Here is a 57,671-nt window from a genome sequence, read left to right on the forward strand (position 1 = left end):
GGCCTATTCGTCCTCATTTTCCAACCGCAGTGGTGGAAACTTCCTTACTGAGAAATGACTAATGACTAATTTCTAATGACTAATTGAGGAGTGCCTTCGGCACGTTATTATAATGGAAATTCAAGACAGAACACTTAAGTTTTCGATAAGAATGACAAAATTTGTCAGGAAGTTATCGAGCGATAATTCTTTATATGTCATAACTAATCAATTATTAAGAAGCGGCGATTTTGCGTAAGTCCAAAACATTAATTAGTAATTAGTCATTAGACATTAGTCATTGACTTTGTGTTGGGGGATCGTCTAACGGTAGGACTGCAGCCTCTGGAGCTGCGTATCGGGGTTCAAATCCCTGTCCCCCAGCCAACCCTTAAAAGGGCCGTTTTTCAGCAGCGGCCGCCAGCCGATTTTCCCTTCAAATTGGAATTTTTTATCTTTTAAAATAAAGTTCGAGCCGATATTTTTCAGAAATGTTGAAATCTTATCCGGATTATTTTCGGATATAAGAATTTTGGCTTGGCATGAGGATAAAATAAGAGCCCGCATCGGTTCGAGCCAATTATTTCCCGTTAGTTCAAAATCTCGCACTTTCTGCTGAATGTCGGCTTTTCGATCAAGATATTCCCGTTTTTTCGCCTGGTATTCTTCGGGGCTAATACTTTTACCCTCAATATAAAGATCAAGCAGCCGGTTTAGCTTCTGCTCGACTTCAGCTTTCTGATCGGCGAGATTTTGAACTAAAACCTTGGTTTCGCTCTGGGCCTGTGCTTTATCTTCATTGAGCTTATTGAGCATATTATTAGCCCAATCGGCAGGTATAGTTACTCGTTGAATAATATCCTTCATCTGTTCGGTAATAAGCTCTTCACGAGCGTACCTCTGATCGCAGGCGCCCTTTTTCTTGGTGCAATGGTAGTAATGATGGCCTTTCTGCTTCTCGCAGGTTATCATGCAACCGCATTGACCGCATCGCATAAGCCCAGAAAAAGCGAACTGGTGTTTTCTCTGCCGCTTTTTCTTGCCTCGATTAGCCATAACCTGCTGGGTCTGGTCAAATATAGACTTGGAAATAATTGGCTCGTAGTTTCCTTCATGATATTCCCCACGATAGAAAAAGGTTCCGTAATAAAAGGTTTTCTTTAGCATATTCTGGACACAGGTCTTTGCCAGAACATTGCCTTTGGAGTTTCGCAGGCCGGCGTCTTGCAAGTAGTTGGCAAGCGCCTTAAGCGTGTAATCTCCGGTGGAGTAGAGCTCAAAGGCTTTTTTAACCAAAGGAACTTTTACGGTATCAATATTAACCCGCCTTTTATCTATCGGATTGTTTAAATAGCCGAGAGGCGCTTTGGTAGGCCATTCACCGCGCCTGCACTTCTGTCGTTGCCCGCGTCTGACATTCTCACTAAGGTTATCCACATAGTATTTACTCTGTCCAAAGGCAATGTTCAGCATGAACTTGCCCTGGGGCGTACTGTCAAACCAAAAGGTCGGGAATTTGAGATCTTTTAGCTGACCTGTGTCCAGAAGATAGATGATCTGGCCTCCGTCAATGCTATTGCGGGCTAAGCGATCAGGATGCCAAGCCAAAATTCCTTCCGCTTCTCCCTTTTCAATGCGTTTCAACATTTCTCCGAATATGATTCGGCCAGGTTCTTTGGCAGTTTTTGCCTCGCAGAGCGAGGCGACGATTTCAAGTTTTTCTTTGGCGGCAAATTCTTTTAATTCTGTGATCTGCGCTTCTATGGAAAGGACCTGCTTTTCCTCGGTGTCGGTGGACTTTCTGGCGTAAACGAAGTACTTCATGGCTTGCCTCCTTTGATTCGGGAATCAGAAAAAGCCCGCTTTTGGCCCGTCCCGCCTCCGGCGGGACAAAAGATAAAAAATTCCAATTTGAAGGGAAAATCGGCTGGCGGCCGCTGCTGAAAAACGGCCCTTTTAAGGGTTGGCTGGCAGCATTTGAAAATATCCGAACCGATTTTCATTAATAATGGGCGGCGATTGCCGCCGTCCAATCGCCGCCCAATTTCCGGGCGACCTTTTCGGATTGAAAAACTGCCAAAGAACCTGGGAAAAATATCGGCTCGCACTTTATTTTGCCTGCCCGCCGAAGGAGGGGCCAAAAACGGGCTTTTTCTGAATGGAATAAATAGAAAATTACTGATATAATATCTTAAGTATGCAAACATAATAATGCTATCATACTATTGAAACCATGAAAAGTCAAAATAATAACAGGACAATTGGGGAAAAGATAAAACAGCTTAGAAATAAGCAGGGTTTAACGCAAGACATGCTGGCCCGGAAGGCCAATCTCCCCTACACAACGCTGACCAAAATTGAAACAAATGTCATTACCAAACCGACTATTCAAACAGTGGTAAAAATCGCCAAGGGGCTAGGAACAACCCTTGACGATTTAATGAAATAAGAATATGGCTAACATTGACATCTTAATCAACAAAATAAATGGAAAATATTTTAAATACTTTATCTCGAAAAGGGATTTGATTTCGAGTGAAGAGGATTTAAGAGTTGCTTTTTCATCTTTAATAGATATTATCTCTCAAGATAATAAAATAACTATCCCCGAAGAACATCATGAATATACCGTATTAAAAGGTCGGATTGATTCTCTTTATGGTGAGGTAATAATCGAATATAAGGAGCCAAACTATTTAGATGCTTCTAATAGTTCCCAGAGAAATATAAAAGCAGTTGAACAGGTGAAGCGCCATATTGTTGGCATAGAAAATAGGCAAAAAATAAACATTAACAGATATTTAGGAGTAATATTTGATGGTTTTAAGATCGTTTTTATTAGAAGAAGAAATAATCTATGGGATATTGAAAACCCCGTAGAAGTCAACGAAAAGTCCTTTAAATTGCTCCTTCAAAGGCTTTTTTCTATTGGAATACAAGGAAAAGCTTTAATTATTGATAATTTAATTAAGGACTTTAGTATTATTTCCGAAGATACGATTGTTGATGTAAAAACACTACTAATCAATTTCATTAAGAATGACGAAGGGAAAGTCAATTTATTATTTGAACAATGGAAAATACTATTTCGTGAAGTCTGCGGGTACGAATTTGATACTAAAAAAATCGAAATAAAAGAGCTTGCTAAGACTTTTCGCTTAGAAAACGAAACCGACGATCTACCAAGAATAATATTTGCCATTCATACTTATTATGCACTTTTTATTAAATTACTTGGGGCTGAAACGCTTACCTATTTTCGCCATAGGGACGAAAGCTTTATTTCGTCTATAAATAAAAGCAATCTTAAGCACAAAATATCCTTACTGGAAAGTGGCGAAATCTTTAGGTCTGAGGGCGTAAATAACTTTAACGAAGGCGATTTCTTTAGTTGGTATTTGTTGTGCTGGAACAATGAGATAGAAAACACAGTTCTAAAAATATCAACAAAACTCAAGAATTATGATTTTAGTTCTCTAAACCTTGAACCGAAAGAGGCCAAGGATCTCATCAAGAATATATATCATTATTTGTTGCCACAAAAGCTACGACATTCCCTGGGGGAATACTACACTCCGGACTGGCTAGCCGAGTTCTTGGTTGAAAGCCTCAATATTAATTTCTCTGAGAATGTTAGAATTTTAGATCCTACGTGCGGATCGGGGACATTCTTGTCGATCTTAATAGAGAGAATTAAAGAGAATGACGCCATTCTTGAAAAGAATAAATTAGATACATGCTTAAATAGCATTGTCGGGATAGATTTGAACCCTTTAGCCGTTATCGCAGCAAAGACAAACTATTTAATTGCTTTGTCTGAATATTTAAATGATATTAAGGAAGGAGGGATAGATATTCCTATTTATCTAAGCGACTCCCTGCTTGCACCTCTCGAGTTTAAAACGAAGCATAAAACATACTACTCTTTACCAACAAAAGTTGGCATATTTAAAATACCGGTTTCTTTAATACAAAATAAACAATTAGAAATATTACTAAGTCTTGTAACAGCATGTGTTGATATTGAACTCGGCGTTGATAAGTTCGAGGGTAAATATAAAAGTCTTGCATTGAATCTCTCAGAGGCAGATGATGAATTGATCTGTGACTTCTATGAAACACTCCTTGATTTGCAGAAAAAAGGACTTAACGGGATATGGGGTAAAATAATCAAAAACATATTTGCACCCGCTTTTTTCGAGAACTTTGATTATATTGTTGGGAATCCGCCGTGGATAAATTGGCAGAATTTACCAGAGGATTATAGAGATTCGATAAAGAAATATTGGGAAGAATATAAGGTTTTTTTACATAAAGGATTGAAGGCGAGGCTGGGTTCGGCCCATGATGATATCTGCGTGCTTTTAACATATGTTGTAATGGACAAGTATCTAAGAAAAAATGGTTTTCTTGGTTTTGTTCTACCCCAGAATCTGTTGCAGTCATCTGGCGGAGGCGAGGGATTCAGAAGATTTAAAATTAAAGATGAGGTAGAAGTAAAAGTAGTTGCTGTGGATGATTTTGTTCCCGTGCAACCATTTGCCGATATCGGAGCCTCAAATAAACCTGCAACAATAATCTTACAAAAGAATAATAGGACATCTTACCCTGTCCCTTATCGCAGATGGCATAAAAGGGAAAAAGGAACAATCCCTTCTGACCAGCCTTTGAGTGCCGTGCTTCCATTGTTGAAGAGCGAAGATCTTGTTGCGGAACCAATAAGAGCCAAGGTCCCTAGCTCCTCTTGGTTTATATCTGATATTAAGAAGATTAAGGCATTAAAATCATTAGTCGGACATTCAAATTATCGTGCCAGAAAAGGGGTGGACTTTAGTCTCAACGGTTTGTATTGGGGGAAAATATCTAAATCAAAAATTAAAGGGAACATACTCTTTGAGAATCAGGCAGATATTGGAAGAAAAAAGCTAAAATATTATAAAGTGCCAATTGAAACGGATATTATTTATCCGATATTGAGAGGGAAGGATATGGGTAGATGGCATGCAAGCCCAGAATATTATGCGATTATCCCTTACGATAAAAATGGCAAATGCTACAAAACCGAAACACTACAAGATCAATATCCCAATTCTTTTCGATATTTTTATAAAACCGATCAAGAAATAATTAGTTGGCTAGAAACAAGAGGAATTTATCAAAAACATCTAAAAAACGCCAAAATACCTAAGCATGGCTTATATGATATTGGCGAATATACATTTAGTAAGTACAAAGTTGTATGGAAGGCACTGGCAAGCGGAATGATTGCCAGCGTTGTTGATTCTATTAGAGATGACATATTGGGAGAAACATTAGTTGTTCCTGATCACAATGTATTGATGATTCCTTTCGCGAATAAAGAAGAAGCCAATTATTTGTGTGGCGTTCTAAATAGCGAAATAGTTAATGATTTTGTAGTGGCTTATATTTCCTGGTTTTATTCAAGTCATATACTAGAAAACATTAATATACCTAATTTTGACAAGAACAATAAAAAACATTTGAGAATTAGTGAGCTGTCACAAATTGCCCATAAAAACAACGGCTTGACGAACAAATGCCGGAACGAACTTGACGCGCTAACCGCAAGTATTTTTATTAAATAGTATGAGACTAACTAAATTCACAATTGACCACTTTAGATCTATTGAAAGAGTTGAGGTTGATTTTCCAGACAATACTCCAGTTATCCTTTTTGGGCCAAATAATGTTGGAAAGTCAAATATATTAAAAGCTTTGGACTGCATGCTTGGCGAAAAACATGCCTCATATTTTGATTTTCATGATAGCGACTATTTCTTTAGGGATAGTAAAGATTATCCCAATATTTCGTTTACTGCTTGTTTTGATGAGAACTTTTATTTAGGCAATAACTACAACCCAGCTACAAATGTAGTTTGTTTTTCAACAAATAAAACAACTAATGGAAAAACTGAAAATACCTTTCATTATCCTGCTGGCACAAACAACGAGAAAAAGATCTTTCTTAGTAACGATGATAAAGGGAAATGCCAGTTCATTCTTATTGACGCAACTCGCGATATTAGTAGGCAATTAAGTTATTTTAGCCAATATAGTATTTTAAGTAAAATGGCGAGGAAAATGCATGAGGTCATGCAACAAGCGGTTAAAAATACACTAACGGAACATTTCGAACATATTAAATCAACTTTTGAAACCGTTCCTGAATACAAACAATTCCATGAAAGGCTACAAAAAGCATTTGAAAGCAATATTGATGGGTTTGAGCATAAACTTGAAATAGATCTTTCTGCCTACGACCCCAACAACTATTTTAATTCATTGCGAATAATTGCCAAAGAAGGAAAGAATAGCCGATCGTTTGATGAATTTGGTACCGGCGAACAGCAAATATTACTAATGTCTTTTGTTAAAGCCTATGCAGAAACATTTAAGGGCGAGAACTTTATACTGGGGATAGAAGAACCAGAGTCGCATCTACACCCCATTGCTCAAAAATGGTTGGCAAAGAATATTTCAAGTATATCAAAAAGTGGCGTTCAGGTTGTAGTAACAACCCATTCTCCGGAATTCTTAGATATAGAAAACCTCGAAGGTTTTGTAAAGGTATATAAAGAGGACGGGATTACAAAGGTTAAGCAACATACCGCTAAAACCTTAGCCGAATCATGTATACAATTACAGGCTGATCAAGTTAAAACAAAAGAAGACAACATCCTGCAGTTCTACAGAACAAAGACTTTCTACGATCAGCTTCGGGGCTTCTTTGCTAGAAAGATATTGCTCGTCGAGGGAGAAACAGAGCTTTTTGCTTTGCCAAACTACTTTCATAATTCTGGTTATGATTTAATTCGTAACGGTGTTGAAATAATTAATTGTAAAGGGAAGGCGCAAATATCAAGAAACTTTAGATTATTTAAGTCTTATGATTACGAATGTTTTTGTCTCTTCGACGCTGATAAGTCAAAAAAAGGCAACAAAGACATTTCAGGGACATTTAATATCAATGAAACTGACATGAATCACGATGAAAGGACTTTTACCGTAGATCAGAACAAAAAATATGGCTATTTTGGCAAGGACTACGAGAGCTACTTAAGAAACAATATCGATGGATACTCTGCGGCTGAAAATAATATTGACGAAGATAAAGTATTAAAAGCCAAAATACTATCTGAACAAATTAAAGATTGCAAACCTGAATTTGTTGAAAGCATAGCTGGGGCTCTATCATTAGAAAAATCTAATGACTTAATAGAAGTGGCTGCTGATGTCGTTGAAGATATCCCCTTTTAATGTAGAAATTAAAAGAATTTGCCGCCAACTGCGCGAAGCGCAGAGCAAATGAAACTCATAAATAGTGTAATTTGTAGAAAAACTTGAAATCGTCCAATCCGAAAAGGTCGCAACAATGTTGGGCGGCGATTGGACGGCGGCAATCGCCGCCCATCAGATAAGGAAATCTGTTCGAATATTTTCAAATGCTGCCAGCCAACTAGAACGATATGAAAAAGAATATAATTTTTACTTTTGCGCTCATAGTATTGTTGGCCGCGGTTTTAGCCGCCGGCGCCAAGATCGGGCACGCGGCGCTTGTCGTAAATACAAACACTTCATCGCTTAATGCCCAGCGTGCGTTGTCAAAAACGCAGCTCGCCCTTCAGACAAGTTTTAACCGGCTTTCCAGCGGAGATCGCCTTGACTCGGCCAGCGACGATGCCGAGGGACTTGGCATTGCGGAAAAGCAAAAGGCGGCAATAGAAGCGCTGGACAGGTCGTCCCACACTGTTGCGGACACCATAAGCTTGCTTCAAACCTCGGATGAAATATTGACCGATACGGCCAACGTCCTGATCCGAGTCCGTAGCCTGGGCCTCCGCGCGGCCGCCAATCGGCGGAACGCCGGGGCCGCCAGGGAAGATGAAGATTTAGCTGCTGAAATGGACAGGATCAGCCAAGCTACTATGGACATATCCGAACCGGGAATGGAATTGGTAATTGAACACATTGATCAGATATTAAAAGACTTAAAAGCAACGGTGAGCGGCACGACCCCGAAAGTTCTGACCGAAAGACAATATCTGGCGAAGATCGACGCGCATCTGGGTAGGATAGCCAAAGATCGGGAAGAGCTGGCTGCCTATGCCGCCAAGATCGACGCAGCCGCGCAAAAAGTGCTCGCGGACGCGGGCAAGAACCGGGACGCTACTGGCAGAGAGATCGGGAGATCGACCGGGAGACGAAAAGGGGCGGGACGATAGGGTCGACCGGTACCATTATGAAAAAGCTTAGCTTCTGCCTGGTCCTCTGCCTGTTGTGTTACTTCGCTTCGATCTCTGCTGCCGAAAAATTCCCCATTCTCGAATACCACTTGATCGGCCGGCCGGAAGGGCGCTGGCAGAGGACCCCGGCCAAGTTCCGGCAGGACCTGGACTGGCTCTATAAGAACGGTTATCAGCCGTTCAACCTCCGCGATATTCTGGCCGGTTTCCCGGGGCTTAAGCCGGGGAAAAAACCGGTCGTCCTGACCTTTGACGACTCTTCGTCCGGCCAATTCCGCTATTTGCCCAACGGACAACTGGATCCCGATTGCGCCGTCGGCATTTTAAAGTCCTTCCAAGCCAAACATTCTGACTGGCCGCTGAAAGCGACTTTTTTTGTGCTGATCGAAACGAGTTCAGCCGACCGCAACTTATTTGGCCAACCCGCTTCGGCCGCCAGGAAATTGCGGGAGCTGGCGGAGTGGGGGCTGGAAGTTGGCTGTCACACTTACTCCCACGATCGTTTTGACCTGATGAGCCCGGCCGCCGCCCGGCGGAGTTTGGACCGCTCTTGTCAATTGATCGCCAAATGGACCAGCCGGGAAGTGGTCAGCTTATCTTTGCCGCAAGGGATTTATCCCCAGGATATGTCTCTGCTTGACCGGTTCAAGATCGTGGCGGAGGTAGCTGGCGGGTGGCAAACCTATCCGGTGAAATATGAGGGCCGGCCGGTCAGCGTTAAACGGATCCAAACGATCGACGAGGAGTGGCGTAAATTCTTTAAGCGAAGCGATCAAGATGGTTAGAGCAAAACAATAAGGTCGTAGGCCGGCTCTTCGTAGGGGTGGGCTTTTTTCAGGGCAGCCATAACTTTTTTCAGCCTGGTCCGGGGAACGATCGTTTCGAGGCGGGCTTCCTTGACCCGGGTGACCTTGCCTATTTGGCCGAGGAAAGGTTTGGCTCCTTTGAGCGGGCGGAAAGTCCCGGTCCCGATGGTGTAGAAAGTGCAATTATCGTAATGCTGGCCGATCTTACCGGCGCCGGCCGCGCAAAGGGCTGCGCGGATCTTTTCCAGGTGGGAGAGTGGAACAAAGACGACCAGTTTGCAAAACTTAGGCATTCCAGCTGAAGTTGGTTTCCGCGTCCTTAAAGAGTGGAGCTTGGGAGTCCTTCGCGTTAACGACCGGTTTGCCGATCAGGTCGAGCGGCCACTTGATGCCGATCGCGGGATCGTTCCAGACGATCGCCCGCTCGTCGCCGGGGCTGTAGACCGCGGTGCATTTATAGATGACTTCACTCTGGTCCTCAAGCGCCATGAAACCGTGGGCGAAACCGGGCGGGAAGTAGAGCATCTTATGGTTGTCGCCGGAGAGTATCTCCCCGTACCACTGGCCAAAAGTTGGTGAGCCTTTACGGATATCGATGCCGACGTCAAATATTTTTCCCCGGACGCATTTGACCAACTTGCCCATAGGTGAGGGGTGGATCTGGTAATGGAGGCCGCGCACCACTCCTTTTTTGGAGCGGCTATGGTTATCCTGGATGAACTTGTCGGTCAGGCCGAACTCGGCAAAACTATTGATATTGTAATACTCCATGAAGAATCCGCGGTCGTCGCTGAAGACCTTTGGCTCGATGACCAATATTCCGTCCAGCGGCGTTTTTGTTGCTTTGAATTGCCCCATAACACTCTTATTTTACTCGTTTATCGGATAACCGGCAAGGGTAAAACTACTAATGTATTCATTGTATAAAGCCAATTTTCTTTGCCGGGGGAGGAGGTGGCGGCGCCAAGAGCTTTTTGAGTACCTTGAAAATAGTTGTAATCTCCAGTTCATGCTTTGAATGTTTAACCTCTAGTTTTTCGATTTTCTTGGCTAACTCTTTATTCCCGGCCAGCAACTGCCGCAGACGAATAAAGGTGTTAATGATCAAAATGCTAACCTTAACTGCGCGAGGGCTGTTCAGCACAGCCGATAACATTGCCACTCCGTGCTCAGTGAAGGCGTAGGGCAGTTGGTGTGAAAATCTTAGGCTGCTAAGGTGGTGCCAATTTGTCACCACCTTAGCTTTCTCTTTTTCAGTTAACTGGAACATGTATTCGGCCGGGAACCTTGATAAGTTCCTTTTTACCTGGCGATTTAGATATTTAGTTTCAACCCCGTATAACTGGGCCAGATCCCTATCCAGCAGTACTTTATGTCCCCTGATCAAGTAAATCCGATTCTCGATCCTTTCAATCGGCATTAATTCACTCATTGCGCTACCTCCTCGGATGAAGTTACAGCAATCTTATTGCCGGATAAGCACGAAGGCCTGTCTACCGGTAGGCAGGCCAGGGTTTTTCTCTAAAGCCCTAATATTTACTGTTAAATATTGGAAAAACGCATTAGGACATCCGAGCCGTAGAATTGGGTATTAGGGGTGATATGACGAAAAATCGCCAGCCGGGCGGCGAAAAGTTGCAGGTTTTGAAGGAAGTTAGCTGATAATTGTTAATATGCCCAACTAAAGCAAGGACAACTATAGTATAATGAATAGCAGTTATTATTTGAGAAACAGAACAGTGAAGAACTCGGAGTGCGTAATTAATTTCATAACCAGCGGAGGCAAGGTTCAGAGTTGGAGGAAAAAGAAGGCCCACTGGGAGCAGACCAGTTCCAGGGGTATTGTTCGCAAGGCGACCGCCGAGCAGGTCTTGTCCCACCTGTTGCCTTATCTCGCCATAAAGAATAAAAAGAGATACGTGACCTTGGAAGTCAAACGGATCAAAGCCAAGGGATCAACGAAGAAAAAAGGAAAATAGCCCCAAGGGGAATCGAACCCCTGCCTCGGCCTTGAGAGGGCCGCGTCCTAACCGTTAGACAATGGGGCCACAAGAAAATGACTAATTACTAATGACATAATGACTAATGAATGTATTTAATTAAAATCCGGATTAAAATATTTTCATCAATTAGTCATTAGAAATTAGACATTAGTCATTACAAGGATATCAGAATGTCAGACGGTTTTCAATCTGCGTAATATAATTGCGTGGCGCGTGATTGATTGAAATTTACCGGCAAATCAACAGAAAATAAGCTTGAGGATTTTATCATGAGTTGGACTGGTAATATAAAAAGCAAGTTTGTTGCCTGGAGCGTGCCGTTCCGCACGACGGCAGGCAAGATTTACCTGGCTTATTACGGCAAACTAACGCCGGCCCAGCTGGCAAAGTATGCGCTGAAGGAGGGGATCAAGCCCGAATTAAGGAAAGCAGTTATTTCTTATATTATTTTAAATCCCAAGACACATGCTTCAGTGATGGAAGAACTCGTTCCCTATTTAAGCAGCCCCGTTGTTATTCGGAAAAGGGATGGCAGTTTGCTTTATCCTGAAAGGATGCGGACAGTAAGGCTACTGGAAGATATCGTCGGCGTCTCGCCCGGTTTTGCTAAAAGAAAAGAAGTGCTGTTATGCGGCGCGCCGCCTTTGATCGAAGAGAAAAAATAATTATGCTATCATATTCCCATGCTTCAAGTGCTCTGTTCCGTGATCTGTGTTCTCCTCCTATATCTGCCGGCTTGGGCGGCTGACGGCCCCCCGCAAAAAGTCGAGCTCGAGGTCCCTTTTCTCTGCCAGGCGCCGTTCGGCAACTGGGCCCAGCCGTGGCAGGACGCCTGCGAGGAAGCGGCGATCGTGATCGCCCTCCATTACGTCAAAGCGTACCCGCTGGACAAGGAAGCGGGCAACCAGGAGATACTGGGCCTGGTTAAGTTCCAGGAGAAGAAATACGGCGGCCACCATGATCTGACCGCTAAGCAGACAGCTAAATTGATGGCCGATTATTATAAGTTCAAGAATTATGAGGTCGTCTACAAGTTTAACGTTGAGGATATCAAGCGGGAACTAGGAACAGGGAACTTGGTGCTGGCGCCTATGGCCGGACGTCTATTGGGGAATAAGTATTACCGCCAGCCGGGGCCGGCCTACCATTTCCTGGTCTTCAAGGGCTATGATGAGACGACCGGTGAATTCATCACCAACGACCCGGGGACGAAGCGGGGTGACGGTTATCGCTATAAATACGCGGTCGCTTACAACGCCATCCATGACTGGGCCGGGAGTAAAGATAACATCACCACTGGACGGAAGGTGATGATAGTGGTCCGGAAGTGAAAGCGCTGAAACTGGTCGCCAAGGGAGGGCTCTTCAGCCTGGCCGGCGACGCGATCAATTACTCGCTTAGCTATGTTTTCCTCTTGCTCGCGTCACATCTCCTCGGTGCCGGGAATCTTGGCGCTTACTACTGGGTCTTTGCTATCGCCAGTCTCTTGGGGGAGTTCGCCGATTGCGGCACCGGACAGGGGTTGATCTATTACGGGCCGAGATTCGAAGCGGAAAAAGGGATGAATAAGTCACTGCCGCTCTTCCGTTTTGTCCTCCGTTTCACCCTGACTAACGCCGTCATCCTCGGTTGTCTTTTGTTTCTCTTTGCTCCGCAGATCACCGCTTATTTCAATAAGCCGGAATTGATCGGGTTGCTGCGGCTCTGTTCGGTGGCCTTGCCGCTCGGCTTGTTCTGGCCGGTCCTGTATAAGTATTGTGTTGCCCGCTTCAAGATCGTCGAGGGGATAATTTATGGCGACATCGTCCGCCCAATACTTCGGGTGACGATCCTTTTATTGTTTATCCTGATCGGGACGAAGGCTATCGCCTTGGTCGGCACGGAGCTCTTGGTCGGCTTGTTGATGATCGTCCTTGGGCTCCTGGTCATTCGCCGGCTGTGGGGTAAGGTGCTGTTTAGCGGTGACCTGACGGGTGGGGAGAAGCGGTCGCTTTTATTCTATTCCCTCCCATTCTTGCCGCTTAACCTGGCACGAGGGGAGCGGGCAATTTTGATCTTGACCGGCTTCTTCCTGGCGGTCACTCAAGTCGGCATCTTCGGCGTCGTCCTGAAATTAGCGGCGATCTCGCAGGTTATCCTGACCGGGCTCAACTTCGTCTTCCGGCCCATGGTCGCCAAGCTTTATGTCGAAAGAGATATGACGACACTTAATTCACTTTACAAAGCGATCACTCGCTGGATCTTTATCTTGACCCTCCCGTTCTCCTATCTTTTCATCTTCTATCCCGGAGCGGTCCTGGGGTTATTTGGCGAGAAGTTTGCCGCCGGCTCTGTCGCCTTGGTCATTGTCGCGGTTGGCTATCTCTTTGAATACGGGACGAGCGCCACCCAGGTGATAATAAATATGACCGGCAAAAGCTGGTGGAGCTTGCTGAACCAGCTGGCTTATTTGGCGGTCATTGCCGGGCTGGGGGTTTGGCTGATCCCCGGTTACGGGATCATCGGGGCGGCGATCGCGGTCGCTTCGGCTATTGTGGTCGTTAATCTTTTGCGCCTATACCAATCGTATCGGATCGTCGGCTTTACTCCGTATAGTTTCTACTTGCTTAAACCTATCTGTGCGGCGGCCATTTCAGGGCTGGTTTGGCAGTTCGTTTTTCCGCTGGGCGGGGCGCTCCCCTGGATGAAGTTAGCGGTGTTAGCGGCCGGCTATGTCACCCTCTACGCGTCACTTGTCTTGTTAATGAAGCTGGATCAAGGGGAGAAAGAATTACTCTCGGCGGCTAGGCGGAAGTTCGGAAGGACCTAAGCAGGGCCGCGACTGTTTCCAGCCCGCCGCTTAAACCGAAACTGGCCGCGTTGACCGTCCGGTAAACGAAGTGCCGGTGGTTGAGGCAATAGAGGTCCCAGGGGTGGAATTTCCGTCCGGTGACGCGCGCGAGGAACTGGACCAGCGGCAAACCGATCGGCAGTTGCCAGAAAACCTTAACCCCCCAGTAGTTACAGATCTGTTTGATCAGCTCTCCTGCGGTCAACGGCGCGTTACCCAGAACATATTCTTTGGCCGGCAGATCGTTGTCCAGCAAGTATTTGGTCATCCGGGCCATGTCGCGCGCGTGGATAAAATGGAAGCTGGCGTCGACGGTGAAGAAACGGACCAGTTTTAACCACGGTTTGATCCCGACGATCCCTTCGGCCGCGTGGGAGTAGGGATGTTTGGCGTCGCCGCCGATCACCCAGGTCGGGAAGAGGGTGATGATCTTCCCGGCCATCTTCAGTTCCGGCAGTTTCTTATATATCCGGTATTTGCTCCGGATATAATGAGTGCCGAATTTCTCGGCCGCGTCCGTTACTTTATTATCCTGGCCCAAAATGCTGGCGGTGGAGAAATAGATCACTTTGCGGCATTTAGCCGGATCGAGAAGTTGAAAAAAGGAGAGGGTGTAATCGTAATTCCCCTCGTTCCCGCCCCAATCGGCCGCCAGATGGACGACCTGATCGGCTTGCTGGACGACCGCGGCGTGACTAGCGATGTTCTTGAGGTCGTCGACGATCAAGGTGACGTTTGGATATTGCCGCGGATCGAACTTCAGCTTGGCCGGGTTCCTGACCAGGAGAATAAGTTCGGTGTCAGGAAGGTTGGCCAGCTCGTCGAATAAATAATGCCCGACGCAGCCCGAGGCACCGGTGATGAAGATCTTCTTCCTCACCTCATCTCTACCAGAGTGTAGACCCCTCTCCATCTTCGATGGAGAGGGGAATGAATTGCGACGAAGTCGCAAGAAAGGGGTGAGGATTTTAGATCTTCCGGTCGGTGTTTTTTCATGCCGGAAAGAGCTCCTGTTCGACCAGGCCGCAGAGGATATGGCCGATAGTAATGTGGCTCTCCTGGACCCGGGGAGTGGCGCGGCAGGGGACGGTGATCGAGACGTCAACGACCTCGGCGATCCGGCCGCCGTCACAGCCGAGCAGGCCGATCGTCTTACAGTTCATTTCCCGCGCTTTCTCCAGCGCGGTCAAGACGTTTTTCGAATTCCCGGAAGTTGATATCCCAAAAGCGACGTCGCCCGGCTTGGCCAGCGCTTCCACCTGGCGGGCGAAGACCGTTTCAAAACCAAAATCATTGGAGAGGGCGGTGAGGATCGAGGTGTCGGTCGTCAGGGCGAGGCCGGGGAGGGCCGCCCGGTCTTTTAAGAAACGGCCGACCAGTTCGGCGGCGAGATGCTGGGCGTCGGCAGCCGAACCGCCGTTACCGAAGAAAAGGATTTTATTGCCTGTCTTGAGCGCTTCGATCATGGTCCGGGCCGCTTTTTCGATCGCTGGGACGAGCGATTTCAGCACCTCGGTCTTGACCGCGATGCTTTCCTTTATTTCCGCTTTGATCTTTTCCTGCATGTTCAGCCTCCCAATTTCAATAAAATAACCTTACTGCTTCTTTCCTGCTCCGACAGTTTCATCACGATCAAGCGGGCGTTCCGGTCAAGTTCCGGGATCAGGATATATTCTAGCGCATTTACCCGCCGCCGTGTTTCGATAATTTGTCCGGCGACCAGCCGGAGCGACTGGCTAAGCGCCGCCAACCTGACCAATTCGGGGAGGATGGCGCTGAACCCGGAGGCCGCTTCCCGTAGTTCGACCGAGGAAAGCAAATCGTTAAAAACTGGTTCCCCTTCGACTTTCAAATGATAATCCGGGATCCGTACCCCCATAATACTTCTAACGGTCGTGTCGAGCGAGACCGTTGGCTGTTGAACGTCAGTGGCAAATACTTCCGGGGCTGACAAAGCATAGGCGAAAGCAGCCTGGCCGAAGATCTTGGCCAGCTCCGGTTCCAGCCGGTCGCGCAATTCGAGATAATCTTTTTTTAGGGTGAAGAAGCGCTGGACGAGGCCGTCTAATTTATCCTTGAGCAGTTTATGGCCCCGTCGGGCGAGCTCCAGCCGCCGCCGGAGGCGGAGGAGCTGCATTCTGGTCGGGTTAACTCTGATCCGCATATTTGGTTATTATCTCGTCCTTGATCCGTTTCAGCTCGGTCCGCGGCAGGAGAGCGAGGAGCTGCCAGGCGATCGTCAAGGTCGTTTCGATCGTCCGGTTCTCTTTCTCCCCCTGGCGGATGAATTTTTCCTCAAAAGCGTCGGCGAACTTAAAATATTGCCGGTCGAGCTCCGAGAGAGCGGCTTCGCCGAGGATAACGACCAATTCGCGGACCTCGCGCCCGCGGGCATAGGCGGCGAACAACTGGTTGGCCACGCCGGCATGGTCTTCCCTGGTTTTTCCTTTGCCAATTGCTTTATCGCGCAAGCGGGAGAGGGAGGGGAGCGGGTCGACCGGCGGGTAGATCCCTTTCCGTTCCAGGTCGCGGCTTAAGATGATCTGCCCTTCGGTGATATAACCGGTCAAGTCGGGGATCGGGTGGGTCTTGTCGTCATCGGGCATGGTCAGGATCGGCATCATAGTGATCGAGCCGGGACGACCTTTGATCCGGCCCGCCCGTTCGTAGAGGGTGCCGAGATCGGTGTAGAGATAACCGGGGTAGCCGCGGCGGCCGGGGACCTCGCGCCGGGCGGCGGAAACTTCGCGCAGGCTTTCGCAGTAATTGGTCATGTCGGTCAGGATGACCAGGACGTGCCGCCCTTGCTCAAAGGCGAGATACTCGGCGGCGGTCAGCGCCAGGCGCGGCGTGGCGATCCGCTCGATCGCCGGGTCGGATGCGAGGTTGATGAAGAGGACCGAATTCTCGATCGCCCCGGTCTGGCGGAAATTTGAGATAAAGAATTCCGCTTCTTCGTAGGTGATCCCCATGGCGCCAAAGACGACGGAGAAAGCTTCGCCCTCCTGCCGCACGGTCGCCTGGCGGGCGATCTGAGCGGCCAGGCGCGAATGGGCCAGCCCAGCACCCGAGAAGATCGGCAGTTTTTGTCCGCGGCTTAAAGTGTTCAAGCCGTCGATAGTTGAGATGCCGGTCTGGATAAAGTCGTCCGGGTAATCGCGGGCGTAGGGGTTGATCGGTTCGCCGTTGATATCGAGCCGTTTGGCCGGAATGACCGGCGGCGCGCCATCGATCGGCCGGCCCAGGCCGGAGAAGATCCGGCCGGTCATATCGGGCGAGACCGGGAGTTCAAGTCCCCGGCCCCGGAACTGGTAATTGACCGTGGTAACATCGAGCCCTTCGGTCCCTTCAAAGACCTGGATAAGAGCCTTATCGCCGTCAAGCTCGAGAACTTTCCCCAGGCGTTTCTCGCCGGAGCGGAGTTTGATCTCGACCAGCTCGTCGTAGGCGGCGCCGGTCACTCCCTCGAGCAGGATCAGCGGTCCGGCTATTTCGATCGTCTTGACCATCAGAGTTTACCCCGCAAAGTATGCATTTCTTCCTTAAGGGCCGTTTCGAGTTCGGCGATCTCTTCGTAGCGCGAGGTCCGGGCGCGGGCGATCCGGCCGATCATTTCTATTTTTTGGATATCGGCCAGGGCGATCCCTTCCGCGATCGCTTCCCCCGCCAGATCCCCCAGGGTCAGGATCAGGTGGAGGATGAGGTGCTGTTTCTTTAGTTCGGTATATTGGTCGATCGGGTCGAACGCGGCCTGGTAGAGAAAATCTTCCCGGATCAGTTTGGTTATAAATAAGGTCAGCTGGTCCTGGGCCGAGAGCGATTCGAGTCCGACCAGCCGGACGATCTCTTCCAGTTCCGCTTCCTGGGCGAGGAGCTTGAGCGCTTTTTCCCGGTTTGGCAGGAAGTCGGCGGCGACCTCCCGGCTATAAAAGTCTTTCAGATTATCAAGATAGAGTGAGTAGGAGAGGAGCCAGTTGATCGCCGGGAAATGGCGCTTGTGCGCCAGCGATTCGTCGAGTCCCCAGAAAACCTTGGTGACGCGGAGCGTATTTTGCACCACCGGTTCCGACAGGTCGCCGCCGGGCGGAGAGACCGAGCCGATGATCGTCAGCGAGCCTTCCCGGGCGGGAGTGCCGAGGCACTTCCCGTAGCCGGCCCGTTCGTAAAAGTCGGCCAGGCGGGAACCGAGATAAGCGGGATAACCTTCTTCCCCCGGCATCTCTTCGAGCCGGCCCGACATCTCGCGGAGCGCTTCCGCCCAGCGGGAAGTGGAATCGGCCATCAGGGCGACGTGGTAGCCCATGTCGCGGAAATATTCGGCAATGGCGGCGCCGGTGTAGACCGAAGCTTCGCGAGCGGCGATCGGCATGTTGGAGGTGTTGGCAATGAGGACGGTCCGCTCCAGGAGCGGCCGGCCGGTCTTAGGGTCTTTTAATTTGGGGAATTCTAGCAAGACGTCGGTCATCTCGTTGCCGCGCTCGCCGCAGCCGATAAAGACGATGATATCGGCATCGGCCCACTTAGCGAGCTGATGCTGGATAACGGTCTTGCCGGCGCCGAACGGCCCGGGGACGCAAGCCGCTCCGCCCTTGCCGAGCGGGAAAAAGGTGTCGATGATCCGCTGGCCGGTGACCAGCGGCAATTTGACCGGTGATTTCTCGCCCAGCAGGCGGCGTTTCCTGACCGGCCATTTTTGCAGTAAGGATATTTTTTGTCCGGAGATGACGGCGACTGTCTCTTCGACCGTAAAAGTGCCGCTTTTGATCTCTTCGACCGGGCCGGCCAGGCCGGCGGGGACCATCACTTTATGCGCGACGAGCGGAGTTTCCTCGACCGTGCCGATAACGTCGCCCGGATTAACTTGATCGCCTTTTTTTACGCTCGCTTTGAACTCCCAGCGCATCACGCGAGAGAGCGAGGGGACGTCGATCCCCCGCCCGATAAAGGCGCCGGAACGTTTCATTATCTCATCGAGCGGGCGCTGGATACCGTCAAAGATAGAACCGATCAACCCCGGCCCGAGCTCGACCGAAAGAGGGGCGCCGGTCGTTTCGACCGGGTCGCCGACCTTGAGACCGGCCGTTTCTTCGTAGACCTGGATAGAAGCGAGGTCTCCGCGGAGCTCGATGATCTCGCCGATCAGCCGCTTGGCTCCGATCCTGACCAGGTCTCCCTTGCGGGCCGACTCCAGCCTGGCGACGACGAGCGGTCCGGCAACTTTGGTGATCATGAGGCGGTTCCCGTGGCTTGTCGGATCAGGCGATCGAGCTCTTCCCGAACGGCGCCGGTTGAACCGCGCCCATCGGGGAGGAGGACAACGTTGATCCCGGTGGCTTCCGCCGCGGCGATCTCCGTTTTCATTTCCACGGCTTCTCGTTCGGTAATAAAAACGAGCGGATAGTCACTGCTGCCGGAAATGGAGTTGAAGTCGGTAAAAACGTCGATCCCCGCCGCGGCCAATGGCGCGACCAGGGGACGCGGCCCGATCAAGGCGATCTTAGGCATAAGTTAAGCGGAGCCTCCCGCGGAGTTCATTGGTTTTCAGCCCGAGCTGTTTAGTGACCAGGACCAGGCGGATAAGTTTAATCTCTATCTCCTTGGCGACGGCAAAGCCGAGGAGCGGTTCGATCCCGAACGCCATATATTTGGCCGGCCTGACGATCGTCAGAAATTCGTTGTCGGTTTCCCGTTCCAGCGCGGCCAGGGAGCCGGTCTTTTTATACTCTTCAAGTCCAGGAGTAACGGCCCGGCCCAGGGCGCTATATTTATATTTGGCCAGCGCCGTATCAGCGTCAATCTTGCCGGCCAGGAGATCGAGCTTGAGAGAGTTCAAAGTGATAAAGGCCTTCGCGTAACGGCGAAAGATCAGGCTGTCGCTATCCTTGGCAGTTTGCTTGAGGAGCGCCATATGGTTCTGGAGGGAAACACCCGGCTCATATTTGTGCCAGAAGGCGGTTATTAGTTCATTACCGGGAGCCAATTCGAGTAACAAGGCTTTCGTCCAGGCAAGTTCCGCCTCGTAGTGGGGGATCTCACGCAAGACCTGATAGGCGCTCTGGAGATCGGGCGCCTCGGTTATCCGGACCAGGCGGCTCTCGTCGAGCAGATCTTTTTCCAAAGAACGGAGCCGGCCGATAGCGTAAGCGAATTTATCCATAAAGTATTTTGATCGCCTCTGCTTCCCTGGCCTGGCGGATGTTATCCGGCACGCCGGCAAAGACCTCGTCCAGTATACGATGTTTTTCTTCCAGCATTTTCTTTTTCGCGTCTAACCGGGCCGGGACGACGATCGCTTTTTTTGTCTCGTCGGCCTCTCGCAGGGCCTCGGTTAACATTTCATGCCGGAGTTTCTCGGCCGCCGCCTTAGCTTCACCGATGATCCTGACCGCTTCCGCCTCACCGTTAGCTTTGATCTTGGCCGCGGAGGCGGTCGTCTCGCGGTTGATCTCTTGCTCGATCTCGGCTAAACCCATCAGAGCTTGATGCCGGAGACGAGCAGGATGGTGGCGAGCAAACCAAGCACGGCGTAGGTCTCGACCATGGCCGGGAGGATGATCGCTTTACCGGTCTCATCCGGCCGTTTAGCGATCAGGAAAATCCCGGCCGCCGAGGCGCGTCCCTGGTAATATCCGGAGATCAAGCCAGCCACACCGACCGGTAAACCGGCGAAGAAAAGTTGCAAACCGGCGTTGAGCGAGACTGGTAGTCCGCCGGCGAGAAGACCGATCTTCATCATTATATAGAAAGCGCCCAGGAAACCGTAGAAACCCTGCGTGCCGGGAAGGGCGATCATGACCAGCAGCCGGCCAAATTTATCCGGGTCTTCCGTCAGGACCCCGCCGGCCGCTTCGGCCGCTATCGCTATTCCCCAGGCTGAACCGCACCCCGCGAGTAAGGCGGCCAAAGCCGCGCCACCGACCGCTAAACCAATGCCAATGTCCATGATGTTCCCTCCTTACTTTACCTCTTCGACCCTCACCCGCTGACGCAAAGTATCCCCCCTCTCCCAGAGGGAGAGGGGTTTTCGATTATTTAGCTAAACTAATCGTATATTTCATTCTTGAATTTGTCTAAAAACCCTTCTCCCTCTTTGCCCCTAAACCCTTCTCCCTCTGGGAGAAGGGCACAAACCTCAACGCCACTAGATGAGGGAAATGGGTTTCCTCCTTACTTAATGATAACATACTTGGTTTCATGCCGGAAAGGGCGGAACTCGCGACCGCCACCCTGGTAGAACTTGCCGAAGAACTCAACCAGCTGGAGGCGGGTGGAGTGGATAAAGGCGCCAAGGGTTGAAACGACCAGGTTGAAGAGATGTCCGATGACCAAGATAGCGGCCATTATAATGTAGCCGACGACCGGGATCCCGCTGGTCATGCCGGCGATTATATTTATCACCATACCGATGATCGAGGTCGTCATCATCAGCGCCAGGAGACGGGAATAAGAGAGGGTGTCGCCGAGGAAGCCGGTGGTCCTGTAAAGGCTAAGGAGGCCGAAAAGACCCTTTTTCAACAGACTCGATTCGTTCCTTCCCTGGGTGATGACCAGTAGCCCGGCTCCGATGAGGGAGAGCTGGGCGAAGATTCCCGTTAATGGTGAGCCGGTCCCGGCGGAGGTCACGTAGGCGACGAGGGCGAGGAGAAAATAGATCCAGAAACCGTAGTCGAAGATCGCGACCTCATACTCTTTATTCTTCATCTTCCAGTAAAAGCCGAGCGAGAGGCCGGTGATGTTCTGGCCAATGCCGATCAGGAGCGAGAGGATCAGGACATTGAGCGGGTTCTTGATCGGGTCAATCAATTGAAGTTGCTTTAAGGCTGGTGGTAACAAACTGGAGTCGATGGCAAAATAACTGCCGGTGATCACTCCGGCGACTATGGTGGCCAAACCTCCCCAGAAGAGAAGGAGGAGGAGCTTCTTTCCCCCTTCGGACAGGGTCAGTTTACGATAATAATAGTAGGAGACGAGCGCCAAGATAATGCCGTAGCCGACGTCCGAGAGGCAGATCGCAAAGAAACTAAGATAAAAGAAGGCGAGCGGGCCGGTCGGGTCGATCTCGTGCTGGCCGGGGAGGCCGAAAATTCTAGTAATGAGTTCAAAGGGATAAAAGATCGACTGGTTCTTGATCAGGGTGGGGGGGACTTCGCCGGCGGTCGGAGTGCTGACCGTTATTTCGGCCAGGGGAGTTATTTTCTTCAGGCCTTGCTGGACAGCCGCCAGCTTTTCCCGCGGGAGCCAACCGGTCAGAAAAAAGCTGGAACTGGTCAGGGCCATTTTTCCCTTGGCCGCCTGCCGCAGGCTTAGCTGGTAGAGATGGTCATAAATATAAGTTAGCGAGGTCCGGTGACGAAGCTGGGCTTTGACCTGGTCCCAGATACCTTGCTGATCGTTCCTGTTTTCAGCCAGGAGACGGGATAGTTCGACCAGTTCAGCGGCTGGCGTGCGGGGGGAAAGAGGGAGCGAGATCCGCGTCAAGGCGGCCTTATTAATGTATGCGTTGACCCGGTCACTTTCGTTCGCTAGATGGCAGAGGAGCAAGTAGGTCGTATCCCGGACCGAATTGACGACCTGAACAGCGGTCGCCGGAAATTCTTTGGCCAACCCGACCTGGAAACTGGTCAGGCTTTTCGTTTTGATCGCGCCGGTCAGGAGGCAAACTTTTCCCCGGCAGATCAGCTGATCGAGCTTGGCCGGCAGGGGTTTCCACGGTTGAAGCTGCGCGCTTTCCGCCAGCAAAGTGCGTTCGAGATTACGCAGGTTGGCCAGTTCGGCTTCCAGCGCTTTGAGCTTAGCGACGATCGCCCGCCAATCGAACTCCCGGGCGGTTTGCTGGAGGAGTTCATCCGTAACCGTTTCCTTGTAGGGGGCAAAACTCTCGATAAAACCTTTTTTCTCTCCGCTCAAGGGGGCTAACAGGTTGATGGCGTGAGTTACCTCGACCATGTCCAGTTCGTGGGGGTTGGCTTGACTGGCTGGGGTGGACTGTTCCGGCCAAGCGGTCAATTCAATCGTTCCTTGTTTTTGCAAGTAGGTGATGATCTCCGTCTCGGCCCGGCGGTGGCCGCCGACGGCCACTTTCAGCATCGGGACTACCGGCATACTCTTTTTGCCTCGTTAAGTTTGGGGGCGATCTCCCGGCGGAGGGTTTCGATTTCGGCGACGACCCTGGCGGCGATAGCGGCTTTTTCCAAAGCGGCGTCGGCCAGGGCTTTTTGGAGGAGGGCGGCGCTTTCGGCGCGGGCGGTCTGGGTAGCCTGGGCCAGGATTTCCTCGGCCTGCCGTTTGGCACTATTCACGGCGTGAAGCCGCGCTTTTTCCGCCTCGGAGATGATCCGTTGCGCGGCTGCTTCGTAAGCTTCCACCATCTTGATGATCTCTTCCGCCATGACGCTAACATTCTAGCATAAGCTGGACGGGAATATACACCCGTCGCCGAAAGTGACGAAATTTCGCCGTTTTTAACTCCCTTTTCCTCGTGCCAGGCCTGGCAATAAGATTGCTGAAAGCAAAATGCGGAATGCGGAGTGCGGATTGCGGAATATGGGAGGTGGATAAGCATGAGTTATTGTCCGCGTTGCCGGCGCGGTTGCGGTTTGAGCCGCCGCCGCTCTCTTTACCTCGAGAACGGCGAGATCATCCACGTGATCGACTCTTATTGTGCCGGCTGCGGCAGTTTTGTCTGCAGTGAGGGTGAAACTGCCAAGGACCGTCTTAAGATCAAAGCCGCATATTTAAAGAAGACCAAGGGGAAAGCGAAAAGGATCGGCTTCAAGGTGACGGGGAGGGGAAAAGGGAGGGGGAAAAGAAATGGGGAAAATGGCAAAAAGTAGTTATCAAGCTTTACTCGGTTCGATCGGAATGCTGCTGCACCAGGCCAGAATGAAAGTCTGGCAACAGGTAAACAATATTCTGGTCAGAACCTACTGGGAGATCGGGCGACATATAGTTATTTATGAACAAGAAAAGCAGGAAACAGCGGCCTACGGCTCAAGGCTCTTAGACAAGCTGGCCAGCGATCTGAAGGATAAATACGGCAAAGGATTTTCCCGCAGGAACGTCCTGAATATGAGGACTTTCTACTTGTCTTATAAGAATTGGCAGACAGTGTCTGCCGTTTTGTCTTGGTCGCATCTTATTGAGCTGCTTTCGCTCGATGATCAACCGGTTAGGTCATTTTATGAAAAAGAGTGTATAGCCAATAAGTGGAGTGTTAGAGAGCTGAGGCGCCAGATGGATTCAATGCTATATGAAAGATTGGTGATCGGTCGAACTAAGCGAGAGGTGCTTAAGCTCGCGTCCAGAGGCCAGGTCATCGTCTCAGCACATGATATTATCAAAGACCCATATGTTCTGGAGTTTCTCGGTTTGCCCGAGCATGGTTCGCATTCCGAAAAAGAGCTGGAGCAGAAGATCGTCGATAATATGCAATCCTTTCTCCTGGAGCTCGGCCGGGGCTTCGCTTTCGTGGCCCGACAATTCCGGATCAGCCTGAACAACAAGCACTTTTCTGTCGACCTGGTCTTTTACCACCGGATCCTAAAATGTTTTGTCCTGTTCGACCTTAAGCTGGGCAAGGTCACGCACCAGGATATTGGTCAAATGAACTTGTATCTGAATTACTTTAAGAAAGAAGAAATGGTCACCGGTGATAACGAGCCTGTTGGCATCGTCCTGGGAGCGGAAAAAGATCAGGTGTTGGTTGAATACGCCCTCGGGGGGATATCTAACAAGCTCTTCGCTTCCAGATATCGGTTGGAATTGCCGGATAAGAAGTTACTACAGGCAGCGGTGGGGAGGATCGTTGGGGGATAGGGAATGGGGATGGGGGAGCTGGTCGCAAATTATGATGTCCGCAAAAGGAAAAAGTAAAAATGCAAAATGAAAAAAAATAATTGCAATTAAAAAGGCAAAAAGTTCATTTTTTCTTTTTGACTTGTCCTATTTTTACATTTTTACTTTTTACTTTTGACTTTTACCCCCATTGCATCCCCCTTTCAGTGAGAGTAATATTTAGGCAATGGCTAGAAAGCCCCGCATCTTATTGACCAACGACGACGGCATCATGCCGCTCCATTGCGACATGACGGAGTATGGGATGATGGAGGAGCTTAAGGGGTGGGCAGACTAAATGATGAATGCGGAGTGTGGAATTCCGCATTCCGCCCCTTGCTTTTCCCCGTCAAAGCCGTAAAATAAGTAGGGAGGCCCAAAATTCAAAACCGAAAACAATTACATGAAAGGCTCTGGTCGGCGGCGGTTCAACTGCGGGCTAACGGCGGACTAAAACTTAATGAAATATCTGAACCGATTCTTGGCCTGATCTTCCTTAAATTTGCCGATGTGCGATTCAAGCGAGCCAAGGAGGAGCTGGAGAATGAGCGAAAAAAATCTAAGAGCTCGCATCGCCAGGCTCCGCTGACGCCTGATCACTTTAAATCAAAAGGAGTTCTTTATCTCCCGGAGATAGCTACCTATACCTACCTAATGAGCCTTGCCGAGAGCAAAAATATCGGTAAGGCGGTTAATGAGGCGATGAAGGCGATCGAGGCGGAAAACACTGATCTGGCCGGGGTTTTGCCGCAAGATTACACCTCTCTCTCGAAAAAAACTGATGAAAACAATCGGATCCTAATTACTCTTCTTAAGAACTTTAATCAAATACCCGATAATATTGAGGGCGATGCTTTCGGTGAAATATACGAATACTTTCTTGGCGAATTTGCACGGGCCGAAGGAGCCAAAGGGGGAGAGTTTTTTACCGCACAGCCGATTGTTAAGCTCCTGGTGGAGATTATTGAGCCTTATCATGGGAAGATATTTGATCCGGCCTGCGGTAGCGGCGGCATGTTTGTGCAATCGGCACATTTTGTTGAGGCGCACGATAAAAAGAAGACGCAGGTAATGAACGAAGTCGCGCTCTATGGCCAGGAAAAAGGCGAAACCAATGTTCGCATTGCGAAAATGAATCTGGCTATTCACGGACTGTCCGGGAAAATTGCCGAAGTTAATTCATATTATGATGACCCTTTTCAAAGTGTTGGAAAATTTGATTATGTGCTTGCTAACCCTCCTTTCAACGTGAAGGGGAAAGACAAAAACAAACAGATCGTGATCGATCCGGCCCGCATTCAGGGCGACCCCCGTTACTATCTAGGTCTACCCTTGACCGGCAAAAAGGAGATAAGTAATGCTAATTATCTCTGGATGCAGATCTTTGCCAGCGCGCTGGGTCCGCGGGGGCGGGCGGGTTTTGTTATGGCCAATTCCGCAACTGATGCCGGCCATGCCGAGAAAGAAATCCGCAAGAAAATGATCGATGCCGGGATGGTGGATGTGATCTTATCGGTTGGGACAAATATGTTTTTAAACGCAACTCTCTCCTGTACGTTGTGGTTCTTTGATAAACGAAAAACCGGGACAAAGAGGCAGAAAAAGATACTTTTTATCAACGCGCAGGATATTTTTACCGAGATTGACCGCGCCCATAGTACATGGACAGATAAGCAGATACAGGAGATTGCCGGCATTGTGCGGCGGTATCGCGAGGAAAAAGGTGAGGGGCAATATGCGGATATCAAAGGCCGCTGTAAAGTCGCAATTTTGGATGAAGTGCGCGCAAACGACTATTCTCTTAATCCGGGACGTTATGTAGAGATCGTAGAAAAAGAGATCAGCAATGTTGATTTTAATAAGCGGATGAAAGAATTGATGGCCGAATTTACTTCTTTAACCGAGGAGTCGCACAAATTGGAAAAGAAGATAATTAAAGATTGGCAGGAGGTTTTATAATAATTTATGAAAAAAACACCGGACAATCAAATCGCTTTCTACCAGTCGTCAGATGGTTCAGTGAATATTGAAGTGTTATTCGCCGAAGAGAATATTTGGTTGACTCAAAAGAAAATGGCCGAGCTCTTTGGTTGCTCGGCGGATAATATTTCGCTTCACTTAAAGAATATTTATCGGGAGAACGAAGTTGATCGGAAATCAACTACCGAGGAATTCTCGGCAGTTCAAAAAGAGGGCGGAAGAGAAGTCTCCCGCAAGGCCGCCTTTTATAGTCTTGAGGCTATTCTTGCTGTGGGTTATCGGGTAAGCTCCGAGCGAGGCGCGCAGTTTCGCCAGTGGGCGACGGGAATTCTAAAAAACTACATTCACAAGGGCTATGCCCTAGATGTCAATCGGATGAAATATGGCTCTCGTTTTAGCACTCGATATTTTGATGAGCTTTATGAAGAGATCAAAGATATCCGCACTAGTGAGCGCAGGCTTTATCAAAAAATTACCGATATTTACGCGACCGCGATTGATTATTCGCCAAAAGCGTATGAGAGTAAACAATTCTTTGCTACCGTGCAAAACAAGCTTCATTTTGCTATAACCGGTAAAACCGCGGCAGAAATTATAACGGATCGCGCCAGCAGTAAAAAAGACAAAATGGGGCTAACTTCCTGGAGACGCTCTCCGCAAGGGAAAATCATGCCAAGCGATGCGGTAATTGCCAAAAATTACCTGGACAAAAAAGAGTTGGAACATTTGAATCGCATTGGTAACCTGTATCTTGATTATGCGGAGATGCAGGCGGCGCGTGGCAAGGCAATGACCATGAGGGCTTGGGTGGAAAAACTTAACGCCTTTCTTAAATTTAGCGAATACGAAATATTGACGAATGCCGGGAAGATCAGCCATGAAGTGGCGGAAGCACTGGTGCTGAAGGAGTATGAGAAATTCAAAAAAATACAGGATAAGAACTATGTTTCCGATTTTGACCGCGAGGTGAAAAAGCTTTTGGATATAAAGAAAAAGGATCATGACAAATAATTCTCAACGCCGTTTATGAGGAAGAATTTGAGAAACACGGCATGGAGCGGATAAGAATTGCGAAGAAATAGGGCAAATTGGAATAATGAAAAATTAAAAGATATAACTACGAAAATTGGTAGTGGGGCTACTCCGCGTGGTGGGCAAGGAGCTTATCATCAAGAGGGCATGCCTTTGATCAGAAGTAAAAATATATATGATTTGAATTTTAGCTATGATGATCTTGCTTTTATCAACGATTCTCAAGCTGAACAATTAGATAATGTTTCGGTTGAAAAAGACGATGTTTTGCTAAATATAACTGGCGCGTCCGTTTGCCGATGTACTTCCGTTCCTGATTGCCTTGTTCCGGCGCGAGTTAATCAGCATGTTGCCATTATTAGGGCTGATAGAAAAAATCTTGATGGCAAATATCTTAAATATACCCTGGTAAGTCCCCTATATAAACGTGCCCTGATGGGTTTGGCAACTACGGGTGCTACTCGAGAAGCGCTTACAAAAAATGATATAGAAAACTTCGAATTAAAACTGCCGGGAATTAAGGCCCAAACTCGTATCGCCTCCGTTCTCTCTGCCTACGACGATCTGATCGAAAACAACGAAAAGCGGATCAAGATACTGGAAGAAATGGCCCAGCTGCTTTATTCCGAGTGGTTTGTGAGGTTTAATTTCCCTGGTCATGAAAAAGTCAAAATGGTAGATGGCGGCACTCAATACGGCATGATTCCGGAGGGGTGGAATATACGGAAGCTTTGGGATGTTGTTGGTTTCCTGGAGGGGCCAGGGCTAAGAAACTGGCAATATCGTGACTCTGGTATCCCATTTTTAAATATTCGTACAATTGGCGATGGTGATATCGATATTGATGAATGTAATTATTTGGATATTGAGGAAGTGGAACGTAAATATTCTCATTTTCTATTAAAAGAAAATGATATCGTTATATCAAGTAGCGGAACGCTAGGCAGACTTGCAACCATTAGGAAAAAACACTTGCCCCTTTGCCTAAATACAAGTGTAATTAGATTTAGGGAGATAAAAGATGGATTGCCTATCTGGTTTGTTAGGCAATATTTGCTTTCCCCTTTATTTCAAAACAAAATAAGATCGCTTGCGAGTGGTTCAGCTCAATTAAATTATGGCTCAAGTCATTTAAGCACAATCAGTATTGTTATGCCAAAGGCAAATATACTGGATGAATACAATCGCAAGGCAAGTTGTGTTGAGGAATATATCAATAATATTAGGGGCCATATTGCTGTCTTGCGAAAAATACGTGATATGCTTATCCCCCAGCTGGTTACGGGGAAGAGGGAATTAAAATATTGATATGAAACTTATAAGCGATGTGAGATTTATACTGTTGATATTTGTAATTTTTGTTTCTATCTTAGTTTGGGTATTTTGTTACGGCGTGACGATTGGTGTTGCGCAAAACGAGATCCCTTCGCTAATAGTTAATGCATTATTAATGCTTTTGGCTACTTTTGTTGGTATTTCCCTGCCTTTATATGCGACAGCTAAGGTTGAAAGGCAAAAAAAAGAGGAGGCGCTACGTAGTACTTATATTTCAATAGCAAGATATATAGGCGAGGAGCTTGCAGGCAATATCTCTACGTTAGAAGAGCTGGCATCGAATAACGATAAGACATTAAAGGAATTAGGGATAAAAACAGGTCAAGCGGCCGACAATGCCATGGGTTACACAGCTATGGGTATTTGGAAGGTTGTTGCTGAGGATTCGTTAATTAGTCTTGAGGATGTCAAGTATAAGTCTTTAATTATGTCAGGAATTCTTACAGAGGTTCCAGATGACGAAATGAATTCAGCAATAGGAAACTCTTATTCGGAAATGGCAAATTTAATGCGAAGATTGAGGCGGATGTCGATTTTCTTTGATGAAATACTCTCTCCGCCTCCTAATTTTCCGCCCCAAAGAATTGAGGTGATGTTAAAAACTAAGGTCCCTGAATTAATTAAATGCGTTGAGGAGGACATGAGTGTTTTTCTAAAGTCTGCCAAAGTAGCCATCAAACAAATTAACAAGACAATTAAGCCGTACGGAAAAGAAGTGAAAATTGCGACTTACTGCCCGGAAAAACTAACATGAGCCCATTTACAGAAGCTAATTTAGTGGAAAAGACTGTTATCAATCTCGTCAAAGAGGTGTGGTCCGATCCGGCGTGCCATATTGATGCCTATAGCGAAGAAGCCGATCTGTCGCTTGGCCGGGAAAATCAAGGCGAAGTGGTGCTTGAGAAGTATCTGAGGCCGGCGATTGAGAAACTTAACCCAGGGATATCGGAAGACGCGCTTTCTCTTGCTATAGATGCGCTTACGCGCGATCGCTCTCATCAGAGCCTGGTTAACGCTAACCAGGATGTCTATCGGCTTTTGCGCGATGGCGTGAGTGTGATTGTTACTAACGCAAAAGGTGAGCCAAAGCCCGAGCGGATACGATTTATAGATTATGATACCCCTGCTAATAATCACTTTCTGGCCGTTTCCCAGCTTTGGGTAGTGGGCGCAATGTATACCAGGCGGCCTGACGTTATCCTTTTTGTTAATGGTATTCCGCTGATCCTGATGGAGCTTAAAGCATCGCATAAGAGCCTGGTTGACGCGTACCGTGATAATATCCGCGATTACAAGGATACCATCCCAAAACTCTTCTGGTATAACCTTGGTATCATTATTTCCAACGGCATAGAAAACAAGTTTGGCTCTCTTACCTCGCCCTATGAATTTTTTAACGAATGGAAAAAGGCGGATGGAGAAGAAGATAAGCCGAAAACGGACCTGGCAACCATTATCCGCGGTGTGTGCGACAAAGGGCGAATGCTGGATATATTAGAGAACTTTGTACTGTTCGATGAGTCCCTGGGTTCAGTCAAAAAGATCCTGCCGCGCTATTTTCAATATTACGGGGTCAATCGCGCGTTCGATAGTGTTATCCATCGTCAGGAAAAAGAGGGGAAACTTGGTGTTTTCTGGCACACGCAGGGGTCGGGGAAATCATATTCAATGGTCTGGCTATCACAAAAGGTCCTGCGCAAACTAACCGGCAACTTTACCTTTGTGATCGTGACCGATAGGGCGCAATTGGACGGGCAGGCGTACAAAAACTTCGCCAATGTCGGTGCGGTTTATGAAAAAGAAGTTCATGCTGAAAGCATCGCTCATCTGCACGAGCTGCTGGCGCAGGATCATCGCCAAATCTTTACCACCATCCAGAAATTTCAGAACATTTCCGGCTCTATATCCACCCGCGATGACATTATTGTCATGACTGACGAGGCTCATCGCACCCAATACGACAGTTTCGCGCTGAATATGCGTAAGGCGCTCCCCAAAGCCTCGTTTATCGGCTTTACCGGGACTCCATTAATGGCTACTGACGAGCCGGAAACCGTCAAAACCTTCGGCAATTATGTTTCCGTTTATAACTTTGGCCAGTCGGTGGCCGATGGCTCGACGGTCCCTCTGTTTTATGAAAATCGTGTTCCCCGGCTCAAAAACGTGAACGAGAACCTAGAAGAGCAATTAGGGCAGTTGATGGATAGATACGACCTTGATGAGGATGAAGAAGAAAAGCTGGAAAGGGAATACTCAACCTTTTATGAAATTGTCACCCGAGAAGATCGGCTTAATATCATTGCCAGGGATATTGTGGAGCACTTTGTAGGCCGGGGGTATGGCGGCAAGGCGATGGTTGTTTCCATTGATAAAAAGACCGCTTTCAGGATGTATGACAAAGTAAAGAAGGAATGGGACCGTTATCTGGCCAAATTAAGGATGGACCTTTCCCGCGCAACGGATGAGCGCGAGCAGGAAAAGATCCTCGCCAGACTAGAACAGCATGAAAAAGTTGATATGGCGGTTATGGTAAGCCTAGGGGATAATCAAAACGAAATTGCTGATATGGAACAGTATGAGATTGACGTCCGGCCTATTCGAGAACGGATAATCAAGGGCAATTTAGAAGAGGAGTATAAAAAAGCTGACAGCAACCTACGCATTATCTTTGTCTGTGCCATGTGGATGACCGGCTTTGACGTGCCGAACCTTTCCACGCTCTACTTGGATAAACCGCTTAAAAATCATACTTTGATGCAGACCATCGCCCGCGCTAACCGCGTTGCGGATGAAGGCAAAAAGAATGGACTGATCGTAGATTATATTGGGGTATTTAAAAATATTGAACGCGCTCTGGCCTTATATGCGGCTAATGGGGCGGACGAAGACGATATTATCCGGAACAAAGACGAGCTACTGGCCGATTTGAAGAAGACCTTGCGTGACGTAAAGGAATTTATGCGCGGAGAGCAAATTGAACTTGAGCCTTTATTGGCCGCACCAAGCGAACAGAAATTACGGCTTCTGGAAAGATATTCGAATAAGATTATTGGGAATCAGGGAAAGAAGAAGAAATTTCTCAACCTTGCCAGTGGCCTACAAAGCGCTTATCGTTCGGTTTTGCCCGATCCCAACGCGGAAGATTATTACAAAGAAGTGACGGCTATTCGTGTCTTGGCTTCTCGTCTCCGTGATGTTGGGGCGAAAAGCGTGGATGTCTCCCAGGTAAAGAAAGACTTGGAAGATTTGCTGGATAAATCTATTCAGGCCGGCGAATATGTCCTTCCACAGCATAAGAAGATCAAGGATTTAAGCCTGCTTGATGCTGATGCCCTGCGCGATTTCTTTGCCGGATTAGAAAATAAGGAGATGCAGGTGGCCGCTTTGTCTGCTGAACTTGAGGAGCAGATAACGGAAATGATCCGGAAGAATAAAAAACGCGCTAGATTTATGGAGCGTCTCCTTTCCCTTTTGCGGGAATATAACAGCGGCGCGCATGATATTGATCAGCTCTTTGACGAGCTAGTGGTGCTGGCTAAGGATTTAAGCATTGAGGAACGACGCGCGGCGAAAGAAAATATGAGCGAAGAGGAATTAGCTATATTTGACCTGCTTTTAAAAGAAAACATAAATCCGGAAGAGGTTGCTATCATAAAAGGGGCCGCGCACGAACTACTTTTAAGCCTTAAACCGCTTTTGGTCCCGCATTGGCGGGATTTTGAAACCAATCGCGCAGGAGTCAAAACGACTATTTCAGACCTGTTGTATGCGAAATTGCCGGAGCCGACTTACACGGAACAGGATTGCAAAGTAAAAGGGATCGAGGTTTATAATTTTGTGTATGAGCATTATCGGGACGAGAAAAGTTTTGCCTTTGTTTAGTATGCAGGAAGCGATTACGCGTGATAAAAATAGCTGACGGCCTTCGCTTTTTCCTCGCCACTTTGCAATAATTGCCGTAGCGCTGGCGACTGGTTGCCAGACGCTTTTTGTGCTAAAATATATATCCGTAATGCTTACGTTCCTGCTAACCTTCTTGATCGCCCTAATTTTGACCATTTTGTTGACTCCGATGGTCCGCAGTTTTGCCTCCGAAATCGGTGCAGTTGACCGCCCGGCCAAACGCAAGGTCCATACCAGTAACATCCCGCGGAGCGGGGGACAGGCGATCTTTTTTAGCTTCCTGGTCGCCGTCCTCTTTGGCCTGCTGATCGGCGGCTCGAGCGGCGCCAAGATCCATCCCCAGCCGATCCTCGGTATATTGCTCGGCGGTTCGATCGTTTTTCTGGTTGGTTTGCTGGATGACCTCTACCGGATGAAACCGGTGGCGAAACTGATCGGCCAGCTGTTCGCGGCCGGAGTGACCATTTACTTCGGCGTTTCGATCACCTTTATGACCAACCCATTCGACGGGCTTTTCCCGCTCGGTTTGCTGGCTATTCCCCTGACGCTTATCTGGCTGGTCGGCATGACCAACGCCATGAACCTGATCGACGGGCTGGATGGACTGGCCTGCGGGGTGACGGCGATCTCTTCCCTGACCCTGGCGCTGGTCGCTTTACGCACCCACCAATTAGGGGCGGCTTTGCTGATGCTGGCCCTGGCCGGCGCGGCGATCGGTTTCCTCCGCTATAATTTCCACCCGGCCTCGATCTTCCTGGGAGATTCCGGCAGTTATTTTCTCGGGTTTATCCTGGCGGCCGCGGCCATTGTCGGCGTTTTCAAGACGACCTTGGTGGTCGCCCTGATCATCCCTCTCCTGATCCTCGGGGTGCCGATCTTTGACACGACCTTTGCCATCCTCCGCCGCTTAAAGGAGAAGAAAAACCTTTTTTCGGCGGACGATAAACATATCCATCATCTGTTGCTTCGTGCCGGGATGAACCAGCGTGAGGCGGTTATCTCGATCTATGTCGTCTGTCTCCTGCTTAGCGCGATCGCGCTGGCTATGGCGTTACCAAAATGATGAACCGCAAAAGAGTGATGTTCGTCTTCGGGACCCGCCCGGAGGCGATCAAGATGGCCCCGGTCATTCAGGAGGTCGAGAAATATCCCGACATCCTGGAACCGGTCGTCGTCGTGACCGGCCAGCATCGCCAGATGCTTGATCAGGTCGTGCGGCTCTTCGGCATCACGCCAGATTACGACCTCGGTATCATGGCCGAGAACCAGACGATCACTAGTATTGTGACTAAATCGCTCCAGGGGCTGGAGGAGATCATCCTGCGCGAGAAGCCGGACATGATCCTGGTGCAGGGTGACACTTCCACCGCTTTTGCCGCCGGGCTGGCGGCGTTCTACTACCGGGTACCGCTGGGACACATCGAAGCGGGTCTGCGCACTTTCGATAAATGGCGGCCGTATCCGGAAGAGATCAACCGCAAACTTATTTCCGACCTGGCCGATCTTCATTTCCCGCCGACCGGCACCGCCCTCAAGCATCTGCTGGAAGAAAAGGTCCCGCGCGACAAGATCTACCTGACCGGCAACACGGTGATCGACGCGCTCCTCCAGGTCGCCGGGCGGAAATATGACCTGGAAAAAGCTGGGATCAAACTCCCCAAAGGAAAGAAAGTGATCTTGGTCACCACCCACCGGCGCGAAAGCTTTGGTACTCCTCTGCGCCACATTTGCGGCGCGATCAAACGGCTGGCCGAGCAGTTCCGGAGGGAGGTCGAGTTTTTCCTTCCGGTCCACCGTAATCCGAAGGTCCGGGATGTCGTCAACGAATTATTGGAAGAGGTCGATAATGTTAACCTGATCGAACCGCTCGATTACGAGCCGTTCGTCCATTTGATGAAAGCGTCCTATATTATCCTGACCGACTCTGGTGGAGTTCAGGAAGAAGGTCCCTCGCTCGGTAAGCCAGTCCTCGTCATGAGAGAGAAGACCGAGCGGCCGGAGGCGATCGAGTCGGGGACGGTCAAGCTGGTCGGCATGGACGAGAAAGTCATTTATGACGAGACTGCGCGCCTGCTGACCGATCAAGGGGAATATGACCGGATGTCGCATTCTGTTAACCCTTACGGTGACGGACACGCCGCGGAGCGGACCGTCGGGGCGATCCTCCATTACTTTGGGGCGCTCGACCGCCGCCCGGAGGAGTTCAATGCAAAAACTGCTGGTTAAGGGGAAGAAACGGCTGACCGGGACCTTCCGGGTCTCCGGTGCCAAGAACGCGGCCCTGCCGATACTGGCGGCCTCGATCCTTCTCCCCGGCCACACTATTATCCGCAATGTGCCTAATCTGCTCGATGTTACTACGATGCTCCGGGTCTTGACGGCGCTCGGACTACGGGCCGAGTATTCACAGTCCGACCCGAATCGCGTCGACATCTGGAACTCGCAGGTCAAGCACGTGGCGCCGTACGAGCTGGTCACCAAAATGCGGGCTTCGTTCTTTGTCATCGGGCCGCTCCTGGCGGTTAAAGGTTTAGCCAAGGTGCCTCTGCCGGGCGGGTGCGCCATCGGTTCCCGGCCGGTCAATATCCACATCAAAGGGATGGAGCAGCTCGGCGCCGAGGTCCGGCTGGAACATGGTTTTGTCATCGTCCGGGCGAAAAAACTTAAAGGGGGCCGGGTCTATCTCGATTTTCCGTCGGTCGGAGCGACCGAGTCGGTGATGATGGCGGCGACTCGGGCCGAGGGGGAGACGACGATCGAGAACGCGGCGCGCGAGCCGGAAGTCGTCGACCTGGCTAATTTCCTGATCAAGGCGGGGGCGAAGATCGAAGGGGTGGGGACCGATGTCATCCGCGTCTTCGGCGGCCACGCGCTGTCACCCGTCGAATATTCGATCATTCCCGACCGGATCGAGGCGGGGACGGTCATGGCCGCGGTGGCGATCACTCATGGCAACGCGACCCTGACCGATATCATCCCGGAACACCTGGAAGCGATCGCCCGTAAATTGCAAGAAAGCGGCGTCCGGATAGAGTTCGGGGCCAACTCATTGCAAGTGGTCAACGACGACGGCTACAAAGCGGTCGACGTCAAGACGATGCCCTTTCCCGGTTTTCCGACCGACATGCAGCCGCAACTCGCCTCTTTCCTGACGCTGGCCAAAGGGACTTCGGTCATTTCGGAAACGATCTTTGAGAACCGTTTCATGCATATGCAGGAACTGCGGCGGCTCGGGGCCGAGATCAAACTGGAAGGGCAGAGCGCCATTATTAGCGGAGTGGAAAAATTGTCCGGCGCGCCGGTCCGTGTTTCCGACCTGCGGGCCGGGGCAGCGCTCCTGGTCGCCGGTTTGGCGGCGGAAGGCGAGACCTTGATCGAGGACCGCGACCATCACCTTAGCCGCGGTTACGAGCGGATCGTCGAGAAGTTCAGCGCGCTGGGGGCGGATATCAGCCGTGTCGCCTAAGGATCTGGCCCGGGCGATAATTCGTCGTGAAGGCGGGACCGGTCTGATCGAGGTGGCGCTGGTTGATGACCAAACTATCCGGCAGTTGAACAAGCGCTACCGGAAGAAGGATAAGCCGACCGATGTCTTGTCGTTTGGTTACGGGGCGGAGGGGTTGCTGGGTGAGGTTATTATTTCCGAAGAGACGGCCCGCCGCCAGGCCAGGGCTTACGGGGCGCCGTATCGGGCGGAGTTGCGGCGGTTAGTGGTCCATGGGGTTTTGCATATTTTGGGTTATGACCATGGGAGGAAGATGAGCCGTGCCGAAAAAATTTATCAAGAGCTTTAAATACGCCCGGGCTGGAGCGGCCCATACCTTGCGGACCCAGCGTAATATCTGGATACATCTGACGATCGGGGCCCTGGTCTTGGGTGCCGGGTGTTGGGTCCGCTTGCCGCTGGCCGAGCTGGCGCTGATCGTCCTGACCGTCACTTTTGTTCTGGTCGCGGAGATGCTCAACACGGCGCTGGAAGAGACGATCAACCTGATCAAGCCGGAAAATCACCCGACGGCGGCGCTGGTCAAGAATGTCGCGGCCGGCGCGGTCTTGCTGGCGGCGTTCGGCGCGGTGATCGTCGGCCTGCTGATCTTTTTGCCGAGGTTATTATGATGGAACTTATTTTGCTGGTTTGCTTGATCCTGCTTTCCGCCTTGTTCTCGATGTCGGAAACGGCGATGACGACCGTGAGCCGCCACCGGATCGCCCACCTGGCCGAACAGAAGAGGCCGGGGGCGCGGCTCCTCAAACGGCTGCGCGCCGATCCGGGTAAGCTGTTGTCCACGGTCCTTGTGGGCAATAATATCGTTAATATCAGCGCCTCGGTGCTGACCACGACTGTAGTGACCAGCTATTTCGAAAAACAGGGGATGGTCGGTGAAGGGGTCGTGATCGGCTCTGCGATCGGTTTCCTGACCCTGGTTATCCTGGTCTTTGGCGAGATCACCCCTAAGACGGTGGCGATCAAGAACGCCGAAACGCTGGCGCTCTGGCTGGCGCCGGTCATGTTGGTGCTGGAATGGCTTTTAATGCCGATCGCCATGATCATGACGACGATCAGCCGGCCCTTTGTCATCCTGTTCGGCGGCGGGACAAAAGAGCCGGCCACCCTGGTCACGGAAGAGATGATCAAGTCGTTGCTGTTCGCCGGTGAGCAAGAGGGGACGATCGAGCGGGACGAGCGGGAGATGATCAGTTCGGTCTTCAAGTTCGGCGACCTGACGGTGACCCAGGTCATGACGCCGCGCGATAAGATCGAGCACGTCGAAACAATGGAAACAGTGGACGAGGTAATTGTCCGGATCAAGGCTTCAGGACACTCCCGCCTGCCGGTCATTGATTTGAACCTGGATAATGTCGTCGGGGTTATTTATGCCAAGGACCTCCTGACCGTGGCCGGTTCGGAGCTGGCCCGCGACCACCTGCGGCCGGTCCTGTTCATCCCCGGCGTCAAGCGGATCAGCGACCTGCTCGACCAGATGCAGGCCGAATACAAGCACCTGGCGATCGTGGTCGATGAGTTCGGGCATACCCTGGGGGTCGTCACCCTGGAGGACCTGGTCGAAGAGATCGTCGGCGAGATTCACGACGAATACGAGAGGAGAAAATAAATGACCACAAAATATATCTTCGTGACCGGCGGGGTGGTCAGTTCCTTGGGTAAGGGGATCGCCGCCGCTTCTCTCGGGCGGGTGCTGAAATCGCGCGGCATCTCCGTTTCGATCATGAAGCTTGATCCCTACATCAACGTTGATCCCGGGACGATGAACCCGTACCAGCATGGCGAGGTCTTTGTGACCGACGACGGGGCGGAGACCGACCTTGATCTCGGCCATTATGAGCGTTTTATCGACGTTAACCTCGGTCGGGCGAACAATGTCACGACCGGCATGGTCTACTGGAACGTCATCACCCGGGAGAGGCGGGGCGATTACCTTGGCGGCACCGTCCAGGTCGTTCCCCATATTACCAATGAGATCAAGGATAAGATCCGCCAGGTGACAAAAGAAGAGAAGTTCGATGTCGTGATCTGTGAGATCGGCGGCACGGTCGGCGACATCGAGGGTTTGCCTTTTCTGGAAGCGATCCGCCAGTTCCGCAAGGAGGTCGGCCGGGATAACTGCGTCAATCTCCACGTGACCCTGGTCCCCTTCCTCGAGACCACCCATGAATTCAAGACCAAGCCGACCCAGCACAGCGTCCAGAAACTGCGGGAGATCGGCATCCAGCCTGATATCATTATCTGCCGTTCGCGCGAGCCGCTTAGCCAGGAGCTGAAAGAAAAGATCTCCCTCTTCTGTGACGTTGACAAGGAGGCGGTCGTTGGCATGCCCGATGCCGCGCTGCTCTATGAGATCCCGCTCTCGCTGGAGCGCGAGGGGATGGACGAGATCGTCCTAAAATACCTTGGCCTGTCCGCCAAGAAGGGGGACCTGGCCGAGTGGGCCGCTATGGTCGAGAACATGAAGAGCCCGGAAAAAAAGGCCCGCATCGCGATCGTCGGTAAATACACCGAGCTGGGCGATTCCTACATTAGTATCGTCGAAGCCTTAAAGCACGGCGGCCTGCCGGAGAAAGTAGCGATCGAGATCAAGTGGGTCAACGCGGAAAAGCTGGAAAGCGAAGAGAACCTGGACGCGCTCTTCCGCAACGTCCAGGGGATCGTGATCCCCGGCGGGTTTGGCGCCCGCGGGATCGAGGGGAAGATCCGGGCGATCCGTTATGCCCGGGAGAACCGGATACCTTTCCTCGGGCTCTGCCTGGGGATGCAGTGCGCGGTTATCGAGTTCGCCCGCAACGTCTGCAAAATGAAAGGGGCCAATTCTTCGGAATTCGACGCGGAGTCGAAGTATCCGGTCATCGATTTTATCCCTGAACAGAAGGCGATCACCGACAAAGGGGGGACGATGCGTCTCGGCGCTTATCCCTGCAAGATCAAAAAAGGGACGCTGCTCCATCAGGCGTACGGCAAAGATTTGATCGAGGAGCGCCATCGCCACCGCTACGAGCTGAACAACGATTTTCGCAAAGAGTTGGAAGAGAACGGCCTGGTCATGGCCGGCGTTTATCCGGAGGCCGACCTGGTCGAAGTGGTGGAGCTTCCCGGCCACCCGTGGTTCCTGGCCACCCAATACCATCCAGAGTTCAAATCACGCCCGAATCGCCCTCATCCTTTGTTCGCCAGTTTTGTTAAAGCGGCCAGCGACCGGCAGCAGGAACAGGTCGAGCTGTTCAAAGAGAAGCAATAGCGCGGTCAACGATCTCGCGGTGAATGGTCGCTAGGGAGAGGCGATGCTTTTTAGAGAGCCGTTTATACCCCTCATATTCAGGCGCCAAGGTGGTTAACCGCTCGCCCAGGTAACCGAGTTTGACTTTTGCCCGGCCGTACTTTGTCTTGACCGTCCGGAACTCCCGCTTTAAGACTTCCCGCGAGGCCAGATAGACTCGAATTCCAAAAGTGGTGGTCGAATTAAAGAATTCGGTCAGGATCTTGTCCCGGAGCTCCGGCCGGACGAGGACCGAAAGCTTAAAGGCCCGGCGCTCTTTTTTCATAATGATCGGAGAGATGAACGCATCGAGCGCGCCCGCGCGCATTAGTTTTTTGATCGTTTTGCCGTACAGCTTTGGGTTCAGATCGTCAATGTTTGCTTCGATCAGCAAAACAGTATCATGTTCAGCTGGCAACTGCGCTGCTCCGACGAAAAGCCTAAGTAAGTTAGGCTGAGGGAGGGCCAGGCTGCCCGCGCCGTAACCGAGGCCGGTGACGATCATTCTGGGCGGGTCGGTGAATTCCGCCACGGTCGACATGATTGCAGCACCGGTCGGGGTGACCAGTTCCCCTTTAATCTTTGTATTATATGTAGGGATACCCCGGAGCAGTTCGGCGGTCGCCGGGGCGGGGTTAGGGAGGAGGCCGTGCGCGTGCTTAATGACACCCTGGCCATTGGGGAGGGGAGAGCAATAGACTTTTTCTATCCCCATTATTTCCAATCCTATACAGAAGCCGACAATGTCGACGATCGCGTCAATCGCCCCAACCTCGTGAAAATGGACCTGGTTGACCGTCATCCCGTGAACCTTCGCCTCCGCCTCCGCCAGCCGTCGGAATATTCGGGTACTTAACTCTTTAACTTCTTTGCTCAATTTGCTTTGGTTAATGATCTTCAAGATATCTTTGAGATTACGGTGATGGTCCTTTTTAGCGATCTTTACGTCAAAGAAGGTGCCGGTCAAACCGTTCTTTCTGGCTTTGGTGATAAGCAGTTTGAAATGCTCGGAAACCTGAGACTGAAACGTCCCTGCCTGCCGGCAGGCAGGTCGGTTTCCTCGCTTCGATTTGGAAACCGCGAAGTTTATTCGCAGGTTTCCAAGTTGAGCCTTTAGCATTCCCAAGTCCAGCCCGGCGTCCAACATCGCTCCCAGTATCATGTTCCCAGATAGCCCAGTTGGCGCGTCGAAGTAAGCTAGGCGCATTTGAGGATAGAGTGGGCGAAGACAGCGGCGCCGAAACCGTTGTCGATATTGACGACGGCAATACCGGGAGAACAGGAGTTGAGCATGGTCAGCAGGGCGGATAACCCCTTGAAGTTCGCTCCGTAGCCGACGCTGGTCGGCACGGCAATGATCGGTTTATCTATTAAGCCCCCCACGACTGAGGGTAGGGCTCCTTCCATTCCGGCGACGACGATCACAACTTTGGCTTTCTTTATCCGGTCGAGATTATGCAACAGGCGATGTATCCCCGCCACCCCGACGTCAAACATCCGCTCGACTTTGTGCCCCAGGAATTCCGCGGTGACGGCTGCTTCTTCGGCGACGGGTAAGTCCGCAGTTCCGGCGGTGATAATGGCGATTTGTAGGTCGTGATTCGTGGTTCGTGGTTTGTGATTCGTTTTTCGTTGAGAGGTGATTATTTTGGCGGATTCATGATACTTAGCTGATTTAAGCGTTTTCTTGACCGCCTGATACGCTTTTTTGTCCGCTTTGGTGGCGAGGACATCATGGCCGTTGGCCCAGATCTTCTGGGCAATCTTCGCGATCTGTTGCGGGGTTTTCCCCTGGCAAAAGATCACTTCGGGGAAACCTTTGCGGGTCATCCGGTGGTGGTCAACCTTGGCAAAGCCGATGTCTTCGTAACCCTTGCGCATGGAGACATTTTACCACAAAGAACACTAAGGACACTAAGTGATCAGGCTGCGTAAAACTTTTAGGTTCTCGATATCCTGCTTCAGATCGGGGTCTTTTGGTGTTTCCAGGACCATCGGCGTTTTTATAAAGCGCGCGTCATTCATTATCAAGCGAAAAGCTTCCAGACCTAATTCACCTTTGCCAATGTGTTCATGACGGTCTTTTTTTGACCCCAAGCCGGTTTTAGAGTCGTTTAGATGGAAAGCCAATAGTTTGTCCAGGCCGATAGTTTTGTCAAATTCCTCCCAGGTTAGCGCGTAACCTTCCGGGGTTCGCAGTTCATAACCGGCGGAAAAGGCGTGGCAGGTGTCGAAACAGACGCCGGTCCGGGATGGCGCGCCGACCAGCTCGAGTATTTTAGCGAGTTGGGCGAACTTATAACCGAGGTTTGTCCCCTGGCCGGCGGTCGTTTCGAGTAAGACTTTAACCTTGTAACCTTTAGTTTCTTTTAATAGCCTTTTTAAATTAGCTGCGACAAGCCCGAGGCCAAGGAATTCGCCTTGTCCCAAATGTGAGCCGGGGTGGAGGATGGTGAAGGGCAAACCCAACGCCTCGGCCAGCTCTAACTCCTGGCGCATCGATTGCATGGAATTTTCATGGTTGGCCGGGTCATTTGACGCCAGGTTGATCAGATAGCCGGTGTGGGCGAAGACGAACAGGTTATCTCTTGCCCGGTTCGTGACGAAGGTGTTGATTGTTTCGGACGATAACGGCCGGCCGAGCCACTGGTTGTTGTTTTTGACAAAGATCTGGATAGCGGTACAGCCGATCGACAGACCGCGATCGAGGGCTTGATCAACCCCGCCCGCAGTCGACATGTGCGCCCCGAGTAATCGCATAGCGATCGGATTATAGCACCTTGCCTTTTGGGGGGCGAGGGGTATAATAGCCGAGTAATGAAAAAATATCTCTTGACCGTTTGGCTCGTTGCCGGCCTGGCTGGCGCCGCTTTTTGCTGGACCGTTTCGCTGAACGCCTATGTTTTTTCCGGGCCGGCGAATAATCCGCTGGATACCAGCACCTATCCGCTGGTCAACTCCAAAGTCATTTTTTCCGTTGCCCATCTGACCCCTGACGACAAAGTGGTCGAGGAATGGGCCGGCTCTGATCTGACCGACAGCAACGGCATCGCTTCCTATAATAAGGAGATCAAGCACAAGGATGTGACCAAGGTCATTTATTCCGTCATGGTCAAAAGCGGGGAGCAGATCGCTTCCAGCAAGGATTACGTGATCATCAAGCCGAGCGGCGGGAATTTCGCGGCCGGGTTCATTTTGGTCAGCATGGGACCAAATGGCGGATTACCGGCCACGACGACCACCACGACCACTTTACCGCCGAGCGGCAGAGGATCATTAGAAACGACAGCGCTGGGCAGTTCGGCCGAAGTTACGCCGCTGGGGACGGCGAGCGGCACGCCCGACGGCGGTACGAGCACAACCAGCGGGTCAACAACAACGACCGTACAGCCCTAAGTTTACTGCTTGGAGAGTTCGTCCAGCCTGGCTTTGATCTTCTTTTCATAACCGATATCTTTCGGCTCGTAGTATTTCCGGGGTGAGGGGAGATAATCTTGTTTGACGTAGCCGGTGGCCGAATCATGGGCATATTTATACCCTTTTCCTTTGCCCCGCTCTTTTTCACCGTCATAGACGGCGTTCTTTAGATGCTCTGGAACTTCCAGGGTTGGGTTCTCTGCCACATCTTTCATGGCATTATTTATTCCCATATAAGCAGCGTTGCTCTTGGGCGCGGTAGCCACGTAGACGGCGGCCTGGGCGAGCGGGATCCTCGCTTCGGGGAGCCCGACGAACTCGGCGACCTGCATGGCCGAATTGGCCACGACGAGAGCGAGCGGGTCGGCGTTGCCGACATCCTCGGCGGCGCAGATGACGATCCGCCGGGCGATAAACCGGGGATCTTCCCCGGCGTAGATCATTTTCGCCAGGTAATAGAGGGCGGCATCGGGGTCAGAACCCCGCATCGATTTAATAAAAGCGGAGATGGTGTCGTAATGCCCGGTCCCCTTTTTGTCGTAGACGACCGCCTTCTTCTGGATCGATTCTTCGGCGACTTTTAGCGTGAAATCGATAATTCCTTTTTTACCTGCCTGTCCGGCAGGCAGGTCCGGTTTGGTCGAGAGGACCCCCAACTCCAGGGCGGAGAGGGCGCGCCGGGCATCACCGTCCGACAATTTGGCCAGGTGGGCGAGCGCTTCCTCGGTCAGCTTGATCTTGAAGGCGCCTAACCCGCGCTCTTTATCGGCCAGGGCGTTAGTTATGATCTGCCGCAAGTCGTCCGTTTTCAGCGGCTTAAGTTCAAAGACATTGGAGCGGGAGATCAGGGCCGAATTGACGTAGAAGAAAGGGTTCTCGGTCGTTGCGCCGATCAGGATAACATTCCCTTCTTCGACATCGGGGAGGAGGGCATCTTGCTGTAACTTGTTGAAACGGTGGATCTCGTCGAGGAAAAGGATCGTCTTGACCCCGTGGTGCTTGATCCGCTCTTTGGCTTCCAGGCTGACTTTGCGGATATCGTCCACCTTGGCCACGGTCGCGTTGAGCCACTCGAAATGGCCTTTGGTCGAATTGGCGATGACCCGGGCGATGACCGTCTTGCCGGTGCCGGGCGGGCCGTAGAGGATGACCGAAGCGACCTTGTCGGTCTCGATCAGCCGTCGCAGGAGTTGTCCTTTGCCCAGGATATGGGCCTGCCCAACGATCTCCTCGATCGTCCGCGGGGCCATCCGATGGGCCAGGGGGGCGTTCTTTTCCTTATATCTTTTTTCGTTAGCGTCAAAAAGGTCCATGTTCTCTCCTAAGCGAAAGTGCTGAAGCTAGAGGCGTCCCAGTTTTTCGGTTCCAGTTTTGGGTACTCCGGCTCTTTGCCGGCGATCCAGTCGTCGATCAGCTTGCCGAGCTTGGTCATCGCCTCGCGCGAGAGATATTCTGACATTTTTGGCTGGCCGGTATTAACGTCGATCACGGTTACCCCCAGGTCGCTGATGATCTTAACGTCTTCCCGGAAGACCCGGCCGTCCTCGACCCGCCAGGCATAGAGCTCCGGATTATAGCGGTCGCGCAGGCCGATGATAAAAAGATACTTCTGGTTATGGGCGAGGTCCTGCTCTGACGGATAGGGGATCCCTTTGGGGTGGGTGTGGTAGACCCCCAGATATTCCAGTTTGTGCTTGACCAGGAAATGGTAGGCCCGTTCGAGGTCATCGTTTCCCAGGCTAAAAGTCTGGGTCCCTTTCTCGAAAGCTTTGTTAGCTATCGGCAAAACCCCGAGGATAGTATCTTCCCGCCCCCCCAATATCCCCCCCGCTTCGTAAGGGAAGGAGTCCTGGGCTTGTTTCAAGATGATGTGGTATTGCCGTTCGGTGATCTTAAACATTGAACAAAATTATAACATACATTATAATGCGCCCAGTATGTTATATGTAATGGCCGCCGGGCTGCTCGGCTTGTTGTTTGCCGGATATCTTTTCCGGCATATCCTCGCAGCCCCGGCCGGTCCGGCTAAAATGGGCGAGATCGCGGCGTTGATCCACGAAGGCTCCATGGTCTACCTTAACCGCCAATACCGCGTCGTCTCCTATTTCATGGCCGTTATTTTCCTTGCCCTAACTTTTTTGACCAACATTTACGTCGCTCTCGCCTTCATCTTTGGCGGCTTCTGCTCCATGCTCGCCGGCTATATCGGGATGAACGCGGCGACCCGGGCGAATGTCCGCACGGCGGCCGCGGCGGCTGACCGTGACGAACCGCGGGCCTTAGGGATAGCTTTTTCCGGCGGGGCGGTCATGGGAATGGCGGTCGCTTCGATCGGTGTCCTTGGTCTCGGGACGATCTTTCTCCTGGTCAAGGGGTTGGCGCTGAAAGCGGCGGTGGTCAGCGGTTTTTCCATGGGTGCTTCGTCGATTGCTTTGTTCGCCCGCGTGGGCGGCGGTATTTATACCAAATCGGCCGATATCGGCGCCGACCTGGTCGGCAAGATAGAAGCGGGGATCCCCGAAGATGATCCGCGGAACCCGGCGGTCATTGCCGATAACGTGGGGGACAATGTTGGTGACGTGGCGGGGATGGGGGCGGACCTTTTTGAATCGTATGTGGGGGCGGTTGTGGCGACCGTAGCGATTGGCGCGCTGATGCTGGCTGCTCCGTTCTCCTGGATGATCCTCCCCTTGTTGCTGGTCGCGGCCGGGACACTCGCCTCGGTCCTCGGCGTCCTCTTTATCCGCCTCATCCAGAAGATCGACCCGCAGGCGGCCCTCCGTTATTCGACCTATGCCGCGCAGTTGGTCTTTATCCTGTCGGCTTATTATTTAACGCGGTTGACCGTTGGCGATCTCGGCGTCTTCTGGGCGATCCTCTCCGGGATGCTGGTCTGCATCGTCGTCGGCCTGATCTCCGAGGCTTACACTTCCGGGAAGATACTGAAAGAAGTCGCCGATGCCTGCAAGACGGGTGCGGCGACCAATATCATTACCGGGCTGGCGATCGGGATGAAGAGCACGATCCTGCCGATACTCGCGATCTGCGGCGCTATATACATATCATATAAGTTCGCCGGGCTGTACGGTATTGCCATCTCGGCCGTCGGAATGCTCGGCACGACCGGGATCATCATGTCGGTCGATGCTTACGGGCCGATCGCCGATAATGCCGGCGGGATCGTTACCATGGCGGGGGAACCGGAGGGGGTCAGGACCATAACCGACAGACTTGATTCGCTCGGCAATACGACTGCGGCGATGGGGAAGGGTTTTGCCATTGGCTCGGCGGCGCTGACGGCTTTAGCGCTGTTTGCCGCTTATACCCAGGCGGTCGGGCTCAAGTCGATCGACATCTTGAAGCCGGAAGTGGTCATCGGCTTTTTTATCGGCGGCTTAATTCCTTTTGCCTATGTTTCGATGACCTTGCAGGCGGTCGGCCGGGCGGCCTTTAAGATGGTGGAAGAGGTTCGCCGGCAGTTCCGCGAGATCAAGGGGTTGCTGGAGGGGAAAGCCAAGCCTGACGTCAAAAGGTGCGTTGATATCAGTACCACCGCGGCTTTGAATGAAATGATCCTGCCTGGGATCTCGGCGGTGGTCATTCCAGTCGTGACCGGGATCGTCCTTGGGCCGGAGGCTTTGGGTGGGTTACTAGCCGGGTCGCTCTGTGTCGGCGTGCCGATGGCCATTATGCTGGCCAATTCCGGGGCGATCTGGGATAACGGTAAGAAATTGATCGAAGAGGGGTACCTGGGTGGGAAGGGGACGCCGATCCACGCGGCGGCGGTGGTCGGCGATACTGTTGGCGATCCCTTCAAGGATACCAGCGGCCCGGCGATGAATATTCTCATTAAACTGATGTCGATCGTCTCTCTTGTTTTGGGGCCGGTTTTAGTGGCGTTCCATCAGATGCTTTTTAGGTAGGTCTTTTAAAATATGTAGAGGCGACCTTTAGGTCGCCACCTAAAACATGGCGGTCTAAAGACCGCCGCTACATGGTTTTGTAAATTCCCCAAGCTCCTCTTGACAGGCTTCGAACCCTCATGTTATTATGTTAGCACTCTATAGGCATGAGTGCTAACAAGTTGGGGAGGTGAATTCTACATGGTAAGTAAAAAGTTGACCCCGATCGGTGATCGGGTAGTCATTAAACCCGAACCGGAAGAGGGGAAGACGAAGTCTGGGATCGTCCTGCCGGACGCCGCGAAAGAAAAGCCGTCGGAAGGGACGGTGGTCGCGGTAGGGAGCGGACGGATCCTCGACAACGGCCAGAAAGTTCTGCCGGAAGTGAAGATAGGTGACCGGGTCATCTACAGCAAATACGGCGGGACCGAGGTCAAGCTCGAGGGTGATGAATACATCATCCTGGCCGAGCGGGATATTCTGGCGATCAAAGGCTAATTTTAAGGAGGTGGGATGAAATGGCTGCAAAAGAAATGATGTTTGGAGATGAGGCTTGGCGGAAGCTGGAGAAAGGCGTGTCCAAGGTCGCCAATGCCGTTAAGATCACTTTAGGCCCGCGAGGCCGCAACGTTGTCCTCGAGAAGAAGTGGGGCTCGCCGACGATCACTAACGATGGCGTGACCATCGCCAAGGAGATCGACCTCGAAGACCCGTACGAGAACATGGGGGCCCAGCTGCTGAAAGAGATCGCCAGCAAGACCAATGATATCGCGGGTGACGGTACGACCACCGCGACCGTGCTGGGCCAGATCATCTTCAAGGAAGGGCTCAAGAATGTCGTCTCCGGGGTCAATCCGATGGCCCTGAAGCGCGGCATCCAGACCGGGGTCGACCTGGCCGTGGCCGAGCTCAAGAAGCAGGCCAAGCCGGTCGAGAACCGGGAGGCGATCGCCCAGGTCGCGTCTATCTCGGCCAATAACGATCCCGAGATCGGCACCCTGATCGCCGACGCGATGGAGAAAGTCGGCAAGGACGGGGTCATCACCGTTGAGGAATCGAAAGGGATCGACACGACCCTCGAAGTGGTGGAAGGTATGCAGTTCGACAAGGGTTATGCCTCACCGTACATGGTCACCGACCGTGAGCGGATGGAGTGCGTCCTGGAAGATTGCTATATGCTGATCACCGAAAAGAAGATCAGCGCGGTCAAGGACCTCTTGCCGGCGCTGGAAAAGGTGGTCCAGGCGGGTAAACCGCTCTTGATCATCGCCGACGATATCGAAGGCGAAGCGCTGGCGACCCTGGTCGTCAATAAGTTGCGCGGCACCCTGAACGCCGTGGCGGTCAAAGCCCCCGGCTTTGGCGACCGGCGCAAGGCGATGCTGGAAGATATCGCGGTCCTGACCGGCGGCGAAGTCATCTCCGAGGAGAAAGGGCTTTCTCTCGAGAACGTTGACGACGCCTGGTTCGGCAAGGCCAAAAAGATCGTCGTCCGCAAGGAAGACACCACGATCATCGAAGGGGCCGGTGCGGCCAAAGCGGTCAAGGACCGGGTCGCCCAGATCCGGAAAGAGATCGACCTGTCTGATTCTTCTTATGATAAGGAGAAACTGCAGGAACGGCTGGCCAAGCTCTCCGGCGGGGTGGCGGTCATCAAGGCGGGCGCCGCGACCGAGACCGAGTTGAAGGAGAAAAAGCACCGGATCGAAGATGCCTTGTCGGCCACCAGAGCGGCGGTTGAAGAGGGGATCATCTCCGGCGGCGGTTCGGCCTTTATCCATATTCTGCCGAAATTGGCCGAGCAGTTTGCCAAGTTGACCGGTGACGAAAAGATCGGCGCGGGGATCGTGCTGCGGGCGCTCGAAGAGCCGCTCAAGCAGATCGCCAATAACGCCGGTTGGGAAGGTTCCGTGGTCGTGGAACGGGTGAAGAAGGAGAAAGAAGGGTGGGGGTTTGATGCCCAGAACTTCGGCTTCGTCGACCTGTTCCGGGCCGGGATCGTTGACCCGCTCAAAGTGACCCGGTCGGCGCTGCAGAACGCGGCTTCGATCGCTTCCATGCTCCTGACCACCGAAGTCTTGGTGGCCGAGAAGCCGGAAACTGATAAACCCAAGATGCCGGCCATGCCTCAAGGCGGCGGTTATGGGGATATGATGTAGTCTAGCTTGTCTTAAAAAGGAAGGGCCGGGTGAAAACCTGGCCCTTTTTTTATCCTCCTCACCTCATCTTTACCAAAGTGTAGACCCCTCTCCATCGAAGATGGAGAGGGGAATGAATTGCGACGAAGTCGCAAGAAAGGGGTGAGGTTTTGTTGACAAATTTGTAGTGGATTGTTATAATGTTTGGGCATTAGGGAAACAGAGCAGTTCGCAGGGACAAGTGGGATATTCTCCCACTTTTTTTAGCTTATAAGGGGGTTTTATGAAGATCGACCATTTCCAGGAAATGCTGGAAGAGATCCATCGCGACCGGGGGATATCCAAAGAGACCCTCGTTAGCGCCATCAAAGCCTCTCTCCTCTCGGCGGCCAAGAAACGCTTTAAGGAAGAAGATGTCCTGGAAGCGAGGATCACCGACGATGGCGAGGTCAGGATCTTCAAGTTGACCGAAGCCGGAGAAGACGACGTCACCCCGGCCGATTTCGGCCGTTTTGCCGCCCAGACTGCCAAGCAGGTCATTCTCCAGCGCCTCCGGGAAGCGGAGAAAGAAGACGCTTTCGAGGAATACGCCAAAAAGCAGGGGGAACTGGTCACCGGGACCGTCCAGCGGCGCGAATATGGCGGCTACCTGATCAGCCTGGGGCGGCTGGAGACAGTTCTCTCCACCAGCGAGCAGATCCCCGGCGAATCGCTTCGGGAAAAGGACTACGTCAAGCTTTACCTGGTCGAGACCAAAAAGACCCCCAAAGGGCCGCTGGTCGTAATCTCCCGCTCTCATCCCAACCTGGTCCGCAAACTTTTTGAAATGGAGGTCCCCGAGATCAAAGAGGGGATCCTCGAGATCAAGGGGATCGCCCGCGAAGCCGGCCGCCGGACCAAAGTGGCGATCCGTTCCAACGACCCGAATGTCGGCGCGGTCGGGACCTGTGTCGGGCACATGGGCCAGCGGATCCAGAATATCGTCCGCGAGCTCGGTCCGGAGCGGATCGATATCGTCGAATGGAGCGAGAACCAAAAAGTATTCATCACCAATTCACTTAGCCCGGCCAAGGTCCAGAAGGTCGAGCTGAATGAAGCGGAAAAGTCGGCCAAAGTTTGGGTACCCGAAAAGGAGCTTTCACTGGCGATCGGCAAAGAAGGGCAGAACGTCCGCCTGGCGGTCAAATTGACCGGCTGGAAGATAGATCTGGTCTCGGCCGAAGGGCCCAAGCCGGTAGTTGAGAGCAAGCGGCCCAAAATGAAGGTCCACGAGTTGGCCAAGGAACTCGACCTCTCGAGCAACGACCTGATCAACAAACTGCGCGAGATGGGCTATTCGGTCAAGGCGGCCAACTCGACCGTTCCCGACGAAGCGGCTGAAAAATTATTGCCGGATGGTCCAGCTGTCGTGGAGCCGGAAGCGGCCACGGAAGCAGCCCCCCAAGAGGAAGGGAGTCAGACAGAGTAAATGGCAAAGATCAGGGTCAGCGAACTCGCCAAAGAATTGCAGACGACCAGTAAAGAGCTGCTGCTCAAATTGAAGGAATTGGGGGTGGCGGCCAAGACCGCCTCTTCCTCGCTGGAAGAAGATGCCGCTAAGATAGTCAGGGACTTGCTGGCACCCAAGGTGAATAAAGCCAAGCCAGAACCTGCGCCAGTTCCTACTCCAGTTTCTGCTCCTGCTTCTGTTCCTGCTCCTGCTCCTGCTCCTGTCCCGGCTCCTGTGCCTGTCCCTCCACCGGTTGTTCCACCTAAAGCCGCGCCAGCCATGATCATTGAGACTGATGAAGTGTCCGTCAAAGACTTATCGGAGAAATTAGTGATCAAGGCGTCCGATCTGATCAAGGAATTGATGAGGAAGGGCCTGATGGTGACGATCAACCAGCGGATCTCCGCGGAATTGGCCCGGGATGTGGCGGCCGTTTTCGGTAAAGAGATCGTCTTGCGGGAAGCGAAACTTGCCGCTCCCAAGGCTTATGAGTCGAAGATCGAGCGGCGGGCCACCCGGCCGCCGGTCGTTACGGTCATGGGCCACGTTGACCACGGCAAGACCAAACTGCTTGACGCTATCCGCAAGACCAAAGTCGCCGAGAGCGAGGCGGGCGGCATTACCCAGCATATCGGCGCCTATCAGGTGAAAGTGAACGGGCGGAAGGTGACTTTCCTTGACACCCCGGGCCACGAAGCTTTTACCGCCCTGCGCGCCCGCGGCGCCAAAGTGACCGACATCGTTATCCTGGTCGTGGCGGCGGATGACGGTGTCATGCCGCAGACGATCGAAGCGATCAACCATGCCAAAGCGGCCGGCGTGCCGATCATTGTGGCCATCAATAAAGTTGACAAGCCGGACGCTAACCCAGACAACGTCAAAAAACAGCTCTCCGACCATGGTCTGGCCCCGGAAGAGTGGGGTGGCCAAACGGTCACTGTGCCGGTTTCGGCCAAGGCCTTGACCGGGATCGATGAACTGCTCGAAATGGTCCTCCTGCTGGCCGATGTCTTGGAATTGAAAGCTGACCCGGAGGCGGTCCCGCTGGGGGTGGTGATCGAAGCCCGCCTGGATAAAGGGCGCGGCGCGGTCGCGACGGTCCTGATCAAGAACGGTACGCTTAAAGTCGGGGATGTTTTTACCTGCGGCCAAACTTACGGCAAGGTCAGGGCGCTCCTGACCGATACCGGTGTCCGGTTGGATAAAGCCGGTCCCTCCATGCCGGTCGAGCTCCTCGGCTTCCTGGCGGTGCCGACGCCGGGCGATATGCTGCGCGGCCTGCCGACGGAAAAAGAGGCGCGGTTGGCGGCCGAAGCGGTGGCAATCACGCGTAATAAGACGATCCGCGGCAAAGTTGTCTCGCTGGAAGATTTCTCGAAGCACGTCAAAGAAGGGGTGGCGGGGATCGACCTCAACCTGGTGGTCAAGGCCGACATGCAGGGCTCTCTGGACGCTATCCTCAAGACGCTGGGCGACCTGAAGGTCGGCAATATTTCGGTCCATGTTATCCACGACGGGGTCGGGCTGATCAACGAGTCGGATGTCATGCTGGCCAAAGCCTCGAGCGCTATCCTGGTCGGTTTTAACGCCGGCACCGAAGGGTCGGCCGAAAGCCTGGCCAAAGATGAAGGGGTGGAGGTCCGGCAGTACAATATCATCTATAATCTGATCGATGACGTTAAACTGGCGATGGAAGGGTTGCTGGAACCGGAGTACGAAGAGATCATTACCGGCCACGCCGAGGTCAGACAGCTTTTCTCTTTCTCTAAGGTTGGCTCGATCGCCGGCTGTTTCGTGACCGACGGGAAGATGACCCGCGGCACCGGCCTGCGCATTTTCCGCGGCAAGGAGAAGATCTACGAAGGGAAGCTGGAGACCCTGAAGCGCTTCAAGGACGACGCCAAGAGCGTGGAACAGAACTTTGAGTGCGGCATTTCGATCCCCGGCTATAACGATTTCAAGTCCGGCGACATTATCGAGAACTTCGAGGTCCGCGAAAAACCGCGCCAGAGATGACCAGGCAGGAACGGAGCGAAGAACTGATCCGGGCTGAAGTCAGCCGGATCATCCGCGAGGATGTCAACGATCCCCGCATCGGTTTTATCAGCATTACCCGGGTCAAGCTTTCCCCCGATCTCACGAGCGCCGCCATCTACGTCAGCATCATGGGCGACGAGGAACAAAAGCAGGCGGGGATGGCCGGCCTGTTTTCGGCCAGCCGCTTTATCCGCGGTGAGCTGGGCGAGAGCTTGGAGTTCCGGAGCGTGCCGCAGATCCGCTTTGTCCGTGACGATTCGCTGGAGCGCGGGAGCCGGGTGCTGGCCGCGATGAGAAAGCTGGGAACGGATGAAACACGAACTCGAACAAATAAAAAGCCGCCTAAAAGACGCTAAGACCGCGATCGTCACCGGTCATATCGATCCGGACGGCGACGCGATCGGCTCCGTCCTCGCCCTGGGGATGGCCCTGGAACAGCAGGGGATAAATGTCACCCTTTATTGCCAGGATTCCTTGCCGAAAGTTTACCGTTTCCTGCCGGGGTTCGAGCGGATCAAGCGCGAGATCCTGATGTCCCAGCGCTTCGACCTCGGTTTCGTCCTTGATTCCTCCGATCTCGCCCGGGCCGGGCATAAGCTCGATCTGCGGCAAGTCACTCCGTTCATCATCAATATCGACCATCATCCGGACAATACCAATTTCGGGGATCTAAATTACGTCCGGAACGTTTCTTCGGCCGCCGAGCTGGTCTATAACCTGGTGGTCGGCCTCGATTGCAAGATCGACCGGAAAATGGCCGAGTGCCTCTACGCCGCGATCATCACCGATACCGGCAATTTCCGCTACGAGAACACCACGGTCAAGACCTTCCTGATCGCCGCCGAGCTGCTCAAGGCTGGCGTTAGCCCTCATGATGTCTCGACCCGGATCTACGACACCAAGTCGGTCCCCTCGATCAAGCTCTCCGGCCGGATCCTGGCCGACATGCAGTTCTCGCCCGACGGCAAGCTGGCCTGGGGGATAGTCACGGAAAAGATGCTGGCCGAGGCCAAAGCCAAACCGGATGATCTGACCGGGGTGGTCGACCGGATCAGAGCGACGGAGGGGGTCGAGGTCGCCATCCTTTTCCGGGAAGAGAAGGGGAAGACCAAGATCAATTTCCGTTCCAAGGAGAAGGTCAACGTTTCCGAGATCGCCCGCCGTTTTGGCGGGGGCGGCCATGTCAAAGCTTCCGGCGCGGTCGTGGAAGGGCCGGGCGACGAGGTGGTCGCTAAAGTGGTGGCCGAGGCCGCCAAGATCATAAAAGCTTCCCAGTTCCTGGTATAAGTTATGGACGGCATAATTATCGTTAACAAGCCGCCAGGTTGGACCTCATTCGATGTAGTGGCCAAGATCCGCGGCCTGACTAGGGTCCAAAAAGTCGGCCACTCCGGCACGCTCGACCCGATGGCGACCGGCGTTCTCCCCGTTTTTCTTGGCCGAGCGACCAAGAGCATCCAGTACTTCCTGAACGGCGATAAGGGATACGAAGGGGATATGACACTCGGGGTGACGACGGATACGGGGGATGCCGAGGGGAAACTTCAAACTTCAAACATCCAACTTCAAAACAATTGGCAAATTACAATGACCAAAGAACAAATCGAAGAGGCATTTAAGAAATACATTGGAGAGATCGAGCAGGTGCCGCCGATGTATTCGGCGATCAAGATCAAAGGCCAGCGGCTCTATGACCTGGCTCGCCGGGGGATCGAGGTCAAGCGGGAGTCGAGAAAAATTACCATTTACGATTTACGCGTTACGCATTACGCGTCACCTCTTGTTTCCTTTTCCGTCCTCTGCTCCAAGGGGACCTACATTCGCCAACTGGCGGTCGACATAGGTGACGATCTCGGTTGCGGCGCCCATCTCTCCCGGCTGGTCAGGACCTATGCCCATCCGTTCCGTCTCTCCCAGGCCCATGACCTCGAGACAATCGTCACCCTGGCCAAGATAGGACAGTTGGATAGCATTATAATTCCGGTGGAGGCAATCCTCACTCCCGAGAGGCGTTGAGGTGAGCTGGCTAGATGCCCTCCTCACCCCCTAGCTGTGCCAAAGTGAGCGCTCCCCCTCTCCATCTGCGATGGAGAGGGGGATATCTATAAACGGTTAATTGATGAAGAGAAATGACAGTAAATACAGAACAATCTTAGGTGCTAGGGAACTGCGTAAGAGGATGACTCCAAGCGAAAAGTTGCTTTGGAAATATTTGAGCGATCGGGGGATGGTAGGGGTCAAGTTTCGCCGTCAGCATCCGATCAGTGGCTTTATCCTTGATTTCTTCTGTCCGACGCATAACTTGGCCATTGAGCTGGATGGCGCAATACATGCCAATAGGGTAGAATATGACCGTGAAAGAGAGCAAGTCTTGAGGTCGTTAGGGATAAAAGTACTTCGTTTCAAAAACGAACAAGTAATAAACTCACTGGATTCAGTCCTAAAAACCATCAAAAGAACGATTTTCCCCTCTCCATTGAAAATGGAGAGGGGTGCCGCGACGCAGTCGCGGCGGGGTGAGGAAGGTAATGGACAAGGAAAGAACTAAAAAGAGACTAGAAGAAATAAAGACACTGATTCGAGAATCAGATAAGTTATATTACGGGAAGGATTTACCCTTAATAAGGGATGAGTCTTATGACAAGGTCTTTAGAGAGCTTCAGGAAATAGAGCGTCGATATCCGGATTTACTGATTTCAGATTCTCCCAGCTTGCGGGTGGGTGGCGAGCCTTTAAAGTCCTTTAAAACCGTTACTCACAAAAAACCACTTCTTTCGTTGGACAATGTGATGAGCGAAGAAGAGTTAGATGATTTTGACCGTCGGGTTAGGGAAGGTTTAGGGAAAGAACATGTTGATTATGTATGCGAGCTCAAGATTGATGGGTTGGCTGTAACATTAACTTATAAGAAAGGGAAATTCTCTGTCGGTTCTACGCGGGGCGATGGTATACATGGGGAAGACATTACCTCAAACCTAAAAACGATTAAGGCTATTCCGATGTCATTGCCGGAAACTGTCGATTTGGAAGTGAGGGGTGAGGTTTACTTGCCGGTTAAGGAACTGGCAAAACTTAATGAAGATCGGGAAGAGGTTGGAGATCCGAGGTTCGCAAACCCGCGTAACGCAGCAGCTGGATCACTTCGCCAACTCGACCCAAAGGTTACTGCGAAAAGACCATTAACAATATGGGTTTACTTTGCTGAAACTGAACCGAAACTGAAGACGCACCAGGAGACTTTAGAGAGAGTTAAAGAGCTTGGTTTTCGAGTTAATCCAAACATTAAGCTCTGTCACGGGATCGAAGAGGTCCAAAAGTTCATTAAACACTGGGAAACGGCACGAGAAAAGCTGGATTACGAGATCGATGGGATAGTGATCAAGGTTAACAGCCTGACCGAACAGGAAAAACTCGGTTTTACCGCACGCGCTCCCCGTTGGGCGGCCGCCTTCAAATATCCGCCAATGCAGGCGGTGACGATCATCGAAGATATTCAGGTCCAGGTTGGGCGGACGGGAGCGATCACGCCTGTTGCTTACTTGAAACCGGTCCACCTGGCTGGGGTCATAGTCAAACGGGCGACATTGCATAATGAGGACGAGGTTCGCCGCAAAGAGATCAAGATCGGCGACCACGTGAAGGTCCAGCGGGCGGGGGAAGTTATTCCGGAGGTTGTAGAAGTCATCAAGTCGAAACGGACCGGCCATGAGAAAGAATTTAAAATGCCGCATAAGTGCCCGGTCTGCGGAGCGGAGATCTTTAAGCCAGCAGGCGAAGCGATCGCCCGCTGTACTAACGCGACCTGTCCGGCCCAGGTGATGGGGCGCGTCCGTTTGTTTACTTCCCGCGAAGCAATGGATATTGAACACGCAGGACCAGCTTTGATCGATCAACTAGTTGCCAAAGAGTTGATCAAAGACGCGGCTGACCTTTACACGCTAGATAAGGCGGATATCATGAAGCTGGAGCGGATGGCCGATAAATCTGCCCAGAATGTCGTCAACTCGATCAAAGCGAGCCTAGACCGGCCGTTCGAAAGAATGCTCTATGCTCTTGGTATTCGGATGGTCGGCAAACGAACGGCGCAGATCCTGGCCGACCATTTTAGCGACATCGACCACCTGGCCAAGGCCAACGAAGAAGAACTGTCCAAGGTCCATGAGGTTGGGCCAAAAGTTGCAGCATCGATCGTTACCTTCTTTAAACAGAAGGGGAATATACACTTAATTGAGAAGTTGAAGAAAGCGGGAGTAAGAACTAAGGAACTAGGAACTAAGGGGCCGCAGCCGTTAAAAGGGAAAACTTTCGTCTTTACGGGTGGGCTGGAGCATTATACCCGACCGGGAGCCGAGGAATTGGTGCGCAAGCTTGGCGGCTCGGCTTCCGGGTCAGTTTCTAAAAACACTAGTTATGTCGTGGCTGGTACTGACCCGGGGTCGAAGTACGAGAAGGCGAAGAAGTTGGGGGTTGAGGTGATTTCGGAAGAGGAGTTTAGGGCCCTCATCTAGATGCGTTGAGGATTAGGACCTTCTCCCAAAGGGAGAAGGGTTTTGGGGGAAGGGAGTAGAGATGAAGCCGATTAAGAAAGTATTTGCCAGGCAGTTGAGAAGTGATCAGACCGATGCCGAGAAGTTGGCTTGGATGCAGTTGCGGGATAGGCGTTGTTATGGGTTGAAATTCAGGAGACAACATGTTATTGAAGGGTTTGTAGTTGATTTCTATTGTGACCAGATCGCGTTAGCAATCGAAGTTGACGGGGGCATTCACAAAAGACGAAGAGAGTATGATGAGGCGAGGGACGATGTAATTTGCTCGAAGGGGGTTAGTATTATTCGTATCGAGAATGAAGCGGTGGCTCAAAACCGCAATATAATAAACAAAAAAGTGAAAAGCTTCCTAATAAGGAACAAAATACCCTTTCAAAACCCCTCTCCCTCTGGGAGAGGGTCTTTA

Annotated in this window: 56 protein-coding genes and 2 tRNA genes (2 of these 58 cut by a window edge); 38 read left to right on the forward strand and 20 right to left on the reverse strand. The window is 51.5% G+C overall.

Going from position 1 to position 57,671, the window contains the following annotated elements; all coding sequences use genetic code 11:
- The 8 genes from WC903_04230 to WC903_04265 all read left to right on the forward strand — a co-directional run.
- Positions 1-51, forward strand: the end of a protein-coding gene (locus WC903_04230; GenBank protein MFA5893150.1) for a hypothetical protein. It extends 186 nt beyond the left edge of the window; the window shows 51 of its 237 coding nt (coding positions 187-237); the start codon falls outside the window, past its left edge; it ends in the stop codon at positions 49-51.
- Between the two features lie 241 nt (positions 52-292).
- Positions 293-366 (forward strand) — tRNA-Gln (locus WC903_04235).
- A gap of 462 nt (positions 367-828) precedes the next feature.
- Positions 829-1,143: a hypothetical protein gene (locus WC903_04240; GenBank protein MFA5893151.1), complete on the forward strand. Its 315-nt coding sequence runs from the start codon at positions 829-831 to the stop codon at positions 1,141-1,143.
- Positions 1,144-2,212: 1,069 nt separating this feature from the next.
- Complete coding sequence (locus WC903_04245; GenBank protein MFA5893152.1) at positions 2,213-2,428, forward strand: helix-turn-helix transcriptional regulator; 216 nt, start codon at positions 2,213-2,215, stop codon at positions 2,426-2,428.
- Positions 2,429-2,432: 4 nt separating this feature from the next.
- The gene (locus WC903_04250; GenBank protein MFA5893153.1) at positions 2,433-5,585 is read left to right on the forward strand and encodes an N-6 DNA methylase; all 3,153 of its coding nucleotides are present in this window, start codon (positions 2,433-2,435) and stop codon (positions 5,583-5,585) included.
- A gap of 1 nt (position 5,586) precedes the next feature.
- A complete protein-coding gene (locus tag WC903_04255) occupies positions 5,587-7,257 on the forward strand; it encodes an AAA family ATPase (GenBank protein MFA5893154.1) in 1,671 nt (556 codons plus the stop codon).
- A gap of 209 nt (positions 7,258-7,466) precedes the next feature.
- Complete coding sequence (locus WC903_04260; GenBank protein MFA5893155.1) at positions 7,467-8,222, forward strand: hypothetical protein; 756 nt, start codon at positions 7,467-7,469, stop codon at positions 8,220-8,222.
- A gap of 17 nt (positions 8,223-8,239) precedes the next feature.
- Complete coding sequence (locus WC903_04265; GenBank protein ID MFA5893156.1) at positions 8,240-9,028, forward strand: polysaccharide deacetylase family protein; 789 nt, start codon at positions 8,240-8,242, stop codon at positions 9,026-9,028.
- Here WC903_04265 and WC903_04270 read toward each other — a convergent pair.
- Genes WC903_04270 through WC903_04280 form a run of 3 tightly spaced genes read right to left on the reverse strand, consistent with a single transcriptional unit; the run spans position 9,025 to position 10,481 of the window.
- Positions 9,025-9,342, reverse strand: coding sequence for a YqfO family protein (locus WC903_04270; GenBank protein MFA5893157.1), 318 nt, complete (start codon positions 9,340-9,342; stop codon positions 9,025-9,027). The genes WC903_04265 and WC903_04270 overlap by 4 nt on opposite strands.
- A complete protein-coding gene (rfbC, locus tag WC903_04275) occupies positions 9,335-9,907 on the reverse strand; it encodes a dTDP-4-dehydrorhamnose 3,5-epimerase (GenBank protein ID MFA5893158.1) in 573 nt (190 codons plus the stop codon). Before rfbC ends, WC903_04270 begins: the two co-directional genes overlap by 8 nt.
- 58 nt (positions 9,908-9,965) lie before the next feature.
- Entirely contained in the window at positions 9,966-10,481 is a 516-nt protein-coding gene (locus WC903_04280) for an ORF6N domain-containing protein (protein ID MFA5893159.1), read from the reverse strand.
- Positions 10,482-10,788: 307 nt separating this feature from the next.
- On the opposite strand from WC903_04280, the gene WC903_04285 reads away from it, so the two are divergent.
- A complete protein-coding gene (locus tag WC903_04285; protein ID MFA5893160.1) occupies positions 10,789-11,028 on the forward strand; it encodes a hypothetical protein in 240 nt (79 codons plus the stop codon).
- Here the strand turns inward: WC903_04285 and WC903_04290 are convergent.
- Positions 11,026-11,097 (reverse strand) — tRNA-Glu (locus tag WC903_04290). The two genes, WC903_04285 and WC903_04290, sit on opposite strands and share 3 nt — an antisense overlap.
- Positions 11,098-11,321: 224 nt before the next feature.
- On the opposite strand from WC903_04290, the gene WC903_04295 reads away from it, so the two are divergent.
- Genes WC903_04295 through WC903_04305 form a run of 3 tightly spaced genes read left to right on the forward strand, consistent with a single transcriptional unit; the run spans position 11,322 to position 13,861 of the window.
- On the forward strand, positions 11,322-11,717 hold the full coding sequence (locus tag WC903_04295; GenBank protein ID MFA5893161.1) for a hypothetical protein: 396 nt from the start codon (positions 11,322-11,324) through the stop codon (positions 11,715-11,717).
- Between the two features lie 18 nt (positions 11,718-11,735).
- Positions 11,736-12,383 carry a C39 family peptidase gene (locus WC903_04300; GenBank protein MFA5893162.1) on the forward strand — a complete coding sequence of 216 codons (648 nt, stop codon included), beginning with the start codon at positions 11,736-11,738 and terminating at the stop codon, positions 12,381-12,383.
- Complete coding sequence (locus WC903_04305) at positions 12,380-13,861, forward strand: polysaccharide biosynthesis C-terminal domain-containing protein (GenBank protein MFA5893163.1); 1,482 nt, start codon at positions 12,380-12,382, stop codon at positions 13,859-13,861. The genes WC903_04300 and WC903_04305 overlap by 4 nt, the downstream gene beginning before the upstream one ends.
- Here WC903_04305 and WC903_04310 read toward each other — a convergent pair.
- The 11 genes from WC903_04310 to WC903_04360 all read right to left on the reverse strand — a co-directional run bounded on the left by WC903_04310 (position 13,836) and on the right by WC903_04360 (position 23,271).
- Positions 13,836-14,762: an NAD(P)-dependent oxidoreductase gene (locus WC903_04310; GenBank protein ID MFA5893164.1), complete on the reverse strand. Its 927-nt coding sequence runs from the start codon at positions 14,760-14,762 to the stop codon at positions 13,836-13,838. The two genes, WC903_04305 and WC903_04310, sit on opposite strands and share 26 nt — an antisense overlap.
- Positions 14,763-14,874: 112 nt before the next feature.
- The gene (locus WC903_04315) at positions 14,875-15,447 is read right to left on the reverse strand and encodes a D-sedoheptulose 7-phosphate isomerase (protein MFA5893165.1); all 573 of its coding nucleotides are present in this window, start codon (positions 15,445-15,447) and stop codon (positions 14,875-14,877) included.
- Positions 15,448-15,449: 2 nt separating this feature from the next.
- The gene (locus WC903_04320; protein MFA5893166.1) at positions 15,450-16,046 is read right to left on the reverse strand and encodes a V-type ATP synthase subunit D; all 597 of its coding nucleotides are present in this window, start codon (positions 16,044-16,046) and stop codon (positions 15,450-15,452) included.
- Entirely contained in the window at positions 16,030-17,391 is a 1,362-nt protein-coding gene (locus tag WC903_04325) for a V-type ATP synthase subunit B (protein MFA5893167.1), read from the reverse strand. The genes WC903_04320 and WC903_04325 overlap by 17 nt, the downstream gene beginning before the upstream one ends.
- Positions 17,391-19,112, reverse strand: coding sequence for a V-type ATP synthase subunit A (locus WC903_04330; protein MFA5893168.1), 1,722 nt, complete (start codon positions 19,110-19,112; stop codon positions 17,391-17,393). The genes WC903_04325 and WC903_04330 overlap by 1 nt, the downstream gene beginning before the upstream one ends.
- Complete coding sequence (locus WC903_04335; protein ID MFA5893169.1) at positions 19,109-19,387, reverse strand: hypothetical protein; 279 nt, start codon at positions 19,385-19,387, stop codon at positions 19,109-19,111. The genes WC903_04330 and WC903_04335 overlap by 4 nt, the downstream gene beginning before the upstream one ends.
- Positions 19,380-20,039 (reverse strand): V-type ATPase subunit, encoded by a 660-nt coding sequence (locus tag WC903_04340; protein MFA5893170.1) that lies wholly within the window; start codon positions 20,037-20,039, stop codon positions 19,380-19,382. Before WC903_04340 ends, WC903_04335 begins: the two co-directional genes overlap by 8 nt.
- The gene (locus tag WC903_04345; GenBank protein ID MFA5893171.1) at positions 20,032-20,355 is read right to left on the reverse strand and encodes a V-type ATP synthase subunit E family protein; all 324 of its coding nucleotides are present in this window, start codon (positions 20,353-20,355) and stop codon (positions 20,032-20,034) included. Before WC903_04345 ends, WC903_04340 begins: the two co-directional genes overlap by 8 nt.
- Positions 20,355-20,825: a V-type ATP synthase subunit K gene (locus WC903_04350; GenBank protein MFA5893172.1), complete on the reverse strand. Its 471-nt coding sequence runs from the start codon at positions 20,823-20,825 to the stop codon at positions 20,355-20,357. The genes WC903_04345 and WC903_04350 overlap by 1 nt, the downstream gene beginning before the upstream one ends.
- 224 nt (positions 20,826-21,049) lie before the next feature.
- Positions 21,050-22,984, reverse strand: a complete 1,935-nt coding sequence (locus tag WC903_04355; GenBank protein ID MFA5893173.1) for a V-type ATPase 116kDa subunit family protein — start codon at positions 22,982-22,984, stop codon at positions 21,050-21,052.
- Positions 22,975-23,271: a hypothetical protein gene (locus WC903_04360; protein MFA5893174.1), complete on the reverse strand. Its 297-nt coding sequence runs from the start codon at positions 23,269-23,271 to the stop codon at positions 22,975-22,977. The genes WC903_04355 and WC903_04360 overlap by 10 nt, the downstream gene beginning before the upstream one ends.
- 171 nt (positions 23,272-23,442) lie before the next feature.
- On the opposite strand from WC903_04360, the gene WC903_04365 reads away from it, so the two are divergent.
- The 14 genes from WC903_04365 to WC903_04430 all read left to right on the forward strand — a co-directional run bounded on the left by WC903_04365 (position 23,443) and on the right by WC903_04430 (position 39,717).
- Entirely contained in the window at positions 23,443-23,715 is a 273-nt protein-coding gene (locus WC903_04365) for a hypothetical protein (protein ID MFA5893175.1), read from the forward strand.
- Complete coding sequence (locus WC903_04370) at positions 23,702-24,697, forward strand: PDDEXK nuclease domain-containing protein (GenBank protein ID MFA5893176.1); 996 nt, start codon at positions 23,702-23,704, stop codon at positions 24,695-24,697. The genes WC903_04365 and WC903_04370 overlap by 14 nt, the downstream gene beginning before the upstream one ends.
- A 399-nt stretch (positions 24,698-25,096) precedes the next feature.
- Complete coding sequence (locus WC903_04375; GenBank protein MFA5893177.1) at positions 25,097-26,674, forward strand: class I SAM-dependent DNA methyltransferase; 1,578 nt, start codon at positions 25,097-25,099, stop codon at positions 26,672-26,674.
- A gap of 6 nt (positions 26,675-26,680) precedes the next feature.
- Entirely contained in the window at positions 26,681-27,706 is a 1,026-nt protein-coding gene (locus tag WC903_04380; GenBank protein MFA5893178.1) for a virulence RhuM family protein, read from the forward strand.
- A 57-nt stretch (positions 27,707-27,763) separates the two neighbouring features.
- Entirely contained in the window at positions 27,764-29,035 is a 1,272-nt protein-coding gene (locus WC903_04385) for a restriction endonuclease subunit S (protein ID MFA5893179.1), read from the forward strand.
- A 34-nt stretch (positions 29,036-29,069) separates the two neighbouring features.
- Positions 29,070-29,816 carry a hypothetical protein gene (locus tag WC903_04390; GenBank protein ID MFA5893180.1) on the forward strand — a complete coding sequence of 249 codons (747 nt, stop codon included), beginning with the start codon at positions 29,070-29,072 and terminating at the stop codon, positions 29,814-29,816.
- Positions 29,813-32,944, forward strand: a complete 3,132-nt coding sequence (locus WC903_04395) for a type I restriction endonuclease subunit R (protein MFA5893181.1) — start codon at positions 29,813-29,815, stop codon at positions 32,942-32,944. The genes WC903_04390 and WC903_04395 overlap by 4 nt, the downstream gene beginning before the upstream one ends.
- Before the next feature lie 130 nt (positions 32,945-33,074).
- Positions 33,075-34,028, forward strand: a complete 954-nt coding sequence (locus WC903_04400; protein ID MFA5893182.1) for an MraY family glycosyltransferase — start codon at positions 33,075-33,077, stop codon at positions 34,026-34,028.
- Positions 34,028-35,191: a UDP-N-acetylglucosamine 2-epimerase (non-hydrolyzing) gene (wecB, locus tag WC903_04405; GenBank protein MFA5893183.1), complete on the forward strand. Its 1,164-nt coding sequence runs from the start codon at positions 34,028-34,030 to the stop codon at positions 35,189-35,191. Before WC903_04400 ends, wecB begins: the two co-directional genes overlap by 1 nt.
- Entirely contained in the window at positions 35,172-36,431 is a 1,260-nt protein-coding gene (gene murA / locus WC903_04410; protein ID MFA5893184.1) for a UDP-N-acetylglucosamine 1-carboxyvinyltransferase, read from the forward strand. Before wecB ends, murA begins: the two co-directional genes overlap by 20 nt.
- Positions 36,421-36,759: an rRNA maturation RNase YbeY gene (ybeY, locus tag WC903_04415; protein MFA5893185.1), complete on the forward strand. Its 339-nt coding sequence runs from the start codon at positions 36,421-36,423 to the stop codon at positions 36,757-36,759. The genes murA and ybeY overlap by 11 nt, the downstream gene beginning before the upstream one ends.
- The gene (locus tag WC903_04420; GenBank protein ID MFA5893186.1) at positions 36,731-37,081 is read left to right on the forward strand and encodes a diacylglycerol kinase family protein; all 351 of its coding nucleotides are present in this window, start codon (positions 36,731-36,733) and stop codon (positions 37,079-37,081) included. The genes ybeY and WC903_04420 overlap by 29 nt, the downstream gene beginning before the upstream one ends.
- Positions 37,078-38,079, forward strand: coding sequence for a hemolysin family protein (locus tag WC903_04425; GenBank protein ID MFA5893187.1), 1,002 nt, complete (start codon positions 37,078-37,080; stop codon positions 38,077-38,079). The genes WC903_04420 and WC903_04425 overlap by 4 nt, the downstream gene beginning before the upstream one ends.
- Positions 38,080-39,717 carry a CTP synthase gene (locus tag WC903_04430; GenBank protein MFA5893188.1) on the forward strand — a complete coding sequence of 546 codons (1,638 nt, stop codon included), beginning with the start codon at positions 38,080-38,082 and terminating at the stop codon, positions 39,715-39,717.
- Here WC903_04430 and larC read toward each other — a convergent pair.
- From larC to WC903_04445, 3 genes are read right to left on the reverse strand one after another with little or no spacing between them, the layout of a single operon-like run.
- On the reverse strand, positions 39,701-40,942 hold the full coding sequence (gene larC / locus WC903_04435; protein ID MFA5893189.1) for a nickel pincer cofactor biosynthesis protein LarC: 1,242 nt from the start codon (positions 40,940-40,942) through the stop codon (positions 39,701-39,703). The genes WC903_04430 and larC overlap by 17 nt on opposite strands.
- Entirely contained in the window at positions 40,933-41,616 is a 684-nt protein-coding gene (larB, locus tag WC903_04440) for a nickel pincer cofactor biosynthesis protein LarB (protein MFA5893190.1), read from the reverse strand. Before larB ends, larC begins: the two co-directional genes overlap by 10 nt.
- Positions 41,617-41,649: 33 nt before the next feature.
- Positions 41,650-42,495 (reverse strand): deoxyribonuclease IV, encoded by an 846-nt coding sequence (locus WC903_04445; GenBank protein MFA5893191.1) that lies wholly within the window; start codon positions 42,493-42,495, stop codon positions 41,650-41,652.
- A gap of 57 nt (positions 42,496-42,552) precedes the next feature.
- On the opposite strand from WC903_04445, the gene WC903_04450 reads away from it, so the two are divergent.
- Positions 42,553-43,131: a hypothetical protein gene (locus WC903_04450; protein ID MFA5893192.1), complete on the forward strand. Its 579-nt coding sequence runs from the start codon at positions 42,553-42,555 to the stop codon at positions 43,129-43,131.
- Positions 43,132-43,133: 2 nt separating this feature from the next.
- Here the strand turns inward: WC903_04450 and WC903_04455 are convergent, their stop codons facing one another.
- Positions 43,134-44,465 (reverse strand): replication-associated recombination protein A, encoded by a 1,332-nt coding sequence (locus WC903_04455; GenBank protein ID MFA5893193.1) that lies wholly within the window; start codon positions 44,463-44,465, stop codon positions 43,134-43,136.
- An 8-nt stretch (positions 44,466-44,473) separates the two neighbouring features.
- A complete protein-coding gene (locus WC903_04460; protein ID MFA5893194.1) occupies positions 44,474-45,052 on the reverse strand; it encodes a Mov34/MPN/PAD-1 family protein in 579 nt (192 codons plus the stop codon).
- Positions 45,053-45,101: 49 nt separating this feature from the next.
- Between WC903_04460 and WC903_04465 the strand changes: the two genes are divergently transcribed.
- From WC903_04465 to WC903_04515, 11 genes are all read left to right on the forward strand, one after another.
- On the forward strand, positions 45,102-47,075 hold the full coding sequence (locus WC903_04465; protein ID MFA5893195.1) for a sodium-translocating pyrophosphatase: 1,974 nt from the start codon (positions 45,102-45,104) through the stop codon (positions 47,073-47,075).
- Between the two features lie 180 nt (positions 47,076-47,255).
- Positions 47,256-47,552 carry a co-chaperone GroES gene (gene groES, locus WC903_04470; protein MFA5893196.1) on the forward strand — a complete coding sequence of 99 codons (297 nt, stop codon included), beginning with the start codon at positions 47,256-47,258 and terminating at the stop codon, positions 47,550-47,552.
- Between the two features lie 20 nt (positions 47,553-47,572).
- Positions 47,573-49,213 carry a chaperonin GroEL gene (gene groL / locus WC903_04475; GenBank protein ID MFA5893197.1) on the forward strand — a complete coding sequence of 547 codons (1,641 nt, stop codon included), beginning with the start codon at positions 47,573-47,575 and terminating at the stop codon, positions 49,211-49,213.
- 262 nt (positions 49,214-49,475) lie between these two features.
- Positions 49,476-50,660, forward strand: a complete 1,185-nt coding sequence (gene nusA, locus WC903_04480) for a transcription termination factor NusA (protein MFA5893198.1) — start codon at positions 49,476-49,478, stop codon at positions 50,658-50,660.
- Complete coding sequence (infB, locus tag WC903_04485) at positions 50,661-52,697, forward strand: translation initiation factor IF-2 (protein MFA5893199.1); 2,037 nt, start codon at positions 50,661-50,663, stop codon at positions 52,695-52,697. It abuts the gene before it with no gap.
- Positions 52,694-53,074, forward strand: a complete 381-nt coding sequence (gene rbfA, locus WC903_04490) for a 30S ribosome-binding factor RbfA (GenBank protein ID MFA5893200.1) — start codon at positions 52,694-52,696, stop codon at positions 53,072-53,074. The genes infB and rbfA overlap by 4 nt, the downstream gene beginning before the upstream one ends.
- Positions 53,028-54,005 carry a bifunctional oligoribonuclease/PAP phosphatase NrnA gene (locus WC903_04495; GenBank protein MFA5893201.1) on the forward strand — a complete coding sequence of 326 codons (978 nt, stop codon included), beginning with the start codon at positions 53,028-53,030 and terminating at the stop codon, positions 54,003-54,005. The genes rbfA and WC903_04495 overlap by 47 nt, the downstream gene beginning before the upstream one ends.
- A 3-nt stretch (positions 54,006-54,008) precedes the next feature.
- A complete protein-coding gene (truB, locus tag WC903_04500) occupies positions 54,009-54,734 on the forward strand; it encodes a tRNA pseudouridine(55) synthase TruB (protein ID MFA5893202.1) in 726 nt (241 codons plus the stop codon).
- A 103-nt stretch (positions 54,735-54,837) separates the two neighbouring features.
- Positions 54,838-55,266, forward strand: coding sequence for an endonuclease domain-containing protein (locus WC903_04505; GenBank protein MFA5893203.1), 429 nt, complete (start codon positions 54,838-54,840; stop codon positions 55,264-55,266).
- On the forward strand, positions 55,247-57,226 hold the full coding sequence (gene ligA / locus WC903_04510) for an NAD-dependent DNA ligase LigA (protein MFA5893204.1): 1,980 nt from the start codon (positions 55,247-55,249) through the stop codon (positions 57,224-57,226). The genes WC903_04505 and ligA overlap by 20 nt, the downstream gene beginning before the upstream one ends.
- Positions 57,227-57,287: 61 nt before the next feature.
- Positions 57,288-57,671, forward strand: partial view of an endonuclease domain-containing protein gene (locus WC903_04515; protein MFA5893205.1) — the 5' portion only. It continues 30 nt past the right edge of the window; the window shows 384 of its 414 coding nt (coding positions 1-384); the start codon lies at positions 57,288-57,290; its stop codon lies beyond the right edge, outside the window.

This window comes from Candidatus Margulisiibacteriota bacterium (genome assembly GCA_041658645.1).
Lineage (GTDB): Bacteria > Margulisbacteria > WOR-1 > O2-12-FULL-45-9 > XYB2-FULL-48-7 > JBAZZV01.

Bases quoted from the DNA above. Each gene is read 5' to 3' on its own strand.
- WC903_04245 (MFA5893152.1), top strand. From the start codon at position 2,213: ATGAAAAGTCAAAATAATAACAGGACAATTGGGGAAAAGATAAAACAG.
- WC903_04250 (MFA5893153.1), top strand. From the start codon at position 2,433: ATGGCTAACATTGACATCTTAATCAACAAAATAAATGGAAAATATTTT.
- WC903_04255 (MFA5893154.1), top strand. From the start codon at position 5,587: ATGAGACTAACTAAATTCACAATTGACCACTTTAGATCTATTGAAAGA.
- WC903_04260 (MFA5893155.1), top strand. From the start codon at position 7,467: ATGAAAAAGAATATAATTTTTACTTTTGCGCTCATAGTATTGTTGGCC.
- WC903_04265 (MFA5893156.1), top strand. From the start codon at position 8,240: ATGAAAAAGCTTAGCTTCTGCCTGGTCCTCTGCCTGTTGTGTTACTTC.
- WC903_04270 (MFA5893157.1), bottom strand. From the start codon at position 9,342: ATGCCTAAGTTTTGCAAACTGGTCGTCTTTGTTCCACTCTCCCACCTG.
- rfbC (MFA5893158.1), bottom strand. From the start codon at position 9,907: ATGGGGCAATTCAAAGCAACAAAAACGCCGCTGGACGGAATATTGGTC.
- WC903_04280 (MFA5893159.1), bottom strand. From the start codon at position 10,481: ATGAGTGAATTAATGCCGATTGAAAGGATCGAGAATCGGATTTACTTG.
- WC903_04295 (MFA5893161.1), top strand. From the start codon at position 11,322: ATGAGTTGGACTGGTAATATAAAAAGCAAGTTTGTTGCCTGGAGCGTG.
- WC903_04300 (MFA5893162.1), top strand. From the start codon at position 11,736: ATGCTTCAAGTGCTCTGTTCCGTGATCTGTGTTCTCCTCCTATATCTG.
- WC903_04315 (MFA5893165.1), bottom strand. From the start codon at position 15,447: ATGCAGGAAAAGATCAAAGCGGAAATAAAGGAAAGCATCGCGGTCAAG.
- WC903_04320 (MFA5893166.1), bottom strand. From the start codon at position 16,046: ATGCGGATCAGAGTTAACCCGACCAGAATGCAGCTCCTCCGCCTCCGG.
- WC903_04325 (MFA5893167.1), bottom strand. From the start codon at position 17,391: ATGGTCAAGACGATCGAAATAGCCGGACCGCTGATCCTGCTCGAGGGA.
- WC903_04330 (MFA5893168.1), bottom strand. From the start codon at position 19,112: ATGATCACCAAAGTTGCCGGACCGCTCGTCGTCGCCAGGCTGGAGTCG.
- WC903_04335 (MFA5893169.1), bottom strand. From the start codon at position 19,387: ATGCCTAAGATCGCCTTGATCGGGCCGCGTCCCCTGGTCGCGCCATTG.
- WC903_04340 (MFA5893170.1), bottom strand. From the start codon at position 20,039: ATGGATAAATTCGCTTACGCTATCGGCCGGCTCCGTTCTTTGGAAAAA.
- WC903_04345 (MFA5893171.1), bottom strand. From the start codon at position 20,355: ATGGGTTTAGCCGAGATCGAGCAAGAGATCAACCGCGAGACGACCGCC.
- WC903_04350 (MFA5893172.1), bottom strand. From the start codon at position 20,825: ATGGACATTGGCATTGGTTTAGCGGTCGGTGGCGCGGCTTTGGCCGCC.
- WC903_04355 (MFA5893173.1), bottom strand. From the start codon at position 22,984: ATGCCGGTAGTCCCGATGCTGAAAGTGGCCGTCGGCGGCCACCGCCGG.
- WC903_04360 (MFA5893174.1), bottom strand. From the start codon at position 23,271: ATGGCGGAAGAGATCATCAAGATGGTGGAAGCTTACGAAGCAGCCGCG.
- WC903_04365 (MFA5893175.1), top strand. From the start codon at position 23,443: ATGAGTTATTGTCCGCGTTGCCGGCGCGGTTGCGGTTTGAGCCGCCGC.
- WC903_04370 (MFA5893176.1), top strand. From the start codon at position 23,702: ATGGCAAAAAGTAGTTATCAAGCTTTACTCGGTTCGATCGGAATGCTG.
- WC903_04380 (MFA5893178.1), top strand. From the start codon at position 26,681: ATGAAAAAAACACCGGACAATCAAATCGCTTTCTACCAGTCGTCAGAT.
- WC903_04395 (MFA5893181.1), top strand. From the start codon at position 29,813: ATGAGCCCATTTACAGAAGCTAATTTAGTGGAAAAGACTGTTATCAAT.
- WC903_04400 (MFA5893182.1), top strand. From the start codon at position 33,075: ATGCTTACGTTCCTGCTAACCTTCTTGATCGCCCTAATTTTGACCATT.
- wecB (MFA5893183.1), top strand. From the start codon at position 34,028: ATGAACCGCAAAAGAGTGATGTTCGTCTTCGGGACCCGCCCGGAGGCG.
- murA (MFA5893184.1), top strand. From the start codon at position 35,172: ATGCAAAAACTGCTGGTTAAGGGGAAGAAACGGCTGACCGGGACCTTC.
- WC903_04425 (MFA5893187.1), top strand. From the start codon at position 37,078: ATGATGGAACTTATTTTGCTGGTTTGCTTGATCCTGCTTTCCGCCTTG.
- WC903_04430 (MFA5893188.1), top strand. From the start codon at position 38,080: ATGACCACAAAATATATCTTCGTGACCGGCGGGGTGGTCAGTTCCTTG.
- larC (MFA5893189.1), bottom strand. From the start codon at position 40,942: ATGCGCCTAGCTTACTTCGACGCGCCAACTGGGCTATCTGGGAACATG.
- larB (MFA5893190.1), bottom strand. From the start codon at position 41,616: ATGCGCAAGGGTTACGAAGACATCGGCTTTGCCAAGGTTGACCACCAC.
- WC903_04445 (MFA5893191.1), bottom strand. From the start codon at position 42,495: ATGCGATTACTCGGGGCGCACATGTCGACTGCGGGCGGGGTTGATCAA.
- WC903_04450 (MFA5893192.1), top strand. From the start codon at position 42,553: ATGAAAAAATATCTCTTGACCGTTTGGCTCGTTGCCGGCCTGGCTGGC.
- WC903_04455 (MFA5893193.1), bottom strand. From the start codon at position 44,465: ATGGACCTTTTTGACGCTAACGAAAAAAGATATAAGGAAAAGAACGCC.
- WC903_04460 (MFA5893194.1), bottom strand. From the start codon at position 45,052: ATGTTTAAGATCACCGAACGGCAATACCACATCATCTTGAAACAAGCC.
- WC903_04465 (MFA5893195.1), top strand. From the start codon at position 45,102: ATGGCCGCCGGGCTGCTCGGCTTGTTGTTTGCCGGATATCTTTTCCGG.
- groES (MFA5893196.1), top strand. From the start codon at position 47,256: ATGGTAAGTAAAAAGTTGACCCCGATCGGTGATCGGGTAGTCATTAAA.
- groL (MFA5893197.1), top strand. From the start codon at position 47,573: ATGGCTGCAAAAGAAATGATGTTTGGAGATGAGGCTTGGCGGAAGCTG.
- nusA (MFA5893198.1), top strand. From the start codon at position 49,476: ATGAAGATCGACCATTTCCAGGAAATGCTGGAAGAGATCCATCGCGAC.
- infB (MFA5893199.1), top strand. From the start codon at position 50,661: ATGGCAAAGATCAGGGTCAGCGAACTCGCCAAAGAATTGCAGACGACC.
- rbfA (MFA5893200.1), top strand. From the start codon at position 52,694: ATGACCAGGCAGGAACGGAGCGAAGAACTGATCCGGGCTGAAGTCAGC.
- WC903_04495 (MFA5893201.1), top strand. From the start codon at position 53,028: ATGAAACACGAACTCGAACAAATAAAAAGCCGCCTAAAAGACGCTAAG.
- truB (MFA5893202.1), top strand. From the start codon at position 54,009: ATGGACGGCATAATTATCGTTAACAAGCCGCCAGGTTGGACCTCATTC.
- WC903_04505 (MFA5893203.1), top strand. From the start codon at position 54,838: ATGAAGAGAAATGACAGTAAATACAGAACAATCTTAGGTGCTAGGGAA.
- ligA (MFA5893204.1), top strand. From the start codon at position 55,247: ATGGACAAGGAAAGAACTAAAAAGAGACTAGAAGAAATAAAGACACTG.